This window comes from Streptomyces sp. NPDC102259, assembly GCF_044766465.1.
In the GTDB taxonomy this organism is placed as follows: domain Bacteria; phylum Actinomycetota; class Actinomycetes; order Streptomycetales; family Streptomycetaceae; genus Streptomyces.
Genome location: NZ_JBIWMA010000031.1, coordinates 1 through 57671, shown reverse-complemented (window position 1 = coordinate 57671; position 57671 = coordinate 1). Strand labels below are relative to the sequence as shown.

50 protein-coding genes are annotated in these 57671 nt (G+C 71.1%); 36 read left to right on the top strand and 14 right to left on the bottom strand.

The genetic code is table 11. The features are described 5' to 3' along the window. Positions 1 to 32 precede the first annotated feature (32 nt). The 3 genes from ACIRPU_RS39875 to ACIRPU_RS39865 all read left to right on the top strand — a co-directional run bounded on the left by ACIRPU_RS39875 (position 33) and on the right by ACIRPU_RS39865 (position 2646). Entirely contained in the window at positions 33 to 632 is a 600-nt protein-coding gene (locus tag ACIRPU_RS39875) for an RNA polymerase sigma factor (protein WP_403876723.1), read from the top strand. Then, positions 629 to 1582, top strand: coding sequence for a BN159_2729 family protein (locus ACIRPU_RS39870; protein WP_403876720.1), 954 nt, complete (start codon positions 629 to 631; stop codon positions 1580 to 1582). Before ACIRPU_RS39875 ends, ACIRPU_RS39870 begins: the two co-directional genes overlap by 4 nt. 494 nt (positions 1583 to 2076) lie before the next feature. Then, complete coding sequence (locus tag ACIRPU_RS39865; RefSeq protein WP_403876717.1) at positions 2077 to 2646, top strand: hypothetical protein; 570 nt, start codon at positions 2077 to 2079, stop codon at positions 2644 to 2646. Between the two features lie 153 nt (positions 2647 to 2799). Here ACIRPU_RS39865 and ACIRPU_RS39860 read toward each other — a convergent pair whose 3' ends face one another. Genes ACIRPU_RS39860 through ACIRPU_RS39850 form a run of 3 tightly spaced genes read right to left on the bottom strand, consistent with a single transcriptional unit; the run spans position 2800 to position 4863 of the window. After that, positions 2800 to 3699 carry an aminoglycoside phosphotransferase family protein gene (locus ACIRPU_RS39860; protein WP_403876713.1) on the bottom strand — a complete coding sequence of 300 codons (900 nt, stop codon included), beginning with the start codon at positions 3697 to 3699 and terminating at the stop codon, positions 2800 to 2802. Positions 3700 to 3727: 28 nt separating this feature from the next. Further along, positions 3728 to 4246, bottom strand: a complete 519-nt coding sequence (locus ACIRPU_RS39855) for a ferritin-like domain-containing protein (RefSeq protein WP_403876710.1) — start codon at positions 4244 to 4246, stop codon at positions 3728 to 3730. Next, positions 4243 to 4863: a hypothetical protein gene (locus tag ACIRPU_RS39850; protein ID WP_403876707.1), complete on the bottom strand. Its 621-nt coding sequence runs from the start codon at positions 4861 to 4863 to the stop codon at positions 4243 to 4245. The genes ACIRPU_RS39855 and ACIRPU_RS39850 overlap by 4 nt, the downstream gene beginning before the upstream one ends. 225 nt (positions 4864 to 5088) lie before the next feature. On the opposite strand from ACIRPU_RS39850, the gene rimP reads away from it, so the two are divergent. The 9 genes from rimP to ACIRPU_RS39805 all read left to right on the top strand — a co-directional run bounded on the left by rimP (position 5089) and on the right by ACIRPU_RS39805 (position 17611). Continuing rightward, positions 5089 to 5661, top strand: a complete 573-nt coding sequence (gene rimP, locus ACIRPU_RS39845) for a ribosome maturation factor RimP (RefSeq protein WP_385570578.1) — start codon at positions 5089 to 5091, stop codon at positions 5659 to 5661. Between the two features lie 2 nt (positions 5662 to 5663). Continuing rightward, positions 5664 to 6650: a transcription termination factor NusA gene (gene nusA, locus ACIRPU_RS39840; RefSeq protein ID WP_355708487.1), complete on the top strand. Its 987-nt coding sequence runs from the start codon at positions 5664 to 5666 to the stop codon at positions 6648 to 6650. Positions 6651 to 6796: 146 nt separating this feature from the next. After that, on the top strand, positions 6797 to 7093 hold the full coding sequence (locus tag ACIRPU_RS39835; protein WP_078615640.1) for a YlxR family protein: 297 nt from the start codon (positions 6797 to 6799) through the stop codon (positions 7091 to 7093). Positions 7094 to 7240: 147 nt separating this feature from the next. Further along, positions 7241 to 10384, top strand: coding sequence for a translation initiation factor IF-2 (gene infB, locus ACIRPU_RS39830; protein ID WP_403876702.1), 3144 nt, complete (start codon positions 7241 to 7243; stop codon positions 10382 to 10384). A 187-nt stretch (positions 10385 to 10571) separates the two neighbouring features. Beyond that, complete coding sequence (locus ACIRPU_RS39825; protein ID WP_062641530.1) at positions 10572 to 10865, top strand: DUF503 domain-containing protein; 294 nt, start codon at positions 10572 to 10574, stop codon at positions 10863 to 10865. Positions 10866 to 10908: 43 nt separating this feature from the next. Further along, positions 10909 to 11358, top strand: a complete 450-nt coding sequence (rbfA, locus tag ACIRPU_RS39820; RefSeq protein WP_355708494.1) for a 30S ribosome-binding factor RbfA — start codon at positions 10909 to 10911, stop codon at positions 11356 to 11358. After that, positions 11358 to 12263, top strand: coding sequence for a tRNA pseudouridine(55) synthase TruB (truB, locus tag ACIRPU_RS39815; RefSeq protein ID WP_403876697.1), 906 nt, complete (start codon positions 11358 to 11360; stop codon positions 12261 to 12263). The genes rbfA and truB overlap by 1 nt, the downstream gene beginning before the upstream one ends. Before the next feature lie 274 nt (positions 12264 to 12537). Next, a complete protein-coding gene (locus ACIRPU_RS39810; RefSeq protein ID WP_403876694.1) occupies positions 12538 to 16509 on the top strand; it encodes a trypsin-like peptidase domain-containing protein in 3972 nt (1323 codons plus the stop codon). A 157-nt stretch (positions 16510 to 16666) separates the two neighbouring features. After that, complete coding sequence (locus ACIRPU_RS39805) at positions 16667 to 17611, top strand: bifunctional riboflavin kinase/FAD synthetase (protein WP_385567875.1); 945 nt, start codon at positions 16667 to 16669, stop codon at positions 17609 to 17611. A 140-nt stretch (positions 17612 to 17751) separates the two neighbouring features. On the opposite strand, the gene ACIRPU_RS39800 is transcribed toward ACIRPU_RS39805, so the two are convergent. The 3 genes from ACIRPU_RS39800 to eccE form a co-directional block, all read right to left on the bottom strand. Beyond that, on the bottom strand, positions 17752 to 21150 hold the full coding sequence (locus tag ACIRPU_RS39800) for an SCO5717 family growth-regulating ATPase (protein WP_403876691.1): 3399 nt from the start codon (positions 21148 to 21150) through the stop codon (positions 17752 to 17754). 321 nt (positions 21151 to 21471) lie between these two features. Then, positions 21472 to 22251: a hypothetical protein gene (locus ACIRPU_RS39795; protein ID WP_403876688.1), complete on the bottom strand. Its 780-nt coding sequence runs from the start codon at positions 22249 to 22251 to the stop codon at positions 21472 to 21474. Next, the gene (gene eccE / locus ACIRPU_RS39790; RefSeq protein ID WP_403876685.1) at positions 22248 to 23573 is read right to left on the bottom strand and encodes a type VII secretion protein EccE; all 1326 of its coding nucleotides are present in this window, start codon (positions 23571 to 23573) and stop codon (positions 22248 to 22250) included. The genes ACIRPU_RS39795 and eccE overlap by 4 nt, the downstream gene beginning before the upstream one ends. 202 nt (positions 23574 to 23775) lie before the next feature. Between eccE and eccB the strand changes: the two genes are divergently transcribed. The 13 genes from eccB (at position 23776) to ACIRPU_RS39725 (ending at position 35743) form a co-directional block, all read left to right on the top strand. Next, positions 23776 to 25302, top strand: coding sequence for a type VII secretion protein EccB (eccB, locus tag ACIRPU_RS39785; protein WP_403876682.1), 1527 nt, complete (start codon positions 23776 to 23778; stop codon positions 25300 to 25302). Between the two features lie 230 nt (positions 25303 to 25532). After that, positions 25533 to 26753, top strand: coding sequence for a type VII secretion-associated serine protease mycosin (mycP, locus tag ACIRPU_RS39780; RefSeq protein WP_403876751.1), 1221 nt, complete (start codon positions 25533 to 25535; stop codon positions 26751 to 26753). Positions 26754 to 26876: 123 nt separating this feature from the next. Further along, entirely contained in the window at positions 26877 to 27296 is a 420-nt protein-coding gene (locus ACIRPU_RS39775) for a WXG100 family type VII secretion target (protein ID WP_403876680.1), read from the top strand. A gap of 107 nt (positions 27297 to 27403) precedes the next feature. Further along, the gene (locus ACIRPU_RS39770; RefSeq protein ID WP_403876677.1) at positions 27404 to 27721 is read left to right on the top strand and encodes a WXG100 family type VII secretion target; all 318 of its coding nucleotides are present in this window, start codon (positions 27404 to 27406) and stop codon (positions 27719 to 27721) included. Beyond that, positions 27721 to 29472 carry an RNase A-like domain-containing protein gene (locus tag ACIRPU_RS39765; protein ID WP_403876674.1) on the top strand — a complete coding sequence of 584 codons (1752 nt, stop codon included), beginning with the start codon at positions 27721 to 27723 and terminating at the stop codon, positions 29470 to 29472. The genes ACIRPU_RS39770 and ACIRPU_RS39765 overlap by 1 nt, the downstream gene beginning before the upstream one ends. Positions 29473 to 29489: 17 nt before the next feature. Beyond that, on the top strand, positions 29490 to 30053 hold the full coding sequence (locus tag ACIRPU_RS39760; RefSeq protein WP_403876673.1) for a hypothetical protein: 564 nt from the start codon (positions 29490 to 29492) through the stop codon (positions 30051 to 30053). Between the two features lie 59 nt (positions 30054 to 30112). Beyond that, positions 30113 to 30412 carry an RNase A-like domain-containing protein gene (locus ACIRPU_RS39755; protein ID WP_403876670.1) on the top strand — a complete coding sequence of 100 codons (300 nt, stop codon included), beginning with the start codon at positions 30113 to 30115 and terminating at the stop codon, positions 30410 to 30412. A gap of 23 nt (positions 30413 to 30435) precedes the next feature. Beyond that, the gene (locus tag ACIRPU_RS39750) at positions 30436 to 31131 is read left to right on the top strand and encodes a contact-dependent growth inhibition system immunity protein (RefSeq protein WP_403876667.1); all 696 of its coding nucleotides are present in this window, start codon (positions 30436 to 30438) and stop codon (positions 31129 to 31131) included. A gap of 425 nt (positions 31132 to 31556) precedes the next feature. After that, complete coding sequence (locus tag ACIRPU_RS39745; protein ID WP_384119824.1) at positions 31557 to 31991, top strand: hypothetical protein; 435 nt, start codon at positions 31557 to 31559, stop codon at positions 31989 to 31991. Then, complete coding sequence (locus tag ACIRPU_RS39740; protein WP_403876663.1) at positions 31991 to 33697, top strand: hypothetical protein; 1707 nt, start codon at positions 31991 to 31993, stop codon at positions 33695 to 33697. The genes ACIRPU_RS39745 and ACIRPU_RS39740 overlap by 1 nt, the downstream gene beginning before the upstream one ends. A 27-nt stretch (positions 33698 to 33724) precedes the next feature. After that, positions 33725 to 34999, top strand: a complete 1275-nt coding sequence (locus ACIRPU_RS39735) for a S8 family serine peptidase (protein WP_403876660.1) — start codon at positions 33725 to 33727, stop codon at positions 34997 to 34999. A 49-nt stretch (positions 35000 to 35048) separates the two neighbouring features. After that, the gene (locus ACIRPU_RS39730) at positions 35049 to 35387 is read left to right on the top strand and encodes a WXG100 family type VII secretion target (RefSeq protein WP_356255877.1); all 339 of its coding nucleotides are present in this window, start codon (positions 35049 to 35051) and stop codon (positions 35385 to 35387) included. A gap of 50 nt (positions 35388 to 35437) precedes the next feature. Next, positions 35438 to 35743 (top strand): WXG100 family type VII secretion target, encoded by a 306-nt coding sequence (locus ACIRPU_RS39725; RefSeq protein ID WP_355708528.1) that lies wholly within the window; start codon positions 35438 to 35440, stop codon positions 35741 to 35743. Positions 35744 to 35829: 86 nt separating this feature from the next. Here the strand turns inward: ACIRPU_RS39725 and ACIRPU_RS39720 are convergent, their stop codons facing one another. Continuing rightward, positions 35830 to 36117: a GntR family transcriptional regulator gene (locus ACIRPU_RS39720; protein WP_403876656.1), complete on the bottom strand. Its 288-nt coding sequence runs from the start codon at positions 36115 to 36117 to the stop codon at positions 35830 to 35832. 282 nt (positions 36118 to 36399) lie between these two features. On the opposite strand from ACIRPU_RS39720, the gene ACIRPU_RS39715 reads away from it, so the two are divergent. Further along, entirely contained in the window at positions 36400 to 36627 is a 228-nt protein-coding gene (locus tag ACIRPU_RS39715; protein ID WP_355708532.1) for a hypothetical protein, read from the top strand. Further along, entirely contained in the window at positions 36627 to 36842 is a 216-nt protein-coding gene (locus ACIRPU_RS39710; protein ID WP_403876652.1) for a hypothetical protein, read from the top strand. The genes ACIRPU_RS39715 and ACIRPU_RS39710 overlap by 1 nt, the downstream gene beginning before the upstream one ends. A gap of 379 nt (positions 36843 to 37221) precedes the next feature. Here ACIRPU_RS39710 and ACIRPU_RS39705 read toward each other — a convergent pair whose 3' ends face one another. From ACIRPU_RS39705 to eccCa, 4 genes are all read right to left on the bottom strand, one after another. Beyond that, complete coding sequence (locus ACIRPU_RS39705; protein WP_403876649.1) at positions 37222 to 37641, bottom strand: hypothetical protein; 420 nt, start codon at positions 37639 to 37641, stop codon at positions 37222 to 37224. Between the two features lie 79 nt (positions 37642 to 37720). Further along, positions 37721 to 39532 (bottom strand): alpha/beta hydrolase, encoded by a 1812-nt coding sequence (locus ACIRPU_RS39700; protein ID WP_403876646.1) that lies wholly within the window; start codon positions 39530 to 39532, stop codon positions 37721 to 37723. An 18-nt stretch (positions 39533 to 39550) separates the two neighbouring features. Next, positions 39551 to 39985, bottom strand: coding sequence for a hypothetical protein (locus tag ACIRPU_RS39695; RefSeq protein WP_403876643.1), 435 nt, complete (start codon positions 39983 to 39985; stop codon positions 39551 to 39553). A gap of 258 nt (positions 39986 to 40243) precedes the next feature. Then, positions 40244 to 44209, bottom strand: coding sequence for a type VII secretion protein EccCa (eccCa, locus tag ACIRPU_RS39690; RefSeq protein ID WP_403876640.1), 3966 nt, complete (start codon positions 44207 to 44209; stop codon positions 40244 to 40246). 337 nt (positions 44210 to 44546) lie between these two features. Between eccCa and eccD the strand changes: the two genes are divergently transcribed. Further along, positions 44547 to 46058 (top strand): type VII secretion integral membrane protein EccD, encoded by a 1512-nt coding sequence (eccD, locus tag ACIRPU_RS39685; RefSeq protein ID WP_403876637.1) that lies wholly within the window; start codon positions 44547 to 44549, stop codon positions 46056 to 46058. 194 nt (positions 46059 to 46252) lie between these two features. Here the strand turns inward: eccD and ACIRPU_RS39680 are convergent, their stop codons facing one another. Continuing rightward, a complete protein-coding gene (locus ACIRPU_RS39680; protein ID WP_403876634.1) occupies positions 46253 to 46546 on the bottom strand; it encodes a DUF397 domain-containing protein in 294 nt (97 codons plus the stop codon). A 369-nt stretch (positions 46547 to 46915) separates the two neighbouring features. Between ACIRPU_RS39680 and rpsO the strand changes: the two genes are divergently transcribed. The 5 genes from rpsO (at position 46916) to ACIRPU_RS39655 (ending at position 52487) form a co-directional block, all read left to right on the top strand. After that, positions 46916 to 47203, top strand: a complete 288-nt coding sequence (gene rpsO / locus ACIRPU_RS39675; RefSeq protein WP_020128575.1) for a 30S ribosomal protein S15 — start codon at positions 46916 to 46918, stop codon at positions 47201 to 47203. Between the two features lie 425 nt (positions 47204 to 47628). Continuing rightward, positions 47629 to 49848: a polyribonucleotide nucleotidyltransferase gene (locus tag ACIRPU_RS39670; protein WP_355708572.1), complete on the top strand. Its 2220-nt coding sequence runs from the start codon at positions 47629 to 47631 to the stop codon at positions 49846 to 49848. Continuing rightward, positions 49845 to 51224 (top strand): M16 family metallopeptidase, encoded by a 1380-nt coding sequence (locus ACIRPU_RS39665; protein WP_403876631.1) that lies wholly within the window; start codon positions 49845 to 49847, stop codon positions 51222 to 51224. The genes ACIRPU_RS39670 and ACIRPU_RS39665 overlap by 4 nt, the downstream gene beginning before the upstream one ends. A 47-nt stretch (positions 51225 to 51271) precedes the next feature. Then, on the top strand, positions 51272 to 52030 hold the full coding sequence (gene dapB / locus ACIRPU_RS39660) for a 4-hydroxy-tetrahydrodipicolinate reductase (protein WP_403876628.1): 759 nt from the start codon (positions 51272 to 51274) through the stop codon (positions 52028 to 52030). A gap of 1 nt (position 52031) precedes the next feature. Further along, on the top strand, positions 52032 to 52487 hold the full coding sequence (locus ACIRPU_RS39655; RefSeq protein ID WP_384119787.1) for a hypothetical protein: 456 nt from the start codon (positions 52032 to 52034) through the stop codon (positions 52485 to 52487). An 87-nt stretch (positions 52488 to 52574) separates the two neighbouring features. Here ACIRPU_RS39655 and ACIRPU_RS39650 read toward each other — a convergent pair whose 3' ends face one another. Next, the gene (locus ACIRPU_RS39650) at positions 52575 to 53126 is read right to left on the bottom strand and encodes a hypothetical protein (protein ID WP_403876625.1); all 552 of its coding nucleotides are present in this window, start codon (positions 53124 to 53126) and stop codon (positions 52575 to 52577) included. Between the two features lie 123 nt (positions 53127 to 53249). Then, on the bottom strand, positions 53250 to 53486 hold the full coding sequence (locus tag ACIRPU_RS39645) for a hypothetical protein (RefSeq protein ID WP_384119781.1): 237 nt from the start codon (positions 53484 to 53486) through the stop codon (positions 53250 to 53252). Between the two features lie 187 nt (positions 53487 to 53673). On the opposite strand from ACIRPU_RS39645, the gene thyX reads away from it, so the two are divergent. From thyX to ACIRPU_RS39630, 3 genes are all read left to right on the top strand, one after another. Continuing rightward, positions 53674 to 54414, top strand: a complete 741-nt coding sequence (thyX, locus tag ACIRPU_RS39640; RefSeq protein WP_385567934.1) for an FAD-dependent thymidylate synthase — start codon at positions 53674 to 53676, stop codon at positions 54412 to 54414. Between the two features lie 240 nt (positions 54415 to 54654). Further along, on the top strand, positions 54655 to 55554 hold the full coding sequence (gene dapA, locus ACIRPU_RS39635) for a 4-hydroxy-tetrahydrodipicolinate synthase (RefSeq protein ID WP_384119776.1): 900 nt from the start codon (positions 54655 to 54657) through the stop codon (positions 55552 to 55554). A 126-nt stretch (positions 55555 to 55680) separates the two neighbouring features. Next, complete coding sequence (locus ACIRPU_RS39630; RefSeq protein ID WP_384119773.1) at positions 55681 to 57366, top strand: ribonuclease J; 1686 nt, start codon at positions 55681 to 55683, stop codon at positions 57364 to 57366. Positions 57367 to 57671 lie beyond the last annotated feature (305 nt).

The following is a 57671-nucleotide window of genomic DNA, read 5'->3' as shown; positions in this document are numbered from 1 at the left end:
TCTACATGCATACTGAAGATATGGAGATCATCATGTCCGCACCGTCCGTACCGAACAACGCCACGGCCGCGTCGGCCGGTCCGGAACCCGAACTGGTCGCCCGGGCCCGTGCCGGCGACCGGGAGGCGTTCGCCGCCCTCTACTACGAGCACTACCGCGTCGTGTACCGCTTTCTGCTCATCCGCACCCGCAACAGACACCTGGCGGAGGACCTGACCCAGGAGGCGTTCACCCGCGCCCTGCGCCGCATCGACGCGTACACCTGGCAAGGCAGGGCCTTCGCCGCCTGGCTGACCACCATCGCCAAGAACCTCTACCTCGACGAACTGTCGTGCGGACGCACCCGGCTGGAGACCCCCGTCGCCGAACTCCGGGACCCGCAGGAGCACGGCCGGGGCGCCGACTCGCTCGCCCTGCGCGAACTGGAGGCCGTCGAGGCCCACGAGACGCTGCGCACGGTCCTGCACACGCTCAACGCCCATCAACGGCACTGCGTGGAACTGCGCTACCTCGACGAACTGACGGCGGAGGAGACGGCCCTGGTGATGGGCCGGAGCGTCGGCGCCGTCAAGACGCTGACCCACCGGGCCCTCCAGAAACTGCGCTGGTCGACCGGGGCGGTGTCCGTGTGAACGGCAACCTCGCGCCCGCCGCCTGTCTGATCTGCGAGGTACTGGGGTCCGTCCGGCCCGAACAGGCGACGGCCGTGGCACGCGCGCTGGACTCGGCCCGGCTGCTCGCCGACCCCCGCCGCTCCTTCGGCCTGGTGCTGCACCGGACGTCGGACGGCGGCTGGTCCCCCACCGCGCGGCCGGTCACCGCACTGGAGCGGCAGGCGCTGGCCTGGGACGCCTCCTGCGCCAAGGCGCGGCGCGTCGCCCGTGCCATCGAGCGCCGCCTGGACGGGCACCCCGGTCCGCACGGCATCCGGGTCGACGGCGACCGGGTAGGGGTCCTGCTCCGCGTCGACGACCCCGCCCAATGGGCCCGCTGGCGCGCGTACTTCGGCATCACCGACGTCCGTGAGCAGGCCCGTCCGCGCACGGTGGCCGGTGAGGGCGAACGCGACGGGGTCCGGGTGACGGTCGTGGCCCGCGGCGTCGGCACAGCGCCCCCGAGGGCGCCCGGCCGAGCGGAGAAGCGCCCGTTCCGGCTCGGCGCGACCACGTACGACCTGGCCCTTCCCCAGCGCGACGCGCACGGGGACGTCTGGTACTTCCAGGGCTCCCGCAACCACGACGGCATGCCCCTGCTGTCCCTCGACGGCCGGCCCGAGCGATGCTCCCTCGCCAATGTGGAGGCCCAGTCGGGACCGCTGTCCCCGGTGCGGGACGGAACACCGCTCAGGCCCCCCGTGGAGCCGGGGAGGGCGCCGGACTCGGACGCGGCGCGGGCAGGGGCGGTGGCGGCGGGGGAGGAGGCTTCCGGCGGCGGAGGGGCCGGCGCGGCGGCGCCCCCGCCGCCGGAAGCGCCGCCGGACCCCCGGGCGCGGAAGCGCGGCCCGACCGGTCCGGCGGCGACGGAGCGCGGCTCGACCGCTCCGACGGCGACGGAGCACGGCTCGACCGGTCCGCCCCGGTGAGCAGGGCCCCCGTCGGCACCCGACCCACCCGGCCCACTCGGACGACACCCTCACCCCGGCCCCGACCCCCGCCGAATCCCCGAGGCCGGGCCCGCCGTATGGCCGAGTCGGCGGCGCGGGTGCTTGTCTCCGTCCCGCTGATCCCCGAGGCCGGGCCCACCCCCCTTCGTGACCCGGTCCGTCCGGCGGGGGTATCCGTCCCGGCGGAAGCCTGTCGACGGGGTCTGCCGTACGGCCGAGGCGGCGGCGCGGGCCGCAGCGCCCGGCCCGTTGGTTCCGCGAGGTGGGGTCCCACCCCCCTGCGGGACCCGGGCCGCCTGGTGGGGGCATCAGTGCCGGTGGGAGGCCCGCAAGGGACGCGGCCTTCTCGTCGTACCGGATCCGCTCGCGCCCGGGTCGAGGACGTCGGCTCCGCCACCGCGCGGGGAGGCGGCCGGGGCGCCCGGCGACCCGCACCGGATCCGATCGCTCGCCCACGTCACCGGGAGCACCTCATGTCCGCACCCCCGACGGGGCCTCCGCCCGAGGAACGCCGGGCCGACCGTTCCTTCGGCCGTACGACGGCGGCCCTTCTGCGCCTTCTCAGGCCACGCGGCCGGAACACCCGGCAGGAGACCGGACCGGGAGACCGGCTCGCCCTGGACCTGGCCGGCACCCGGCAGGAACTGGCCCGCTGGCAGCGCCACGCCGACTCCTACGAACGGGAACTGAACCGGGTCTCCCAAGAGCGGGCGCACCTGCTCGCCTGGCTGGCGGCGCTGCACCCGGCGAGCGCCGTCATCACCCCGGCCGCCGACCCCGCGCCGGGCGGCACGCACCTGCTGCGGCTCGTGGCCGGGGAGCGGCAGCTGACCTGGCGTCTCCCGCCGGCCGACCTTCCGCTGTTCGCGCACGTCCCGTACGCGGCGCAGGCCCCGGGGCCGCACCGTCCACGACCGGACGATCACCGGTTCCTGGACCAGGCCGCCCACATCCGCCGGCACACCCGGCTGTTGGCCGTGGAGGAGACCCTGTGCACCGCACCCGCCGATATCCGGCCGTCGGTACGGCCCCCCGACCACTGACAACGCACGGCTGCCGCCACGGCCGGTCCCCGCGAGACTCCGGTCGGCAGGCTCGGGAGGCACGTCGGCCGGAACCCGCCGTGTCTCCCTGCCGGGATCTCCGGCGGGGAGACACGGTCCGGTCACCGCCCCGTGCGACCGCCGTCGGCGTCGCTACAGCCAGGTCGCGAACTCGAGCAGCAGTTCGGAGTCCCGGGTCCGCCCGACCCGCCGTGCCCGGACCCCCGACTCCACCGCCCGGAACAGCGTCCAGCCGCGCAGCCGTTCCTGGTCCAGTTCCAGCGACTCCGCGAGCCGCTTCACCCGGCGCCGGGTCGTCGTCGCTCCGGACGGCGAGGCGATCAGGTCCTCCAGCCGGTCGCGGACCAGCCGGGCCAGATCGAAGGCGCACTCGCCGACCACCGGATCCGGGCCCACCGCCAGCCACGGCGTCCGCTCACCCGCCAGCACCTTGCTCTGCCGGAACGTGCCGTGCAGCAGCCGGTGCTCGGGCGGTGCCGCCAGCAGCTCCGCGCGGGCGGCGAGCGCCGCGTCCACCAGGGCGGCCACCTCGGGCTCGGCCCCGGCGCCGGCCCGCATCGCCTCCGCCTGCCGTCCCGTCCGGTCGGCCACGGACTCGAAGGAGTGGTCGGCCGGAGGCTCCACCCACAGCCGCCGCAACGTCCCGGCCGCCTCCAGCAGGGCCTTCGCCTCGGCCAGCGACCGCACCGACACATCGGGATGCAGCCGCTCGAGCAGTAGTTCCCCCGCCGTCTGCGGCCCTGCGAGCAACTGGACGGCGCCCAGGCCGTCCCAGTGCGTCAGCGCGGCCCGCTCCGCCTCCGGCCGGAACCGGGGCGGGGCCAGCTTCAGCACGGCCGGCGTCCCGTCGGCGTGCCGCACGAGCATCACCAGGCTGGTCCGGCCGCCCGGCACCTGCACCCGGTCGACGGTCAACTCGCGTAGCGCGACGGCCTGTCGGGCCGCCTCCGGCAGCTTCTCCAACCAGCCGTCACCGTCCGGTGCCGTCTCACCGAGCGCCCTGACCAGACGCTGCGGCGGTTCGAAAGCCATGCGCGAGTCGTTTCCTTCCTGCTTCGGGTCAAGCCGCCGGTGTGCCGGAGGCCGCTGCCGCCGCCGGAGGCGTCATCGCTGCCGGTACGGACGCCGAGGCCGTGGCCGGATCCGTACCGGTCCGCTCGGCGAGACCAGGGAAGGCTACGCTCCCGCCGCGCCAGCGCACTCCACGGACCGCCGCCTCCCGCAGCGCGCCCGCCGCCTCCCGGCGGCGCGTGTCCCCGGCTGCCCGCACCAGGTCGGAGTACACCCCGGCCACGCGGTCCTCCAGCTCGGTCGCGAGCCGGACCGCCGCGGCGGAGTCCGGCACCGGGAACGGCAGCGCGTACCCGGCGCTCGCGGCGACCGGCTCGGCCCCCAGGTCGCGCACCTCGCGCATCAGCGCGTCCCGGCGCGCCCGGTGCGCGTCGTAGGCGGCCCGCGCCTCCGCGCGCCGTCCCTCGTGGATCCGCCCGCCGACGACCCCGTACCCGTACACGGCGGCGTGTTCGGCGGCCAGCGCCGCCTGGAGTGCCGTCAGCTCCGAGCTCGTGGTCCCGCTCATCGCGTCCCCTCCGTCAGCAGATAGGCGTGGGCCGCGCCGGCCGCCGCCACCGAGGCCAGCAACCGGGCCAGCTCGCCCGGGACGTCCAGCAGCTCCGTGGCCCTGCGGTCGGCGAGCGCGCGCTCGGCCGCGGCCAGCCCGGCGAGGGCGTCCGTGTCGGTGATCGGCACGGCGGACGGCGCGGCGGACGGCACGGCCGAGGGACCGGCCGGCGCGACCGAGGCGGAGCCCGTCGGGGAAGTCGTGGGGGAGGTGGGGGGATCCGTGGCGGAACTCGTGCCGGAATCCGTGGCGGAACCCGTGGCGGAGGCGGACGCCTTTCCGGCGCCTCCGAACGCCTCCACGTGCCGTGCGACCTCCGCCCGCAGCGGCGCCAACCGTCCCGCCAGCGCCGGATGGACGGCGAGCACGGCGTCGTACCGTGCCACCAGTCCGCCGCTGTCCTGGGCCGCACGCGCGCGTGCCCGCTCGGCGGCCGACGGGCTGCCGCTCGCGCTCTCCTCGGATTCCTCCGTACCGGACGAGCAGCCCACGAGCAGCGCGGCTCCCGCGGCCGACGCGAGCAGGGATCTTCTGCGCGGCCCCGAGGGGGTGCGCGAGGGGAGGGGCAACGGCACGGCAGGCGTCCTCGGGGAACTCGTACGGAACTGGCGTCCTGGTGGGCGGCGGGCCCGTGATCACCGTACCCGCGCGGCCGCCCCGTACCACTCAGCGGCACCGCCCCGCGGGCGCCCGCCACCCTCCGTGCACAGGTGGACGGCAACACACCTTGCGACCGGATACCCTTTGACCAGACACGCGCCCCATCCCACAACAGCACACGCGGCCGAGGAGTCACCCGGATGAGCACCACCCAGAGCGAGAGGCTGCGAGAGCTCCTGGAACCGCTCGTCGCCTCCCAGGGACTGGATCTCGAAGAGATCACCGTGGACTCCGTGGGACGCAAGCGGGTGCTGAGTGTCGTCGTCGACTCCGACTCCGGAGCGGACCTGGACCAGATCGCCGATGTGAGCCGCGCGCTCTCGGCGAAGCTCGACGAGACGGACGCGATGGGCGAGGGCGAGTACACCCTCGAGGTCGGCACCCCGGGCGCGGAGCGCGCACTCACCGAGCACCGCCACTACGTACGTGCCGTCGACCGGCTGGTGCGGTTCCAGCTGACCGAGGGCGGCGAGTTGGTCGCCCGGATCCTGACGGTCGACGACGAGGGACTCGACCTCGAGGTCCCCGGCGTGAAGGGCCGCAAGGCCACCGCTCGCAGACTCTCCTTCGGTGACATCGACAAGGCCCGCGTGCAGGTCGAGTTCAACCGCAAGGACAAGGGCGACGAGCACGCCAAGAACGAGAACGACCAGAACGACGAGATCGACGAGATCGACGAGATCGACGAGAACGAGATGGAAGAGGAGGCGTAGCCGTGGACATCGACATGAGTGCCCTGCGGGGCTTGGTGCGGGAGAAGGAGATCTCCTTCGACCTGCTGGTCGAGGCGATCGAGTCGGCCCTCCTCATCGCCTACCACCGCACCGAGGGAAGCCGCCGTCACGCGCGCGTGGAGCTCAACCGGGAGACCGGACATGTGACCGTGTGGGCGAAGGAGGACCCCGAGGACCTCGAGGAGGGGCAGGAGCCCCGACCGTTCGACGACACCCCGTCCGACTTCGGCCGCATCGCCGCCACCACGGCCAAGCAGGTGATCCTCCAGCGTCTGCGCGACGCCGAGGACGACGCGACGCTCGGCGAGTACGCCGGCCGTGAGGGCGACATCGTCACCGGCGTGGTCCAGCAGGGCCGCGACCCGAAGAACGTGCTCGTGGACATCGGCAAGCTGGAGGCCATCCTGCCGGTGCAGGAGCAGGTCCCCGGCGAGACGTACCCGCACGGCATGCGTCTGCGGTCGTACGTCGTCCGGGTGGCGAAGGGGGTGCGTGGCCCGTCCGTGACGCTCTCCCGCACCCACCCCAATCTGGTGAAGAAGCTCTTCGCCCTGGAGGTGCCGGAGATCGCCGACGGTTCGGTCGAGATCGCCGCCATCGCACGCGAGGCCGGTCACCGTACGAAGATCGCCGTCAGGTCCACCCGTTCGGGTCTGAACGCCAAGGGCGCCTGCATCGGCCCCATGGGCGGCCGGGTGCGTAACGTGATGGGCGAGCTGAACGGCGAGAAGATCGATATCGTCGACTGGTCGGACGACCCGGCCGAGATGGTGGCGAACGCGCTGTCCCCGGCCCGGGTCTCCAAGGTCGAGGTCGTCGATCTCGGGGCCCGCTCCGCGCGTGTGACGGTGCCGGACTACCAGCTGTCGCTGGCGATCGGCAAGGAAGGGCAGAACGCCCGGCTCGCCGCTCGGCTGACCGGCTGGCGCATCGACATCCGTCCGGACGTCGAACAGCCCAGCGAGTAGCCCGACGGGCAGGTCACCGAGGTGCGCCGAGCGGCGGAGGAATAGATCTCGGCCTGCCGGGGCTCAGATCACGACAGATGTAACGCGGCAACTGTTCGAATCCTGACCCAAAGGGGTGAGGTCGCCGCGGGGAGGTAGACTTAAGAGTGTCTGGCCGGACGCACACCGGAGCATGCCCTGAACGCACCTGTGTGGGGTGCCGGGAGCGGGCGGCCAAGACGGAGCTGCTGCGCATCGTGGCGATCAAGGACGCATGCGTCCCCGATCCACGCGGTACGCTGCCCGGCCGGGGTGCGTATCTGCACCCCGCCCCGGTCTGTCTCGACCAGGCGGTACGCCGCCGGGCGTTCACGAGGGCGTTGCGAGCCCCGGGAGCGCTCGACACAAAGGCGTTGCGCCAGTACGTCGAGCAGACGACCGTTGCCGAACAGGCAACACCGTAAGAAGGCGTCGCACGGAACCTCCGTGCGGCTCTGGTACCCCGCGAGTTGGAAGTAGGTCGAGATTGCGATGAGCACTCGATGAGCACGCGATGAGTACGCCCATGAAGTAGCGACGGTCCGGACACACCCGGACCTAAAAGGAGCGAAGTGGCTAAGGTCCGGGTATACGAGCTCGCCAAGGAGTTCGGGGTGGAGAGCAAGGCCGTCATGGCCAAGCTCCAGGAACTCGGTGAATTCGTCCGTTCGGCGTCTTCGACCATCGAAGCGCCCGTTGTCCGCAAACTGACAGACGCCTTCCAGGGCGGCGGCAAGCCCGCCCCGCGCAAGGCAGCCCCCAGGCCCGGCGCGCCCTCACCGGCGCAGGCGGCCCGTCCGGGTCCGGCCGCACCGCGGCCGGCCGCCCCCAAGCCTGCCGCGGCGCAGACGCCTGCGGCTCCGGCGGCTCCGGCCGCCCCCGCCGCCTCGTCGGCTCCCGCGCCGGCGGCCTCCGGCCCGCGTCCGGGCCCCAAGCCCGCGCCGCGTCCGGCCCCGGCCGCCCCGGAGTTCACCGCTCCGCCGGCCGCTCCGGCGGCTCCGGCCGCCTCCGCCGCTCCGGCCCAGTCGTCCGGCCCCCGGCCGGCCTCTCAGGGCCAGGGCCCGCGCCCCGGCGCGCCCCGCCCCGCCGGCCGCCCCGCGCCCGGTCAGGAGCGTGGCGATCGCGGTGACCGTGGCGACCGCGGTGACCGCGGCCAGCGTCCGGCCGCCGCCCAGGGGCAGCGCCCCGGTGGCGCCGGTGCCCCGCGTCCGGGCGGTGCCCGTCCCACGGGTCCGCGTCCGGGCAACAACCCCTTCACCTCCGGCGGCAACGCCGGTATGGCGCGCCCGCAGGCGCCCCGTCCGCAGGGCGCTCCGCGTCCCGGCGGCCCCGGTGGCGCTCCCGGCGCGGGTCCCCGTCCGCAGGGCCCCGGTGGCCAGGGCGGCGGTCCTCGTCCGCAGTCTCCGGGCGGCGCCCGTCCGGCTCCGGGCGGCATGCCTCGCCCGCAGGGCGCAGGCCCCGGCGGTCCCCGTCCCGGCGGCCCGCGTCCCAACCCCGGCATGATGCCGCAGCGTCCCGCTGCCGGCCCGCGTCCCGGCGGTGGCCCCGGCGGCCGCGGTCCGGGTGGCGGCGGCGGTGCCGGTCGTCCCGGCGGCGGCGGTCGTCCCGGTGGCGGCGGCTTCGCAGGTCGTCCGGCCGGTCCCGGTGGCGGCGCACGTCCGGGTGGCGGCGGCGGTTTCGCCGGTCGTCCCGGCGGCGGTGGCCCCGGCGGCGGTGGCGGCGGCTTCGGTGGCGGCGGTGGCCGTCCCGGATTCGGCGGTCGTCCCGGCGGTCCCGGTGGCCGTGGTGGCACGCAGGGCGCCTTCGGTCGTCCCGGCGGTCCCGCGCGTCGCGGTCGCAAGTCGAAGCGGCAGAGGCGCCAGGAGTACGAGGCCATGCAGGCCCCGTCGGTCGGCGGCGTGATGCTGCCTCGCGGCAACGGACAGTCCGTCCGCCTGTCGCGCGGTGCGTCGCTCACCGACTTCGCCGAGAAGATCGGCGCCAACCCGGCGTCGCTCGTCGGCGTGATGATGAACCTCGGCGAGATGGTCACTGCCACGCAGTCCGTCTCCGACGAGACGCTGAAGCTCCTCGCGGACGAGATGAACTTCGTCCTCGAGATCGTCAGCCCCGAGGAGGAGGACCGCGAGCTGCTCGAGTCCTTCGACATCGAGTTCGGCGAGGACGAGGGTGGCGAGGAGTTCCTCGTCGCGCGTCCGCCGGTCGTGACCGTCATGGGTCACGTCGACCACGGTAAGACCCGACTGCTCGACACCATCCGCAAGACGAACGTCATCGCGGGCGAGGCCGGCGGCATCACGCAGCACATCGGTGCGTACCAGGTCGCCACCGAGGTCAACGGTGAAGAGCGCAGGATCACCTTCATCGACACACCGGGTCACGAGGCGTTCACCGCCATGCGTGCCCGTGGTGCCAAGTCGACCGACATCGCGATCCTCGTGGTGGCGGCCAACGACGGTGTGATGCCCCAGACGATCGAGGCGCTGAACCACGCCAAGGCGGCCGACGTGCCGATCGTGGTCGCGGTCAACAAGATCGACGTCGAGGGCGCGGACCCGACCAAGGTGCGCGGTCAGCTCACCGAGTTCGGTCTGGTGGCCGAGGAGTACGGCGGCGACACGATGTTCGTCGACATCTCCGCCAAGCAGGGCCTCAACATCGAGAGCCTGCTGGAGGCCGTGGTCCTGACCGCGGACGCCTCGCTCGACCTGCGGGCCAACCCGGAGCAGGACGCGCAGGGCATCGCGATCGAGTCCCACCTCGACCGTGGCCGCGGCGCCGTCGCGACCGTCCTGGTCCAGCGAGGCACCCTGCGGGTCGGCGACACCATGGTGGTCGGCGACGCGTACGGCCGTGTCCGCGCGATGCTCGACGACAAGGGCGAGAACGTGGAAGAGGCGGGTCCGTCGACTCCGGTCCTCGTCCTCGGTCTCACCAACGTCCCGGGCGCCGGCGACAACTTCCTCGTCGTCGACGAGGACCGCACGGCCCGTCAGATCGCCGAGAAGCGCGCCGCTCGCGAGCGGAACGCCAACTTCGCCCGCCGGGGTGTCCGGTTCTCCCTGGAGAACCTGGACGAGGCCCTCAAGGCCGGTCTGGTGCAGGAACTCAACCTCATCATCAAGGGCGACGCGTCCGGATCGGTGGAGGCTCTCGAGTCCTCCCTGCTCCAGCTCGACGTCGGCGAAGAGGTCGACATCCGCGTTCTGCACCGCGGCGTGGGTGCGGTCACCGAGTCGGACATCGACCTGGCGACCGGCTCCGACGCCATCGTCATCGGCTTCAACGTCCGTGCGGCCGGTCGTGCCGCGCAGATGGCGGAGCGCGAGGGCGTCGACGTCCGGTACTACTCGGTGATCTACCAGGCCATCGAGGAGATCGAGGCGGCCCTGAAGGGCATGCTGAAGCCGGAGTACGAGGAGGTCGAGCTCGGCACGGCGGAGATCCGCGAGGTCTTCAAGTCGTCCAAGCTGGGCAACATCGCCGGTGTCCTGGTCCGCTCGGGCGAGGTCAAGCGCAACACCAAGGCGCGCCTCATCCGCGACGGCAAGGTCATCGCGGAGAGCCTCACCATCTCCGGGCTGCGTCGCTTCAAGGACGACGTCACCGAGATCCGCGAAGGGTTCGAGGGCGGTATCAACCTCGGAAACTTCAACGACATCAAGATCGACGACGTCATCGCGACGTACGAGATGCGGGAGAAGCCGCGGGTGTAAGCACCCATGGTTCGTGCCGGCCGGCGGGGGATCCTTCCCCGCCGGCCGGTGCGGCGTCCGGCGGACGCATGAGCGAGGTAAAACCCCGTCGAGCAGCCGCCCGGATCGTTGTACCGTTCTTGATGTCCCTGTCCCATGGGCGGGCAGGGCCATCGATCCCGTACCGGCGGGTGAACCGGTTACACATATGTACGTGGGGACTCTGTCCTTCGACCTCCTCCTCGGCGACGTACGGTCGCTGAAGGAGAAGCGCTCCGTCGTCCGCCCGATCGTCGCCGAGCTCCAGCGCAAGTTCGCGGTGAGCGCGGCCGAGGTGGACGACCAGGACCTCCACCGCAGGACCAAGATCGGTCTCGCCGTGGTCTCCGGTGACGCGGAGCATCTGACCGATGTACTGGACCGGTGCGAACGGCTGGTCGCCGGCCGCCCCGAAGTGGAGCTGCTGTCGGTCAGACGCCGCTTCCACGGCGAAGACGACTGACCGACCACAGAACGCAAGAGAAGACAGAACGGGAGACGGACCAGTGGCAGACAACGCGCGCGCCAAGAGGCTGGCGGACCTCATCCAGCAGGTGGTGGCGCAGAAGCTGCAGCGCGGGATCAAGGACCCGCGGCTCGGCTCCCACGTCACCATCACGGACACCCGGGTCACGGGTGACCTCAGGGAGGCGACGGTCTTCTACACGGTGTACGGGGACGACGAGGAGCGGGCGGCCGCGGCCGCCGGGCTCGAGAGCGCCAAGGGCGTCCTGCGCTCCGAGGTGGGCCGTGCGGCGGGCGTGAAGTTCACGCCGACGCTGGCCTTCGTCGCCGACGCCCTGCCGGACAACGCCCGCACCATCGACGACCTCCTCGACAGGGCCCGTGCCGCCGACGAGAAGGTCCGCGAGGTGTCCGCGGGCGCCGGGTACGCCGGCGAAGCCGACCCGTACAAGAAGCCCGGTGACGAGGACGAGACGGACGACTCCGCCTGATGAACCACAAGCAGACCCCGCCCGACGGCCTTGTCATCGTCGACAAGCCGTCGGGCTTCACTTCGCACGACGTCGTGGCCAAGATGCGGGGGATCGCCAAGACCCGCCGCGTCGGTCACGCCGGCACGCTCGACCCGATGGCGACGGGCGTCCTCGTCCTCGGCATCGAGAGGGCGACGAAACTTCTCGGGCACCTGGCGCTCACCGAGAAGGAGTACCTGGGCACGATCCGGCTGGGCCAGACGACGCTGACGGACGACGCGGAGGGCGAGATCACGGGGTCCACGGACGCCTCGAAGGTCACCCGGGACGCGGTCGACGCGGGCATCGCCAAGCTGAGCGGCGCCATCATGCAGGTACCGTCCAAGGTCAGCGCCATCAAGATCAACGGCGTGCGCTCCTACAAGCGGGCCCGCGACGGCGAGGACTTCGAGATCCCGGCCCGTCCGGTCACCGTCTCCTCCTTCTCCGTGTACGACGTCCGTGACGGCGTCGCCGAGGACGGCACCCCGGTCCTGGACCTGGTCGTGTCCGTCGTCTGCTCCTCCGGCACCTACATCCGGGCCCTCGCCCGCGACCTGGGCGCCGACCTGGGCGTCGGCGGCCACCTCACCGCCCTGCGCCGCACCCGAGTCGGCCCCTACAAGCTGGACTCGGCGAAGACGCTCGACCAGCTCCAGCAGGAGCTCAGCGTGATGCCGGTCGCCGAGGCGGCCACCGCCGCGTTCCCCCGCTGGAACGTGGACGCCAAGCGGGCCCAGCTGCTCACCAACGGCGTACGCCTGGAGATGCCCGACGAGTACACGGGCGCGGGCGCCGTGGCCGTCTTCGACCCCGAGGGCCGGTTCCTGGCCCTGGTGGAGGAGCAGAAGGGCAAGGCGAAGAGCCTGGCCGTGTTCGGCTGAAGGGGCTCGAGGCGCGTCCTGTAATGCGCGCGTCCTGTAGTGCCCGTGGAGCGGCGAACACGGGGTTGTGCTGCGCCGCCGCTCCACGGTCCCCCCTCGGTTCCCCCACCCCTAGGGTGTATCCAGCCGCCCTCGTTCATTCACCCGTCCGGGCAGGCGCTCGGAGTGAACCGAGGGAGTGCAGGGGGGCGCGTTCGGTCGGTGATCTGTCCCGCTGATCATCCCGCCCCTACCGTCGGACCCAGAGCACGCGGGCGCGGCGGGAGGTACGACGATGGCGGGACGAGGCCCGCGGACACCGCGGCACGACTCCCTGCGGGGCGCGACCCGGCACCGCCCGGCGGATCCCCCGGGCCCCCCGGATCCCCTGGATCCCCTGGATCCCCTGGATCCCCTGGCCCTTTCGGATCCCCTGGCCCCTTCGGATGCTCCGGACCGCCCGGACGCGGTCCTCTCCTCGGACTTCGGCGCCGCCGCCGATGCCTCGCTCGTCCGGATCCGCGACCTGGCCGGCCGGCCGCGCGGCACCGGGTTCGTCGCCGATCACCACGGCACGGTGGTCACCAGTCATGAAGCGGTCGACGGCCTGCCCCGGCTCGTCCTGTACGCCGCCGACGACCGCAGCTGCGTCGTGACCGCCGACGCGGTCACCCCCCTCCCGGAACTCGACCTGGCCCTCGTCCGCACCGAGGGCCTCGGCGCCGCCCCGCTGCCGGTGACCGTGCGGGACGGCGTCGAGACCGGCCGGTACGTCCGGCTGGTCGCCGGCTGCTGGCGCGAGGCGCGGGTGCTGGCCGAGACGTCCGTGACGTACACGGCGACGGACCGCTTCCACCTCCTCGACGACGCCCTGGAGCTGGCGATCGGCACAGCGGGCCGGGACGCGCTGCGGCTGGGCGGTGGCGCGGCCGGGGGACCGGTCCTCGACGCCGAGACCGGCGCGGTCGTCGCCGTCCTCGGCACGGCGCTCCAGTCCGGCCACCGCGACGTCGGCTTCGCCGTGCCGCTGCGCCCCCGGATCCCGACGACCGACGAGATCCCACTGACCGACGCCAGGCCGGCGGCCGACGGAAAACCTGCGGGCCTGCCGCCGGGCGGCGACATGAGTGACGGCACAGCGACGACGGCGCCGCCCGCGGGCGTGGGTGAGGCTCCGCCGAGTGCGGGTGCGGGTGCGGGTGCGGGTGCCGCTCGCGCGGGCGGTGAGGGTGGCGGTTCTGCGGGGACGGGCTCTGCGGGGACGGGCTCTGCGCGGACGGGGACCGGGTCCTGGGTGGCCGGGCCGGGGGCGGGGCTTCCCGTCGACGGTCCGCTGGCCGAGCTGCTCGCCCGTAACGCGGCCACCGTGCCCGCCTACGGCGCCGACCTCAACCTGGCCGGTCTCCTCGAGCTCACGGCCACGTCCGTCGGTTCGGACGGGCCGCCCGGAGCGCTGTCCGGCCCCCTCGGCCGCACCGCGACCGGTTCCTCCGCCGCCGCGGAACCCATCGAACGCGCCGTCTCGGCAAGGGAGTTCGCCGTTTTCGAGACGAGCCCGGCGACCGTCCTCGGCCTCGTCGGCGCACCGGGCAGCGGCCGGACGACGGAACTCGCCGCCCTCGCCGCGCGCCGCGACCGGGGCGCACGACCGGCCCCCACCCTGTGGCTGCGCGGCGCCGACCTGGGGGCCGACGACGACTCCCTCGCCGACGCGGCCCGCCGGGCACTGAACCGCGCGGCACGCATCGTGACGGCAGCGGGCGGCGCGCCGGCGGGCACGGCAGGGGGCACGGCGACGAATTCGGGGCGGGGGCCGAGGGGCGACCTGTCCGGGCCGTCCGGCCCCCGCGGCCTCGGTGACGTCACTCCCGAGCGGCTCGCCCGCCTCGCCCGAGCCGTCGGACGCCCCCTGCTGCTGCTCCTCGACGGGCCCGAGGAGATGCCCTCGGTCCTCGCGCACCGGCTCGCCGAGTGGACCGAGGGCACGGCCGACTGGTTGCGGGAGACGGGCACGCGGCTGGTGGTGGCCTGTCGGGCGGAGTACTGGGAACGGGCAGGGGCGGAGTTCCCGCCGGAGCTGCTCCACGGGGCCGTGTCGGCCGGGGACCCGCTCCCGCCCTGCGTCCGCCTCGGCGACCTCACCGCCGACGAGGCGCGCGAGGCCCGCGCCCGCTACTCCGTACCCGAGGGCGCGCTCGCCGCCCCCGACGACCGGCACCCGCTCACGCTCCGTCTCCTCTCCGAGGTCCGGGCCGCCCTCCCCGGCCCGCAGGACCCGGCGCCCGTCGACCGCGACGACGTCCTGTCCGCCTACCTCGACCTGATGTGCCTACGGGTCGCGGTCCGCCTCGCCGCCGAGAACGGGCTGCGCGGCACCGCCGTACGCAGGCTCGCGGCGAAGGTCTCCGGTCAGGTGCACGAGGCCGCCCGCCGCAGTCTCGGGCCGGGGCAGGGCGAACTGGACCGGGCGTCGTTCGAGGCCGTGTTCCCCTGGGGCCCGGCGCCGGCCCGCCTGGGCGGCGGCGTCGGCTGGGCGTCGGCCGTCCTCACCGAGGGCCTCCTCGTGCCCGCGGGCAGCGGCTACCGCTTCGCCCACGAGGAACTCGCCGACTGGATCCAGGGCATCCACCTCGACCTGGACGAGGCACTGCGCGCCCTGGTCCACCGCCGTCGCGCGCCCGGCGGTCGGCATCTGCTGCCCGTCCCGCACCACCGGGTCGGTCCCGTCGTCCAGGCCCTGTTGCTCCTCGCCCGCCAGCAGGGCCCGCACCGACTCGCGCTACGGCTACGGGAGTTGGTCCACGCCCTGGACGCCGACCCGGACTCGTGGTGGGCCGCCCGGCTGCTCACCGAGACACTGCTGCGCGTCCCGGACGCGACGCCGTACACGGGCGTCCTGTGCCTGCTGGCGGACCTGATCGGCGCCGGGGCCCAGCCGCACGGCCGGTTCGTGGACTTCGGTCCCGCGTTCTGGACCGGGCTCGCCCTGCCCGCCGACGCCCGCCTCGACCTGCTGCGCCGTCTGGTCCTCGCCGACGGCGCCCCGCACGACGCGGACGCGCCCCGCTACCTGGACGCCGTCGCCCGGCTCCTCGCCGCCGACCCCACCGCCGTACAGCCGTGCCTCACCCACTGGTTCGACGACGAGCGGCCGCTGCCCGCGACCCCGCACGCCACCGTGGCGACGGCCGCGCAGGCGCTGCTGCACACCCACCGGCACCGCGCGCTGGACGACCTCACGGAGGCCCTCGTCGACTGCGCGCATCCCCGCGCCGACGAGCTGCTCGCCGTACTGGCGGAGGAGGAGCCGTCCGCGCTGTGCCGGGCCGTCGACCGCTGGTCGCACGACGAACGGCAGGACCGGCGGGTCGCCGCGACGACGTACGGACTGCGCGCCGCCCCGCACATCCGGACGGAGGCCGACCACCGGTTGCTGCGCTACGCGGCGCTCGTCCTGCTGGCCCGTCCCGCCGACCACGCTCTGCACGGTGGCGCGCTGGCCCTCCTCGTCCGGGATCCCGAGACCCGCTCCCGGCACCTTCCGCAGGCGCTGGAGCGGTTCACCGCGGGCGACCCGCAGCTGCCGCCGAGCGCGCTGCTCGCCGCCCTGGGCACACACCCCGAGCCGGTCCTGGACGCCTTCAGGTCCCGCCTGCGCGGTCCCGACCGCGCGGACACCGGCAGCGTCCTGCGCGCCCTCGCCGACGTCACCACGCCCGCCCTGGCCCAGCGGGTCGCCGCTCTCGTCCGGGAGGCGGTGGAGCGGCGACCGGAGGCCGCCGGGCAGGTGGCCGCGTACGTCGACCGGCGCCTCGACCACGGTCCCGTCGCCCGGGCCGTCCTCCTGCCGCTGGTCACGGGACTGCTGGACGGCGGCGGGCCCGAGCAGGTGCGGGCCGCCCTGGCCGGCGTACTGGCGGCGCCCGGGGCCCCGGAGTCCCGGCCCCTGCGTGACGAACTGCTGGAGCACCTCCTCACCCACGAACGCGCCCCGGAGGTCCTGGACGCCGTGCTGCACGGGGCGGCCGGGCGCAGCGGCGAGGACCTGCGCGCCCTCGTCCACCGCACCGGCCTCCTCCTGGTCCGCACCCCCGACGGCGCGACCCGCTTCGACCGCGGTCTGGTCGAGTCGGCCCGGCACGTCCCGGGCTTCGCCGCGCAGGTGGTGGGCTGGCTCACGGACGCGCCGGGGGAGTGGGCGGTGGTGGTCGGCCCCAGCGCCCGCCGGACGATCGAGAACCTGGCGGGGGCACGGGTGCCCGCGTGACACGGCCGCCTCCGTGAGGCGTCGCGACGTGGCCCGACTCACGTGGGTCGGGTCACAGCCCCCATGCCGATGCGGGCCGGAAGCACCCGGCATGGCACCCTTAGTCCTGCGTAAGAGGCAATGGTAGATACGGACACGGGTTCGAGGAGCGGTCACAGTGCAACGCTGGCGTGGCTTGGAGGACATCCCCGAGGACTGGGGACGCAGCGTCGTCACCATCGGCTCCTACGACGGAGTCCACCGCGGGCACCAGCTGATCATCCGGCACGCCGTGGACCGCGCCCGTGAGCTGGGCGTTCCCGCCGTCGTCGTCACCTTCGACCCGCACCCCAGCGAGGTCGTCCGCCCCGGCAGCCATCCGCCGCTGCTCGCCCCGCACCACCGCCGCGCCGAGCTGATGGCCGAACTGGGCGTGGACGCGTCGCTGATCCTCCCCTTCACCACCGAGTTCTCGAAGCTGTCCCCGGCGGACTTCGTGGTCAAGGTCCTGGTCGACAAGCTGCACGCCAAGGCGGTCGTCGAGGGCCCGAACTTCCGCTTCGGCCACAAGGCGGCGGGCAACGTCGAGTTCCTCGCCGAGCAGGGCAAGGTCTACGACTTCGACGTCGAGGTCGTCGACCTGGTGCTGTGCGGTGAGGCGGGCGGCGGGCAGCCGTTCTCCTCGACGCTGACCCGCCGGCTGGTCTCCGAGGGCGATGTCGCGGGCGCCGGCGAGATCCTCGGCCGCCCGCATCGGGTGGAGGGGGTCGTGGTGCGCGGGGCGCAGCGGGGGCGGGAACTCGGCTTCCCGACCGCCAACGTCGAGACCCTGCCCCACACCGCGATCCCGGCGGACGGCGTCTACGCGGGCTGGCTGCACGCGAACGGCGAGGCGATGCCGGCCGCGATCTCCGTCGGCACCAACCCGCAGTTCGACGGCACGGAGCGCACGGTGGAGGCGTACGCCATCGACCGCGTCGGCCTCGACCTCTACGGCCTGCATGTCGCCGTCGACTTCCTCGCCTTCGTGCGCGGCCAGGCGAAGTTCGAGTCGCTGGAAGGGCTGCTGGAGCAGATGGCCGAGGACGTGAAGCGCTGCAAGGAGCTGGTGGCGGCGCGCTAGCCGCCCCCTCGTCCCCTCGGGGTTCGACCTACTGACGGCCGAAGGGCGGCCGGTGTCCCAGGACACCGGCCGCCCTTCGGCGTTCTCGCTACTGCCTCGTACTGTCTCGCTACCGCCTTATCGCTGCCTCACTGTCCGCCTCACTGCTGCGGAGGTTGCCCGTGCTGAGGGGCCTCGGGGTGCTGCGGGTAGCCGTAGCCGGCCTGGGGATACCCCGGCTGCTGCTGCTGCGGATACGGCTGACCCGGCTGCTGCGGATACGGCTGCCCCTGGGGCTGACCCTGCTGCGGGGGGTACGGCTGCCCGGGGCCGGGCTGGGGCGCCTGCGGGTACGGCTGACCTGCCTGCGGCGGGTAGGGCTGCCCGGGCACCGGCTGGCCCGGCATCTGCTGGCCCGGCATCGGCGGGGCGGCCACCGGCGGCGGGTTGCCGTCGCTGGTCCAGAGGCCCTGGCGCTGCTGGTGGCGGATGAAGTCCTCCGCGACCATCGCCGTGAGGTTGAAGTACGCCTCCCGGACCTTCGGCCGCATCATGTCGAGGTCGACCTCGGCGCCCGCGGCCAGATGCTCGTCGAACGGCACGACGACGACACCGCGGCAGCGGGTCTCGAAGTGCGACACGATGTCGTCGACCTTGATCATCTTGCCGGTCTCGCGCACCCCGGAGATGACGGTGATGGACCGTGAGACGAGCTCCGCGTACCCGTGCGCGGACAGCCAGTCCAGCGTCGTGCTGGCGCTGCTCGCACCGTCCACGGACGGCGTGGAGATGATGATGAGCTGGTCGGCGAGGTCGAGCACCCCGCGCATGGCGCTGTAGAGCAGACCGGTACCGGAGTCGGTGAGGATGATCGGGTACTGGTTGCCGAGCACGTCGATCGCACGCCGGTAGTCCTCGTCGTTGAACGTCGTGGAAACGGCCGGGTCGACGTCGTTGGCGATGATCTCCAGGCCGGACGGCGCCTGAGAGGTGAACCGCCGGATGTCCATGTACGAGTTGAGGTACGGGATCGCCTGGACGAGGTCACGGATCGTCGCCCCGGTCTCGCGCCGCACCCGGCGGCCGAGCGTGCCGGCGTCCGGGTTGGCGTCGATCGCGAGGATCTTGTCCTGGCGTTCGGTGGCGAGGGTGGAGCCGAGCGCGGTGGTCGTCGTGGTCTTGCCCACGCCACCCTTGAGGCTGATGACGGCGATCCGGTAGCAGGACAGCACCGGCGTGCGGATCATCTCCAGCTTGCGCTGCCGTTCGGCCTCCTCCTTCTTGCCGCCGAGCTTGAAGCGGGAGGAAGCGGCGGCGGGTCGTCCGCTCTTCGCCTTCTGCCGCTTGTTGTTGAGCAGCCGGTCGGAGGACAGCTCCACGGCGGCCGTGTAACCCAGCGGCGCGGCACCGGGGTTGACCGGCTGCCGATGGTCGTGCTGGATCGGCTGCGGCCAGGCGGCCCCGGCCCGGGGATCGACGGGCGGCTGGGGATGTTGGGGGTGCTGGGCGTGCTGGGGCTGCGCCGGGTCCTGCGAAGCGTCGGGGGCGTGCGGGTGCTGCGGTGTCTGCGCGGCATGCGGCTGGGGCTGGGGCGGCTGCCCGGGGAAGCCCTGCGGCCCTCCCTGCGGGGCTCCTTGCGGGAACCCCTGGGGTGCGGCCGCCGGGGGCTGCCCGTCCGCCTGCTGCGGGATACCCGGCTGCGGGAAGCCGGGGTACGACGCTTGCGGCTGCTGCGGCTGCTGCGGCTGCTGCGGTGCCGGGGGCTGGGGGAAGCCGTATCCGGCGGGGGAGTGGGCGTGGGCGTCGGCAGGCGGTTGGGGTGCCGGAGGCGCCGGTTGTGGTCCAGGGATGGGCGCCGTGGGTCCGGCGTTCTGCTGGGGGAAGCCGTAGCCGCTGGGGGCCGGCGGTGCGTCGGTGGGCTGGGGGTAGCCGTAACCGGCGGGCGGTTGGGGTGCCGGAGCGCCCGGTTGAGGCTGAGGGGCGGGGGCCGGAGCGCCGCCGGGGTGCGGGAAGCCGTAGCCCGGCTGCGGGGCAGGAGGCTGCTGGGCCGCCGGGGCGGGAGCGGGGGGCTGCGGGAAGCCGTAGCCCGGCTGCGGTGCGGCGGGGGCCGGCTCCGGGGCCGGCGGGTTCCAGCCGACCGGCGCGGGCGGGGCCGGCTGCGGCTGGACGGGCGGGTGAACGGGCGGTTGTTGGACAGGCGCGGGAGCGTGCGCCACGGCATCGGCGGCCTGTGGCTGTGCCGGCCAGTGAGCCGCCGGTGCGGGGGCCGCCGGCTGGTACGACGGAGGCAGGGGAGGCAGCTCGCCCTGCGGGGCCGGCGGGGGAGTCCAGGCGGGCTGCGCGGCGGGAACGGCGTCCTGGGGTGCGCTGCCCTGAGGCTCGGCGGGGCCCGTGGGAACGGCGTCCGAGGGCTCCTCGACGGCGGAGTCGTTCTGGGGGGCCGCGTCCTCGAAGACGTCGTCGCCGTCGGGCGCGGGGCCCGTCACGGCTTCGGCGTCCTGGATCGCGGCCTCGTCGCCCGCGGGGACCTCGGAGACGCCTTCCCCGTCCGGTGCGGCGCCGCTTTCGTCGGCCGCACCGTCGGTTCGGACTGCTGCCTCGGCCTCGGCGTCGCCGTCCGATACGCCCGCATCGGCGGATTGATCCACTGTATCCGCAGCATCCGCTGCATCCGGCGTATCCACTGCATCCGGGGCCTCGGAGGGCACATAGCCGGCCGAGGGGGAATCGGCGGCCTCGGCCCGCGGCGCCGCGGGCTCGGCCTGCACGGCAGCGGCGTGCTCCGCGATCTCCCGCTTGAGGGCGGCCGAGGAGAAGCGCATGGTCGCACCGCTCTCCAGGTCCCCGTTTCCGGAACCGCCCTGCTCGTCACCCGGCGAAGCCGCCGTGGCTCCCCACTGGGCCTCGGCCTGCTGCTGGTGAGGCTGCGGCTGCGGCTCGAACCCGCTGCCCGCCGGAAGCCCCGGCACGGCGACCGACCCCGCGCCGGGGGGCACGGAGGGAGCCGCCGGAACGGGCTGAACGGGCTGAACGGGCGGTGCGGGCGGTGCGGGCGGTGCGGGAGGTGCGGGCGGCGCCGGAGGAGCCACCGGAGTGACCGGCGCGCCCGGCGCGGCCAGCGGGAAAGCCCCGTCCGGTGCGGGCGGTGCGGCCGGCGTGAACGGAGCCTCCGGTGCGGGTGGTGCCGGGTGCGCGGCCGAGGTGAACGGCACTTCCGGCGCAGGCGATGCAGGCGCAGCCGGTGCGGCCGGTGCGGGCGCAGTGACCGGTGCAGGCGGCGCCGGCGGAGTGGCCGGCGCCCCAGGCGTACCCGCCGCCCCCGTGTCCGCGCCCGCGTCTGGCCCAGCCCCGGGTACCGGACCCGGTGCCGGGCCGGGCGCCGGGCCGGGTGTCGCGGTCGGTGTCTGACCCGCACCGCCGCCCGTGTTCTGCGTGTACCAAGCCGGCGGGGCGTAGTCGATGGTGAACTCGCCCGTCGCCTCGACGCCGGACTCCGCGTCGGGCTGGTCATCGCCGGGTGTGGCCCAGCCCCCGCGGATCCCGTCCCGATCGCTGCTCACAATTCCTCCTGATGTGGTCGAGCACCCTCATGCCGTGCCGGGGCGACCATTTGCTTGTCTTCCTTGAGTGGTTCGAGGCCGTCTGACGTCGTCCGATGCGGCTTTCCCCCGGAGACGCCGACGTCCACCCCATGGTTTCCGGCATCGCGCCCCGTACCAGCCTAATCATCAAAGGGCCCACCTCGGCAGGCCCGCCCACCCCTCAGCACCAGTCCACCACGTCACGCACCCCCCGAAAGGGCCGCGCAAGCGCTTCAGGTCACTCGGCAAAACGGCCATACCGGCCGAAGTGCCGCATGGGTGAAGGGAGAAGTCGCCGCGTCAGTCCATCCGTCTCGGTGTGCCCAGCAACCCGATCTCCGCATCCGTGGGTTGCGTCATGACGTACTGCCGGTCGCGGTCGGCGCACCACAGGGTGAACCCGTCGGTGAGCGTGGGCAGCGCCTCCACGTCCTCGCGGGGCAGCGACAACGCGCGGCCCAGTTCCGCGGCCTCGTCCGGCGAGATCCGCTGCACCCCGACGAGCCGGGCCTGCCGGACCAGTCGAGGGGCGACCGGACTGAGATACGGCAGCAGCGTCAGCACGGCCTGCCAGGGCCCGGAGGTGACCCGGCCGCGCGGCGGGCGCATCCCGCAGTCCCGCACCACCAGCACGGGCGTACCCGCCGAGGCGCCCTGCGGAGGCACCCGGCCGACCTCGTACACGGCGAGCCCGTTGTGCCCGCCGCCCATCGCGTGCACCATCTGCACCCATGCCTGCGGCCGCCCGGTCTCCACGGCCACCCGGGCCCCGGTCGCGGCCGTCCTCAGCGCGAGGACCTGCGCGGTCCACAGCCCGCCGATCAGGACGACGTCGTACGGCGTGGGCCGGTTGATCCCCAGCACGGCAGGCCGCCCCTGGGCGCCGACGCCGATGACGACACCGTCGTCCCCGATGGGCAGCGCGAGCGTGGCCAGTTGGTCCGCGGACACCGAGTGCCGTCCGTGCCGCGGACCGATCAGGCCGAAGCCGCTGCGCGGCGAACGGCGGCGTCCGGGCCGGCCGGCGGACGGCTCCGGTTCGCCGGACGAGGCGGCTCCGTGGGGCGTCGTCGCCGTCACCGAGTACCTCCGAGCGGCAGCGTCGCGAGCATGCCGGGCACCTGCTCCCGGTCGAGACGGGCGAGCCCGGCGCCGGTGTGCCGGGCCGCGCCCTGCACCGCCCGCCGGGCGGCGACGAGTTCGTCGTCGCTGCGCCCCGTCACCCGGATGTGCCCGGACAGGGACACCTCCTGCCGTTCACCGCGCGCGAGGGTGACGCTGAACGTGGTGGCGAGCGCCGGAACGGCCGTGACCAGGGCGACGAACTGCGGCAGCGACGGGCCGTCGCCGCCCAGCGCGGGCCACCGGCGCAACCAGTACGTGGTGTGACGGCGGTTGTCGCAGCGCCAGCTCCGGCTGGACTCCTCGGTCCGCCGCTCCACCGTCCCGGTCCGCCCGGCCTCCGCCGTCACCAGCGGGTTGGCGCAGGCGGACGTGGCGAAGGCGGCCGTCAGCTCCTCCTCGTCGAGGACGGTCGCCCGGAATCCGGCGCCGGTCAGCCGGCTCGCGAGGTGGTCCACCGCCCGTACGACGCACTTCTGCGCCCCGATCGCACCGCCACCGCGGACGGCCACGGCCTGCGGACACAGCTCCGGATCCAGCTTCAGGGCGATCCAGGTGATGCGTACCGCCGGCGCCCCGGTCTGCTCCTGCAAGGGCGCGTAGTTGGCCACGGCCACGGACTGCGGGGGCAGATGCAGCGCGGGCGCGGGCTGGGTGTGCAGCACGATCTGCGCGGACTCCAGCCGGATCCCGTCCACCTCGAGGGCGTCCCGCACCAGGGCGAGCGGCAGGGGCTGCCGGCCGCGCTCGGCCCGCAGCGCGGTCGTGTCCGCCTCCACCTGAAGAACGGCGGTGACGAACGTGCCGTCCCCGACGATCCCCACGGGCCGCCGGTCACGGCCGCCGTACGCGTACGTCCGCAGCCCGGGATCGCATTCCACGACAGGCCCGAACCCCGGTTCCGTCCCGGCCGGTATCTCCAGCCGCGCGGCCAGCCGTCGACGGGTCTTCAGTTCCCGTGCCGTGGCCAGCCACTGCGGAAGCGTGCGGCCGCGACGGTGGACGAAGGCGAGGGCCACCAGCAGGGCGGCGAGCACCGCCGCCGCCACGAGCGCCACCGGACCGCTCACCCAGCCGATGAGCAGCACGGCGGCCGCGATCTCCAGCAGGACGAGGCGTTGCAAGCGGAATGTCCCGCCCCGCCCCGCGCGCGTCCTGAGGTGCGGAGCGCCCGGCGCCGACGACCCCTCGGACCGCTCGGGCGGCCGTGGACCGGTCGTCGAGGAGCCCCGCGTGCGCGACCGGCCGACGGAGATCCCGCCCGTTCCCGAAACCCTCACGCCGTCCCCCCGTTCCGCTCACGACCCGCCCCGATTCCAGCACCGCACAGGGCACTCGACGGCCCGGGAACCCTACCCGCTCCTCGAGTCCCCATGGTTACCGGGCATAGTAGGTGGCCGCTCTGACATCGGAGACGGGGAGCCGGTCAACCGCGCTGCGGACCACGCGGATCGGCCGGAAAACGGGGAGAGACGGGCACAGATGGCATCTCGGCGGGACCAGCTCAACGCCTACACCTTCGCGAAGCGCCGGATGCTCGCGGCCTTCCTCCAGTCGTCGCCCGACGGCTCGGAGGAGGGGGCGCCGCGGCCGTTGCGCTCGATCCTGCCCGGAATCGTCGTCGGGGTGCTCGTGATGGCCGTCTTCGGGGCGTGGGGCATGTTCAGACCGACCGCGCCGAAGGGCTGGGACACGCCCAACGCCAAGGTGATCGTCGCGAGCAAGTCGACCACCCGCTATGTCGTGTTGCGGACCGGGGACGAGGTCCAGCTGCACCCGGTCCTCAACATGGCCTCCGCCAAACTGCTCCTGGAGGAGGGACAGGGCGAGGTGGTGACCGTCTCGGAGTCCGTCCTCGACAGCGGCGAGATCCCGCACGGCGTCACCGTCGGCATCCCGTACGCCCCCGACCGGCTGCCCTCGGCGTCCGAGGCGGGCGAGGCGAAGCGATGGGTGGTCTGCGAGCGGCCGAGCGCGGGGGGCGGGGACTCCGTCCAGAAGGCTGCGCTGGTCCTGGCCGCCCGCGAGAAGGACGCGACCGAGGGCACGGGGCGTCTGCACGACGGCCAACTGCTCTATGTGGCGGACCCGGACGGCAGGCGCTACGTCGTGGACGCGGGCGGCACGGCGTACCCGGTGGGCAAGAGCGACGAGTTGCTGCTGCGCGCGGTGGTCGGTTCCGGCCGGGCGCCCCAACGGGTGTCGGCGGAGTGGCTCGCGACCCTGCACCAGGGCGATCCGATCGCCTTCCCGGACGTCCCCGGGCAGCCGGGCGAGGCGGCGGGCGCACCGGGCCAGCTGGACGCGTCGGCCGACCGGGTCGGCATGGTGCTCAAGGCGTTCGACAACAACACCGAGCAGTACTACGTGGTGTTGAGCGGCCGCGTCGCCCCCGTGTCCGCCTTCGTCGCCCAACTGCTGCTGTTCAGCAAGGAACTGGCGCCCCTCGGCCAGGCCGGGCACTCCCGCGAGCTGAGCCCCGGCGTGATCGTGCCGGGCGAGGCGTTCAGCACCGAGCACCGGTGGCCCACCGGTGACCCCGAGCCCGTCAACGAGGCGTCGGGGGCCGCCGGGAGCCGCAGCACGATCTGCAACGTCCTGCGCGGTGTGAACTCCGGCTCGGGCGCCACGACCCTGAGCACCTGGGCGGGCACGGACTTCCCGGCCAAGCTGCCCACCGGCTCCTCCAGCGCCTATGTGACGCCGGGCTCCGGCCAGCTCTACCGCCAGTTCCAGGGTGAGGCGACCAAGGCCGGCCCGGTCTTCCTCGTCACCGACACGGGCCTGCGCTACGTCCTGCAGTCCAACGGCGACAGCGCGACGGACGACGCGGGCATCGGCACCACCGCCGAGCAGCGCGAACAGCAGCAACAGGAGGCGCAGCAGGCGCAGACCCTGCTGGGCTACAAGGACGTCGACCCGGCGCCGATCCCGGCCGCCTGGTCGGAGTTCCTGCCCACCGGCCCCCGCCTGTCCACAGCGGCGGCCCGCCAGCCGCAGGGCTCGTGAGGAGGAGGACGCCGGTGCAGCGGACGACGACCCCCGTGCCGCGGAAGACGACGTCTCGTACGACCGCCCCACTGCCGCGTACGGCCCGGGGACTGCGTACGGCCCGAGGACTGCTTACAGCCCAGGTGCTTACGGCCCGGGGACGGCGTACCGCCCTGGCGCTGCGCACCGCTCTGGCGCTGCGCACCGCTCTGGGGCTGCGCATCGCTCTGAGGCTGCGCATCGCTCTGGTGGGGACCGCGACCCTCCTCACCACGGCCACGGTCCTCGCGCCCCCCGCGTCGGCGGCGGACAAACTGCCCTACTCGGACCAGTGCACGTTCCCCAACGGCGAGTACCCGGGCCGTCCCTGGGCCCTGCAGCGGGTTCTCCTGGACGAGCTGTGGAGCCGCTCCAAGGGCGAGGGCGTCCGCGTGGCCGTCATCGACACGGGCGTGGACGTGAAGAACCCGCAGCTCGCCGACGCGGTGGACGCGAAGGCGGGCCGCAACCTCCTCCCGAAGAACCTCAAGGACGACGACGGCGACCCGATCGAGCGCGGCGCCGAGAACGGCACCACGGACACCGTCGGGCACGGCACCAAGATCGCCGGCATCATCGCGGCCCGCCCCCTCGACGGCACCGGTTTCGTGGGGCTGGCCCCCGAGGCGACCGTCATCCCGATCCAGCAGAACGACGCCGAGGGCCACGGCGACACCGAGTCGCTGGCCGCGGCGATCCGCTACGCCGTACAGGCCGGGGCCGGGGTCATCAACATCTCCCAGGACACGTCCAACGCGGTCAGACCGAGCTCCGACCTGGAGCTGGCCGTCGACGAGGCCCTGGACCGGAACGTCGTGGTCGTGGCGTCGGCGGGCAACGACGGTCTGGGCGGCAACGTCAAGGAGACCTACCCGGCGTCCTACGAGGGCGTCCTCGCGGTCGCCGCCTCGGACCGCAACAACGAACGCGCCTCCTTCTCCCAGTCCGGCGACTTCGTCGGCGTGGCCGCCCCCGGCGTCGACATCGTCTCCACAGTCCCCCAGGGGGGTCACTGCGCCGACAACGGGACGAGCTTCTCGGCGCCGTACGTGGCGGGTGTGGCGGCGCTGCTCAAGGCGAGGCACCCGGACTGGACCGCGCGCGAGATCGTCGCCCAGATCGAGCAGACCGCGGAACGCCCCATCGCGGGCCACGACCGACTCGTCGGCTGGGGCGTCGTCGACCCGGTCCGCGCCCTGACGGAGGACGACCGCCCCATCGAGTCCCCGAGCCCCCGGAACGGCATGGGCGGCGCCGAGGCCCCGAGCCCCGCGAAGTTCCACACCGGCGAAACCCCGGACGAGCGCAACACCCGCCTCGCCACCTACGTCGTCGTCGCGGCGGCGGTGCTGGCGGCGGGTCTCGGCGGCACGGCGGTGGCGATCCGGGACGCGCGGCGAAGGACGCGGAGGGTCGCGGGGGCGGAGTAGGGGTCGGCGGCCATCTCGCCGCGTGTGGGCGGGAGTTCACGCGTGCAGTCACCAACGATTTGTAGGATCATCGCAACCGCAAGCGACTTGTGACGCCTCTGCGACAGGGGACGGAGGTACCGGATGGGTGTGCCCGGAGCGGGTTCAGAACAGGCCGGTGGCCCTCAACTGAGGGTGACCGCGGGGGACCTCACCAAACTCGCCGACGACCTCGACGACATGCAGGATCACCTGGACAAGCAGGTGCGACGCATGGACGCGGTCGTCGACGGCATCGAGGCGGGCTGGCGCGGCCCGGCGGCGTCGGCGTACCGCGACTTCCACCGCGCGGCGGCCGAGGACGCCGTACGCATCCGCGAAGTGATGAAGCTGCTCGAGGAGGCCGTACGGCTGAGCCGGGACGGCTTCTCCCAGGACGACCTCGACGTGCTCGCCCGGATGCGGCGGATCCAGGTGGACGTCGGGAGCGAGGTGGCCAGACTGTCGACGCCGAACATCGGCGCGTCGGCGGCGGCGCCCCGGAGCAGCCTCGACGACCTGTAGCCCTTTCGAACCGCCCTTTCGAACCGCCGTTCCGAACCGCCGTTCCGAACCGCCGTTCCGAACCGCCGTTCCGAACCGCAGTTGCCGAGACGAACACAGGGGGAGTCATGTCGACCGGCGCCGCACCCGACGACGAGCACATAGCCGTTTCCTTCGCCACCCTCGAGGAGCTGGCCACCGACCTGGAGGACATCCTCGAGAAGCTCAACGGCAAGCTGGACGATCTCTACGACCGGGTCGCGCCCGTCGTGCTGTCCTGGCGGGGCGAGACACGCGAGGTCTTCGTCGACAAACTCGACGAGTGGGACCGTTCCGCCCAGGACCTGCAAGCGGCCCAGAAGTGGCTGCACGAGTACGTGACCACGGGGCACACCAACTATGCGGCCGCGCACCTCGCGGTGCTGCGAGGCTGGGGCGGTGCCTGATGGCCGACTGGCGGCCCACCGACGAGCAACGCGCACAGGAGCGGTCGGACGCCCGTACCCGTTCGCCCAGAACGAGCGGCGGCGGCTTCGACCTACAGCCGCAGCATGTGCACTACACCGCGCTCGTGGTGCGAGACGGGCAGTTCGACTACGACAAGGGCGCCAGGGCGCTCGTCGACGTGCTGAACCAGTACAGCCAGTCGGCCGGAACCGGCTGGGGCGCGGACGCCTTCGCGGCGGCGTACGGGTCGGTGAACGAGAAGTTCCTGGAACTCTGGGCGAAGAGCGTGGTCAGCGTGGGCGGTGTCGCCGTCGGCCTGACGGACACGGCCAACAAGTACACCCAGGCCGACTGGTACGCCCGCAAGATGTACGGTCCGCCGCCCGTCGAGAAACCGCTGCCCGCCGTCATCGAGAAGCAGCCCGGATACGGCCCGGTCAACGACATCAAGTGGTCCGGCACCGGCGAGGACGCGGACTCCTGGGACATCTCCGGAATCCTCGGCGAGGTCCCCGACTTCCTCGCCGACGTCATCCGGCCCGCGATCGAGCACGGCCTCAACCTCGGCACGATGCACGAGATCACCCCGGGTGCCAGGGACGAGGACCTCAAGGGCATGGCCACGGCTTGGCGCGCGGTCGAGAAGGACGCGAAGGCGGCGTCGGACAACTTCAACGGCGCCATCAAGTTCATCAGCAACAACAGGGGCAACGACGAGTGGCAGGGCGCGATGAAGGCGTTCTGCCAGACCATCTGGGGCACCACCGAATGGGGCAGAACCTACGACGCCCAGGGCAACCGGGCTTCCATGGGCCGCAGTTGGAAGACGAACCGTAGCGTCGTCCCGGCGAAGCAGCGGCCCATCATAGAGATTCTCCGCCAGACCGCGACCACCGTGCAGGAGAGCCTCGACCATCTGGCCGGCATCCGTCTCAAAACCGCGGAGACGACCACCCGGCTCGGCAAGGAGGCCGCGAAGGCGACGGTCAAGGACCTGACCACGGGCCTCGACCCGTTCGAGCTGACCCGGCTCGCGGCGACCATGGCGTTCGGCGAGATCGTGCTGACGTTCCGCTCGCACATGGACAAGGCTGCCGCCGACAAAGCGGTCGAGGAGTACCACCAGGCCTTCAGCGACGCCGCCACCAAGCTGAAGACACTGGAGACCGATCTCGACGAGGCACTGCTCAGTGTGCCCACGTTCCGCGCGGAGGTGGCTCGCGCGCAGGCGTACGGCGCGCGCTCCCTGAACGACTTCAAGAAGGAACACAGCTGGCAGCGCACGGAGAGCCAGATCCCCTACAAGTACTCCATCGACCTGGCCACCGAGGAGGAACTGAGCGGCGGGCACAGCATCGACAAGCACGTCGGCCTGACGGACGCCCAGCTGACACAGCGGTTGCGGGACGAGGCGACGGGAGGGGGAAAGGTCGATATTCCCGCGGCTTCCTCCTTCACCGACCTGGAATCGGCGCAGTATTACACTCAGCACAATGTCCGTACCAATACGGCGGAAATCGACAAGTGGCTTACAGGCCCGCCTCCTCCGGTTCCGGGTGAAAAGCAGGACTTCTCCGTGGATGCGGTGCCGACGGGGCCTCTGGGGATTCCGGCGGTGACGGGGCGTACGGCGCCGGTCGTGAACGATCAGGCGACGCCACCACAGGACGCTCACGGTGTTCTGACCGTACTCAAATACGATCCGAGCCTGGATCCGCCCTTCGTGGTCCTGACGTCCATGCCCCAATGATGAGTAAGGAGACAGCGATGGCCGAACTCGATGAGCGTTCATGGTCCGACGCGATCGACATGTACGACCGTCGGGCGACCATTGCCAAGGCTACGAGCAGGGAGCACGAGAACTGGGTGCTCGACCTGTCCACCTTGATGCACGGTGACACCCGCGACGCACGCGGCTGGCGCACGGTGGACATCTGGGAGGGCGAACTCGAAAGGCTCGACGAACCGTCCTACCCCTTCGTCATGCCTCCGGAGGTCGTCGCTACGGCGGACTCCTGGAAGCCCTACCTGCATGAGATCCCGCGTTCCCAGGCCGTACGGTTCCTCGTGGCCCTTTCCACTCCCTGGATCGATGTCACAAAGGAAACGGATTTCGAGGAGCGCAGGGAAGACCTTGAAGCGAAGGCCCGTGTCATCCTGTCGCGCTTCCCTGAAGGCTCCCACTTCTATGCGAACACCGGGCACGGCAGCGATACCCGCGACTACTACCAGCGGGTTTCTCGGTGGTACTCCTTTTCCGTGCGCACCTTCGACTTCGGCTTGGTGCTCGTGTCGGAGACGGAACTCGGGATGGTCTGGTCATTCCGCTGATGTGATGCGATCCGCCGAGCTGCCCCGATCCTCCGTTCTGCCCACGATGGAGAAGCCCCTTGCGCACCCGCACTGCCACCTATCACGATCGTGAAGCCGCCCAATGGGCCACCCAGCAGGTCGTCACCGCCAACGAGCAGGTCATCCACCGCTGGCTGGCCGGGTCCACACGCCGACGCCTGACCATCGAGGCATCGTGGCCCTCCCGGCCCGAGCCGGTGGGCCGAGTGCTGCTGCAGGCGATGATGCTGGCCGGCCGGGAGCCCGTTGACGTGCGCGCGGCCCGGGTGGTCCTCCAGCGGGACGCTAGCCGCCCCCATGGTTTCGCTGTTCACGCCACCTTCCCCGTCTACCTGTAGAAACCCTGTAGAGGCTGCCGACCGTGCCCCTGAGCCCCCTCGAACACGACCGCCGCTACGGCGAGCTGGACCAGGTGATCCGCGCCTACGCCGGCCTGCCGGCGGACGACACTCCCGACAGGCCCAGCCTCGCCCTGACCGCCTACCTGCGCCAGACCTGGCACACCCGCCCCTGGGCACTGGCCGTCGCCGAGCGGCAACTGCGCGAGTACGCCGACCACCCGCCCGGCCGACTCCGGCTCCAGCTGGGCGAGTTCTACGCGATCCCGGACGTCGGTCTGCCCGAGGGCGAGATCCAGCAGTGGCTGTACTGCCTGGCCGACCATCTCAAGGACAGCATCGAGCAGGGCGAGGTCCCGCCCCCGGCTGTGCCCGCCACCCACTGGGAGTGGCACGCCCGCTTCCCGGAGCTGGGCCAGTTCCTCGGCGGCTGGTTCTGCCAGGACATGCCGGACGAGTTCGACGACCATGACGCGGCCGTCGACGACTACCGCACCACCACCGACCGGCACCTCGTGGCCCGCCTGGTCGGCGAGCTGCGCGAACTGCTCGCGCTCGCCCTGAACGAGTCCGACTACGCCGTGGCCGTCGCCGAGTTGGGCATGGAGGTCGACCCGCCGACGCCGTACGCGCCCAGCGGATGGCTCGCGCTCGTCGCCGACCGGCTGAGCGCTCCACGCGCCGAGTACGGTCCCGGCTCGCGATCGGATACGCCCTGACCGCCTGACAGGAAGCCGGGGCATCCCGCGGCACGACATCGACGCGCCCGCACGACCGTCTTCCTGCTCACGGCGATGGCCCGTGTCTGCCGCTTCCTGCGCCGCGCTGCCCTGGCCGGGGCTGGGCCAAGCGATGCCGGGACCATCGCGACGGCACTCCTGAACCCGCCAACTCCAGAGCAGACCCTCCGGGCCGAACGCGACCACAACAGCCGAGCTCCGGGCCGTGCCGCCGGACGCAGGAAAAATCGTCCCGAACGTGAGAAACGGGCCAGGTGCGCAGCAGTGGTGACGCGGTTGTTGCATAAGGCAGTTGGGGCTGTCAGAGGGAGTCATTACAGTGGTTACGTTGCGGTCATGAACACTTGAGAGGCGTGAGCGGTGCCGCCCGGGCCGGGCGGCGGACAACGGGGAGAGTGGCTTTCGTGATTCCTGCGGACATGGGCGGGGGCTCCGCCGACGTACGGCGCGGTTATATGGCGCTCTCGACGTTCAAAAAGCGGGTGGACGACCTGCTCACGGCCTTCGAGAAATCGGCCGGCGGATCGGCGAAGGTGGCGGACCACAGTCTTGCGGAGCACACCTTCGGCGCGGGGAACTTCCCGGAGGCAAAGACGCTTCACCTCCAGTACGAGCGCGTCCACGAACGCATCACGTCCCTCTCCAAGTCGCTGGGGCTGCAGTTGGAGGCCATGCAGATCGCCGTGCACGGCGTGGACGTCACCTTCGACAACCTCGAAGAGGACCTCCGGTACCGGTTCCACGAGATCCGGACCGAGGTCAACCGGGACCGTGAAGAGGCGCTGAACAAGCAGACCGAGCGGACCAACGACGCCGACCACACCGACGCGGGGTACTGATGAGCGGCGAGAAGCAGCCGGACCACTACCGCACGGAACGCCAGGACGCCGCCCAGCAGAACAGCGGCGTGGACGACGCCGTGAACAAGGCCGTGGTGATCAGCCCTGGCTCCCTCAGCAGTCCGGGCGGCTTCGGCAACACCAGCTTCGAGGGCTACGACCTCAACGCGATGATCGACATCGTGGAGTCGGCGAACCCGGGGACCATGGAGAGCGCGGCCACGGCCCTCATCGACGCCCGCGACGCCATCAACGACGCCGCCAACGAACTCAGCCGCAACCTGGGCGACGTCGACTGGGAGGGCGAGGCCCACACCGCCTTCTACACCTGGGGCATGAACCTGACCACCACGGCTCTCGCCCTGGCCGGCTACGCCGACGAGGTGGGCACCCAGGTCCTGGCGGCAAGCTCCGGCCTCGCCTCCGTACGCAAGTCGATGCCCCCGCGCGACAGCCGCCTGGTCCCCAAGAAGGTCGACGACATCCCGACGCCCCAACGGGTCGAGGGCAACGAGGAGTACAGGGCAGCGGTCAAGGCCGAGAAGGACCGCCAAGAGGCGATCAACCAGATGTACCGGCTGGCGTCGTTCTACACGGTGTCCAGCGGAATGATGGAACTGGCGGAGGAGCCGGTTTTTCCGGAGATGCCCAGTGTGGGGGTGCCTCAGCCGCCGCCGTCCTATGGAGATCCGTACGACCCGAAGACGGGTCATGAGTCGCTTTCCGCCTCTTCTGATTCCGGAACCACGCGCCACCACTCCGTGCACACCGGGGCAGAGCGACCACACGCGGAGGATTTGCAGTCATCCCACCAGAGCGCGGACGAGACGGTCAGACTTCCCGAGCAGCACCTAGGCACGGAGATTGACAGCGTAGGCACATTGCCGCAGCAGGACACTGTGAAGCCAACGGCTGTCACCCCGCCCTCGACGGCAGTTCCCGGTGCGACTCCAGCGGGAACGATGCCTTCCTTCTCCCCCACCGGTGTACCTCCCACCTTCCGAGGAACATCCGGGCGCACCACGGGGTTCGGCGGCGTGCCGGGAAGCAGGGTTCCTACATCAGGTCAGAAGCGGGTGGGCGGCGTGCCGGGCGGCCCCGCGGCGGGCCGTACGGGAAGCGGCCCCATGGGGTCGACCGGACGTACCGCTGCAGCAGGGAAGACGGGCGGACGCGCCAGTGGTCCCATGGGGCGAGGTGTGGTCGGTGGAGCGCCGAAGACCGGTGGGCAGGCGCCAGGACGTACTGGCGGGGTTCCGCGCGGTCCCGTCACTGGCGTAAGGGCCGCCAATCCCGGACGCCCTGGAAGTGGGCGCACCGGCGCCGGACGCACGGGCGATGGCATCGTCGGCGGGAGGCCACTCGCCGGGGGCGCTCCCGGCGGTAAGAATTCCAGGTTGCCGCGCGGCACGGTTGTCGGTGGTGAGAACGCACTCCCGTCGCGGGCCGGAGGCGAGAAGCCCGGTCAGCGTGGGGTTGTCGGGACGTCTGGCTCGACGACGGGTGCGTCAAAGGCGGCTCGCCGCCCCGCAGATAGCCCTGACGGTGTGGTCGGAAAGCCGACGGGGCGAGTCTCCGCAAGCAGGACCAACGGCAACGCGACCGGTGGCCCGGGAGCGGCTCGTGCTTCTGCGCGCAACCAGGGTTCCGGCGCAACGCAACCGCGCCGCGACGAGCGGCGTGACGACGGCTCATCGACCGACTGACGGACTAGAGCAAGGACAGACAGAGGCATGGCGGCAGGGATCAGTCGACGTGGCGGGCTGAGCGCGTCTTTCGTGGGACGAAACGGGAGACGGGTTTCTGCCGTCTGCTCAGCGCTCGGTGCCTTGGCCGTTCTGTCGGCAGGTCTGGCTCCGAGTGCGGCGGCGGCCGATATCCAGTCCCGGCAGTGGTATCTGTCAGCGATGAAGGCCGACGAGATGTGGAAGGTGAGCACGGGCAAGGGCGTCAAGGTGGCCGTAGTCGATACGGGAGTGAACCCCGAGACCTCTTCACTGAAGGGGCAGGTGCTCGTTGACGAGGTCCCAAAAGCTGTGAGCTACAAGGCTGCTGAGGACTACCTGGGCCACGGGACGAGTATGGCGGAAATCATCGCCGGCACCGGGGCCGGTGGTGGCCTTAAGGGGCTCGCTCCAGGAGCGAAGATCATTCCTTATCGGATCGCCCTCAATGGGCTGAATAGCGAGACCGAAGAGGAGAAGGCTCCTCTCGCGGCGACAGTGATCAGAGCTGTTGCCGACAGCGATGCCAAGATCATTAACATGTCCTTCGGTATCGACGTCAGCGACCCCGTGATGGAGACGGCGATCAAGTACGCCCAATCCAAAGGGAAGATGATGATCGCCGGTACAGGAAATGATGCAGAAAAGAAGAACTTCATCGGATACCCAGCCGCCTACCCCTACGTAGTCGGCGTTGCTGCCGCAGATAAGTCCGGTAAAGTCGGCAAGTTCTCGGAGCACGGCAATTACGTCGACCTGGCGGCTCCTGGGCTCGACATACCGACCTGGTGCGACGCCACCTTCCGCTCGTACTGCGACGGCGTGGGCACGAGTATGGCCACCGCCATCGCCTCCGCCTCCGCCGCCCTCGTCTGGTCCGCCCACCCCAAGTGGACCGCGAACCAGGTCCTCGCCAGCCTGATCGACACCGCCGGACGCGACTGGGCGAAGAACGACCCGAGCACCTACCTCGGCTACGGATTGATTCGTCCCCGCAAGGTGCTGGAACAACGGAACTTCAATCCCGGGCCGGCCGACACCGACCCGCTCGCCAGGGAGAACGCGACGGGCGTCACGGACGCGGCGGGCAAAGCGCCCTCCGCCTCGACACCGACCTCTCCCCAGCCCACGAAGGCCACCGCAGGAGGCAAGACCTCGGCGGCAGCATCAACCTCCGACACCTCCGACAACACCACGATGTGGGTCGCGCTCGGAGCCGCGGCAGCCGTCCTGGTGATCGGAGGCGGCGCTTTCGCCGTGCTCCGCTCACGGCGAGCCACGTGACCCCACACATGACGAACCACAGCTCACGAAAGCGAAAAGGAGTGCCGAAATGGTCGACCGCAAGCTAAACGACGGCGATGTACAGAAGCTCCAGAAGGAAGTCGTCGATCGTTACGACAACATCCGTGGCTCCCTCGCGAAGTTGCAGGGCACGATCGACATGATCGAGAGGGCGTGGACGGGCCAGGGTGCCAACGCCTTCAACACCAAGCAGACGGAGATCAACGGCCACATGGTCGCGATCGGCAAGATGCTCGACGACTTCCTCGAGGGCATCCACATGACGAAGACGGACAAGCAGAACCTCGAAGACCAGATCACCGCCGACATGAACAAGATCTCGGTCGACGATCTCGGTGGAAAGACTTCGGCGCTCAACAGCTACTGACCATCGATCCGGCGAAGTCCGGCTGAAGTCTTCAGAGAAACGAGGGAAAAATGTCATCCGGAGCCCATTACGAGGAACTCGCCGTCACCTACGGCACCATGGACGCGCTCGCCACCGAGCTCGGCGACCAGGCCAAGAAGCTCGAGGAGGACCTCGAAGCGCTGCGCCAGGCCGTGCTCAATGTGTCCTCGGGCTGGGGCGGCGAGGCGTTCCAGCAGTTCCAGAGCAAGAGCGAGGAGTGGAACAAGCACGCACGTGGCATCCACGCGGCGCTGCTCCAGATCTCGCACCAGGTCCACGGCGCCGGCGGTGACTACCGAGGCGGCGACCTGAAGGGCGCCAGCTACTTCATGTAGCAGCAGGTACTCCGCAACACCAGGGTGGGCACGCACGGGAGGTGCCCACCCTGTTCTGCGCTGCGGCGTGGCCGCACCGCGGCACCTTAGTCGGCGGACTCGTCACCGGTGGTTGTGTCGGCTTCGGGGGTGCTGATCGTTGGCTTGGGCACCACATAGGACCCTTTGCCGGACACGGTGTAGATCAAGCCGCGCTCACGCAGCTCTCGCATGGCCCGGCGTACGGTCATATGGGCGATGCCGTACTCCTCGGAGAGCCGGAGTGACGCGGGGATCATGCGGTCGGGAGCGTATGCGCCGCTGCGGATCCTGGACTCGATCACGTCAGCGAGCTGCATGTACAGCGGTCGGCCTGATTCAGGGTCAAGGGACATTCCTCGACCGTAGGTAGACGTACCAGGCTTGGCATCTTTAGCTCTAGCTACAGCTAGATGCATCACGCTGCATCACGCTATGGTGGACGTAAGAACCCCCGCGACGGGTGGAGCCGTCCGGGGGCATGGCCACCAACCCAACGGAGGTTGATGACAGTGAGCATTATCCATGCGCTGCTGCGCGGGATCCGGGGCGTGTTCGCGCCTGGCACCGGCAGGCGAAGGGCGGTTGCATACCCCGCCGTACCGGCCCCCGCCCGCGTTCCCGAGGGGACCCGCGCAATGGTTGTCCGGCTTCCCGCACCCCGTTCCCCGTACGGGTTGCCGGAGCCCCTCGACGGAGCCTCGACCGCCCCGGTCCGCCCCTACGTACTCGCGGCGGAGCGGGCTCGCCGTGAACGGGAGCATGAGCAGGTGCGGCAGACACGGCGTCGTGTGGCGCTGGTTCTGGCGGCGGACTTCGGTATCGACCTCGACCGGCATGTCGTCGGCGCGGAGAGGGCGGCGTGATGGCGACGGAAGACAGGACGCCCCGCCTGCCGGTGCGGATGTGCGTGCGCTGCCAGGTGACGACCGAGACCCCGGTCGTGGTCGGTGTGGTCCACCAGAACTCGGGGCCGGGCTTCGCCGTGTACGCCTGCCATGTGTGCGCCGCGCACTACCCGCCGCGGCAGGACGTCCTCAGCGTCCTGCCCCCGTCCCGCCAAGCCGCGGGTGGGCAGTGAGGGCGCGGTCCGCCGGAACGGTGGGAGAGGCGGGGGAGTTGTCGCCGGAGTGCGCCCTGGCGCGTCGGCCTGGTTACGAGGACGTGCACGCCTCGTGCCGCCGCCTGCGGGACATCCCACTCCCGCACCGTGGGGGCCTACTGCTGGTACGCCGATGTAGCTGCGCCTGCCATCGCCCGTCGCCCGAGGGGTCCCGGTGAGCGCCGGCACCCTCATTCGAACGGGTGCCTAACCTCCGACGCTGAGCTCTGCTACGTGGTCTGGATCGGGTCGACGCGTCAGGCCCGATCCAGACCCGTGTCCATGGCGGCCGAGCCGCTGCGAGCTTGTGTCCACGATTCACCGAAACACCCGGTCGTGGTGTGGCTTGAAACGGCGCTCACTTGGCCTTGTAGCAGGCCGATTCGACTGTTACCTCGATGAGGGACGGGTCATCGCCGTACTTCCGCTCATCAAGCAGCCTGACGTCCACTGCGAATTCGTCGCCCTTGGACTGGGCAACGATCTGTGGACTCTTGGCGGCACTGTCGTCCGCCCCATCCTTTACGATCTTCCAGCCCTTCTTTGGCAGTCCTTCGCGGAGGCGTTCCATGGCCTTCTCCATGTCTGCCACGGGAACCTGGTAGACGCTCCACGGATGGCGGCTTCGGTAGACCTCCTGGTCCGAGTCGTAGTCCGTGCACCGTGTGGTCATGGCGCCAGTGTCGGTCACCTTTCCCTTAAGCGCCATGATCTCCAGAATCTGGCTGGACGTCTGCTCGACCTCCGCCTTGACCGTTTCCCCGTCCCGTACCTCCACGTCGACCGTCCCACTCTCTTGCGAGCATGCGACCAATAGCGCACAGGTCGCGGCAGTGTATATAAATCCCGAAATTAGTCTATTCAAGTTCGACCCTATGGTACTTGCCGGCGATTACGGCCCCTTGATTGCGCAGGCTTTGGGATCCCTCATCCCAGAATCCGCTGTGTCCGTCTGAGTCGCTCTTCATTACATTCCCACCGAACCATTCATCGGTGGGAATGGTCCCATTGTCGCCGAGTCCCATCAGGCGACCGCCCTGGCGTACGAACTGGTCATCCCCAGGTCCGCCCATCGCCCAGACGTGGTCCGCACCGACGCCCAGGTCAGCGGCACGATCCGCTTGAACACCCGGGCTCCCCGCGAACATGTAGTCGTCGACAGCCTCAGGGTCCTTCCAACTTCCGGATTGGGCGGAGACACCGACCACCGTGCTTCCGTAGCTGTGCCCGAGGACCGTGGTGTGGGCGCTGTTTCCGGAGAGTTCCTCATGGGCTGCTCTGTTTCCCTGGAGGAAGTCGTACAGACGCGGACCGCCCTCCTCCGCATAATTCCCGCTACTCGCTTCCGGAACGATGCTGTCCGGCGCGTTGTAGTCGAGCCAGGTGATAGTGGACACGTTCTGGCCCGGAGCCAGCTTGGAGCTCTCCGCCCACAGCGTCTCCCCTCGGCCGATGTCCCCATGATCGTCACCTTCCCCGATCTTTTCGAGGCCGGAGTAGGTGCCGGGGACGTAGACGGCCACATGATCCGCCTCGTCCGGGTTGCCGTTGGCGAGGATGACCTTTCCGTCATCCAGCCCGGTGGGGTCGAAGCCGAGCAGGTATGCCTCGGGTAGACCCCCTTCACCAGTTCGGTCGAAGCGGTCCTGGATGTACCCCATGCCCGTGAGGGTCTGCTTGAGCTGCTCGGAGCGGTCCCCGTACTGTCGGTACCAGTCCATCCATTCGTCGGTGTGGACCTTGGACGGGTAGCCCCCGGCGCTGATCCACGTCCACTCGTTGGCGGGAGGCGTCGGGATCGAGGCCAGTTCCATCCGGAGCTGCGCACGGGTCTCGTCGAACACCATGCGGTTGGCTTCGTCCCGGACCGCGGACGGCAGTCCGTTGAGATCCCCTACGGCTTTGGGGTCGGTGGACACCCACGCGGCCTGCTCCTCGGGGGTGAGCCCCTTCCACCACTCCGCGTTGGCCTCAGGGCTGCCGTCCTTGGGCGGCTGCGGCAGTGAGTCGAGATACTTCTTACCCGCGTCTTTCACGCCGCTCGTGTCGGCGGACGCGTCGGCCCAGTCACTGTCGGACACGGTCAGGTCGTCGTCCGCCTTCAATGCGCGCAGCTTCGGCGCCCACTTCTCGTCGGCCTCCGTGGCCTCCTTGAGGGCGGCGGCGATCTGGTCGGCGTAGTCCTGCGCGAGGCGGTGGTTGGGGTTGGGATCGAAGTTCGCCGCCTGGCGGCCGATCGCGGCAGCTGTACCGTCCGTCAGGCCGTTCACCGTGCCGCCGTCGGGAATCTTGCCGTCGGCGTCCTTCTCCCCGCCCGCCGGATAGGACACCGAACCGTCGGCGTGCACGGTCAGTGCGGCGGCCTGGGCGCCGTCGAGGGCCGCGTCGAGCTTGCCCTTGGCAGCTCCGACCTCGTAGGAGAAGGCTTCGAGAGCCGTACTGACCAGACCGCACTCGACCTGGATGTAGTGGAAGTTCTTACCCAGCTCACCCAGTTGCTTGATCGCGGCGGTCGCGGCCTCGCCTTTCAGCGAGTTGCGCATGGCCACGGCGATCTGATTCCCGATGCGGTCCTTGGCCGCGCTCGCCATGTCGGAGGTGCTGCGGTAGCCGTCGGCGGCTTCCGAGTACTCGGTCGGCTTGAGGGCCTTGAGCGTTGCGAGGTCCATGACGTCTCGTTACCGCCCTCAGCCCTTGCCGCCGACGGCCGGGGTATCCCCGTACTCCACCGTCAGGTTGCCGATCTCGACCTCGATCGCCTCGTCGGTCTTCAGCTGGTCGTTGCCAACCTTCTCCAGAAGCCCCGAGAGCTTTCCGCAGCGTCCGCTCACGTTCTTGACGTAGGTCTCCCACGAGGCGTGAACGTCCTTCTGCGCCGCCGCGGTAAGGCAGCCTGCGTCCTCGCCGAGGCCCTTCTGCCCGTCCGTCAGCTTCGCCGTCGCCTTGCTGATGTCCTCACGGAGCGAGCCGATGTCCTGGCCGGCTTTGGACCACGCGGGCTTGTTCGACACCAGCGTTCCGGTGCCACCACCCGGGTCGAGTGGTACGTGGTTCAGTTGCATCCGGGCCGCATGCTGATCAGCCGCCGCACTCTTCAGCTGCTCCCACTCCTCCCACGCCATGCGTGAGCCCCTTCCCCGTGTCCCCGTGTCCCGTGAAGCCTGTCCGGCAGACGGGACGGTTACGTCGATCCCTCAACAGGCCCGATCCATGCAACAGGCCCTATCCATGAACCCCGTGCAAGTGAGTTCACGGGTCTCACCCTACTTTCCCCAATTCACCGCCGTCCGGCTGGAATCGGCGGCGCAGCGCAGCCCCGTCGATTCCAGCCCCGGCGAGTCCCTCCGGGTGGACGGGGAGTACGCCTGCCCCCTCCACCCCTACATCCCCTCCGGCGCCAACCCCACCTGCACCAACGGCTTTCCCCGTCGACGTGAGACGAAGATTCCCCGTCCCGCTGGCATCGGACGAGGCCGTACGCCCCCGAGGAGGTCGCCCTCTCCGGGGTCACCCGCCAACACCACACCCTGGGCGCCCAGTTCCTTGATGCGCTGCAGGAACGCCTCGTACGACGCCCGCCCCGCACCCGCCGTCGACCGCGCGATGATGAACCGCACCCCGACGTCACGGGCGAACGGCAATAGTTCCGTCAGTCCCGCCAGCGGATTGCCGCTCGACGTCGCGACGAGGTCGTAGTCGTCGATGACGACGAACACCGTCGGTCCGCGCCACCAGCTGCGGTCGCGGAGTTGTCGCGCCGTCACCTCGGCCGTCGGCGTCCGGCGTTTCATCAGGTCGGCCAGCGCGGCCATGTGGTGGTCCATGGCGTTGGACATCGGGATGTACTCGGCCAGGTGGGACTCCGGCGTCACGTCCAGCAGGGAACGTCGGTTGTCGACCACGAACAGCTTGCACTCGTCGCCCGAGTAGCGCTGGGTCAGTTGCCTGATCAGCAGCCGCAGCAGGTTCGACTTGCCGGACTCGCTCTCGCCGAAGACGAGGAGGAACGGATCCTGCTCGAAGTCGACGTAGACCGGCTCGAGACGGTCCTCGTCGAGGGCGAAGGCGACTCCGCGGCGCGGGAAGCGGTCGCCCGGCGGCAGTGAGCCGGCCGGGAACTCCCGTGGCAGCAGCCGTACTTCAGGTGCGGGCGCGGCCTGCCACTGCCGGGAGACCTCCGCGGTCAGCGCTTGGGTGGCGTCGGCGAGGTCCGTGTCCGAGGCGAGGCCGTCGATGCGCGGCACCGCGGCCATGAAGTGCTGCTTCTGCGGCGACTGGCCACGGCCCGGGACGCCCGCCGGGACGTTCGCGGCGACCTTGCGGTCGATCTCGGAGTCCATCGTGTCGCCGAGCCGCAGTTCGAGGCGGTTCATCAGCTGGTCCTTGAGGGCGGCCCTGACCTCCATCGAACGCGAGGCCGTCAGCACCAGGTGGACGCCGTAGCCGAGGCCGCGCGCCGCGATGTCGAGGATCACCTGGTCCATCGCCTCGTACTCCGAACGGAAGTTGCCCCATCCGTCGACGACCAGGAACACATCGCCCCAGGGCTGGTCCGTGACCGAGATGTCCCCGCGGGCCCGCCTGGCCCGGAACTCCGCGATCGACGGGATGCCGGCCGAGCGGAAGTACTCCTCACGGCGGGTCAGCACGCCGTACACCTCGGCCACCGTGCGCCGTACCCGCTCCGGGTCGAGCCGGGAGGCGACCCCGCCCACGTGCGGCAGGCCGGCCACCGACGCCATCCCTCCGCCGCCGAAGTCGAGACCGTAGAACTGGACCTCGTGCGGCGTGTGGGTGAGGGCGAAGGAGCAGATCAGCGAGCGCAGCAGGGTCGACTTGCCGGACTGCGGGCCGCCGACGATCTGCATATGGCCCGCGGCGCCGGAGAAGTCCACCCAGAGGGGGTCACGGCGCTGCTCGAACGGCTTGTCCACCAGACCCACCGGCACGACCAGCCGGCCCGCGCCCTCGTATCCCGGCTGGGTGAGGCCGCGGCCCGGCACCGCCGTGAGGCCCGGCAGCAGCGCGTCCAGCGACGGCGGGCTGTCCAGCGGCGGCAGCCACACCTGGTGCGCCGCCGGGCCCTGCGCCTCCAGCCGGCGCACGATCACGTCGAGCACGGTGTCCGCGAGCGCGTCGTCGACCTCCGCACCGCCGGACGGTCGGGCCTGTGGCACGGCCGCGTACCGCACCGGCACCTCCGCCGAGGTGAACAGCACCGGCCGCCGGTCCACCGGCAGCGGGCCGCCCCCCGGCGCCGTCCGCTGAGCGCCCGAGCGGTAGACCCCGGACACGTACGCCGCCTTGAACCGCACCATCTCGTCCGTGCCGAACTTCAGGAAGCCGGAACCCGGCACGTTCGGCAGCGAGTACGCGTCGGGCACGCCCAGCGCCGCCCGCGACTCCGCCGCCGAGAAGGTCCGCAGACCGACGCGGTACGACAGATAGGTCTCCAGGCCGCGCAGGCGACCCTCCTCCAGGCGCTGCGAGGCCAGCAACAGGTGCACCCCGAGCGAGCGGCCGATCCGGCCGATCTGCACGAACATCTCGATGAAGTCCGGCTTCGCCGTCAGCAGCTCGCTGAACTCGTCGATCACCAGGACCAGGGAGGGGATCGGCTGAAGGGCGGCGCCCGCGGCCCGCGCCTTCTCGTAGTCGTGGATGTTGGCGTAGTTGCCCGCGTCCCGCAGCAGCTCCTGACGGCGGTTGAGCTCACCCCGGATGGAGTCGCCCATCCGGTCCACCAGTGTCAGGTCGTCCGCCAGGTTGGTGATCACGGCCGCCACGTGCGGCATCTGCGCCATACCGGCGAAGGTCGCGCCCCCCTTGAAGTCGGCGAGGACGAAGTTCAGCGTCTCCGACGAGTGGGTGACCGCCAGGCCCAGCACCAGCGTGCGCAGCAGCTCGGACTTGCCGGATCCGGTGGCGCCGACGCACAGACCGTGCGGGCCCATGCCCTCCTGCGCCGCCTCCTTGAGGTCGAGCATCACCGGACGGCCGTCCTCGCCCACCCCGATCGGCACCCGCAGCCGCTCGGCCAGCGAACGCGGCCGCCAGGTGCGCCGGGTGTCCACGGACGCCGCGTCCCCGAGGTTCAGCAGGTCGGTGAACTCCAGGTTGGCCAGCAGCGGTTCGTCGTCGTCCCCGCCGGAGGCCATCCGCAGCGGGGCGAGCTGCCGGGCGAGCGCCTCGGCGGACTCCGGGGACAGCGCGTCGGGCGTCCCCTCGTAGACGGCGCCGTGTCCCGACTCCAGCCGCAGCGCCCCGGGCTGTACGACGATGTCGAGCTCGCCGCCGGCCCCCGTCGGCTCACCGGGGACGATCTCGAGGACCGTCACGCCCTGGAGACCCTCGGGATTGGCCAGGACGGAGTCCGGGGGAAGGGAGACGCCGTCGAGGACGACGACGATGTGCGGCTCGTCGGGCAGCGGTGTCGCGTGCGGATGGAACCGCGGGCGACCGGTCAGCCGGGCCCCGAGCAGGTTCTCCAGCTCACGGGTGTCGGCGCCGATCAGCCTGCGGCTGCCCGCCCCGTCCACGGCCCCGGACGCCTGGACGTGCGGCAGCCACTTCGCCCACTCCCAGTGCGGCAGTTCCTCCCGGCCCACCGCGACCACGAGAACCAGGTCCTCGGACGAGTGCAGCGCGGCCAGCGAACCGGCCAGGGCACGGGCGCAGGAGCGCACCGACCGCGGCTCACCGCTGACCGTGACGTGGTAGAAGGCGCGCAGGGAGACGGCCATCGGCAGGTCGTCGAGGCTGTCGTGGACGGCGAGGAAGCGCTGGAGCGCGCCCGCGGTCAGCGGCTCCAGCTGCTCCACCGGGCCGGTCTCGGGGGCGATCAGCGGGGTGGCGAGGGCCTGGGCGCCGAGGCCGACGCGGACCTGGCCGAAGTCATCGTCCCCGGGCCGCCGTTCCCACACCCGGCTGCCCTCGGCGACGAGCGCCCACAGCTGCTCGGGGGAGGGATGCAGGTAGTACTGCGCGTCACGCTGCGCCCGCGCGGTGTCGAGCGCGGTGCGCCGGGTCTGCGCCAGATAGCCCAGATAGTCGCGGCGCAGATCCGCCAACTGTCCCTGCGACCCGCGCCGGAAGCGCACCACCATCGCGATCGACATGGCCACCGTCGAGGCGATCATGACCATGCCCATGATGCGCATGAACGGCTGCCCGCTGGTGAAGAAGAAGACCACCGAGCCGCCCATGCCGAGCGTCGGCAGCAGTTGCATCAGCACGCTCTCCTGATGGCCCCGCGGCAGCTCCGGCGGAGGCTGCAGAACGACCTCGCCGGTGGGCACCTCGGACGGCAGCGCCCGTGGCTGGCGCTTCACGACGATGTGGCTCACTGCTCACCAATCCCCTTGCGGGGCCCCGAATCCCCTTGGGAGGCCCCGAATCCCCTTGCGCGGCCCCGGGAAACCTCGTCCGCCGCCCCGTGCCGGACGGACGCGGGCCACCGCGTGATCCTACTGACTGCCTGTACGACCAAGGGGCGGTAGGGTGCCGGATGTTCGCGTGAGCACACCCGCGGGCCGTGCCGCGCACCATCCGGCGCGGAACCTTCACACCGCCCACCGACACCGAACATGCCGGCACCGAACACCGACACCGAACGCGGCGACACCGAACACGCCGACACCCCGCACATGCCGACGCGGAACCATCACTGAGGGGGAGCAGCAGGTGAGTATCGCGGCCTCCGCGGCAGCCACCGGAGAAGGGCGCGGCGCCGGAGCCGCTCCCGCGGCGGGGACGGGGCTCGGCTTCTGCCGGGTCACCATCGTCGCCCCCGACAGCCGGATCGACGTGGCGCTGCCCGACGACGTCCCCGTCGCCGACATCCACCCGGAGATCCTCAGGCTCTCCCGGCAGAGCCCCGCCGAGGGCGCCCCGGTCGGCTACCACCTCGTCCGCCGGGACGGCACCGTCCTCGACAGTTCCCGTTCGTTCGCCGCCCAGCACATCCTCGACGGCGAGCTCCTCACGCTGCGGCCCTTCGCCGAGTCGCTGCCGCCCGCCGTGTTCGACGACGTGTCGGAGGCGGTCGCCTCGGCCGTGACGCGCGAGCACACCCTGTGGAGCGGCGAGCTGACCCGCGCCGCGGGCCTCGTCGGCGGCGGGGTCCTGCCGGCCCTCCTCGCCTTCGTGGCCTGGACCGGCGACCCGCGTCACGACATGTACGGCCTGCCCGGCATCCTCGCCGCGGTCGTCGGCCTCCTGCTGGTCGCCCTCGCCTGTGTCCGGGCCCGTGTCTACGACGACCGGGGCTCGGCCGTCGCCCTCGGGCTCGGCGCGCTGCCCAACGTGGGCGTGGCGGGCTCCGGACTCCTCCCGCTCGCCGACGGGCAGGGCATCGGCAGGCTCCAGTTCCTGCTGGCCTGCGCCGCGGTGCTGCTCGCCGCGGTGCTCCTCACCCTGTGCTCCCCGCGCGGGGACGGCCCGTTCGTCGCCTTCGTGGTCGCCTCGGGCGCCGGTATGGCGGCGGTGTTCGCGGCGATCCTCGCGCACTGGACACCGGCCGAGACCGCCGCCCTGTGCGCCCCCGTCGGCGTGGGCGCGCTGGCCTTCCTGCCCGGCCTGTCCATGCGCTTCGCCCGCCTGCCGATCGGCTTCGACCCCCCGGCCACCGCCGCGCGCAGCGCGTACGGCGCCGATCCCGTCCCGCGGGAGCCGGTCGACGCCGAGCGGATCGCCGCCCAGGCCCGCCGCGGACACGAGCTCCTGGTCGGCCTGGTGGGCGGCTGTGCGGTGATCACGGTCGGCGCCTGCGCGGTTCTCGGGTTCTCCGACGACGTCTGGGCCCGGCTCCTCGCCCTGGCCGCGGGCATCGCCCTGCTGATGCGCGCCCACCTGTTCCGTTACACCGCCCAGGTCGCCCCGGTCCTGGCCGCGGGCCTCGGTTCCCTCGTCCTGCTCGGGCTCGGTCTGGCGCTGAACCCGCCGCACTCGGTGATCCGTGACGCGCTGGCGGGCGACCGCACCGACCTGGACATCCGTACCGTCTGGCTGGTCGCGGCGATCGCGGCGGCGTCCGCGATCGTCACGGCGATCGGCCTGATCAGCTCGCGGGGCGGCCTCACGCCGTTCTGGGGCCGCTTCATGGAGCTCGCCGAGGGCTTCGTGCTGCTGACTCTCGTCCCGCTGGCACTGGCCGTCTTCGACGTGTACGCGGCGGCCCGGTCGATGACGGGCTGATCCGCGGGGGGGCGAACGGAGGCCGCGAACAGGGGCCGCGAACGGAGACCGCCCCCGAGCCGGTCGGCCCGATCGACGCCGAGCGCGCGCTTCGGCCACGCCGCTCGTCCCCGCCGTCCTCGGCTCCGGTCCCGGCCCACCGCCGCACCCGGTGCGGGGGAGCGGCGGCCGACACGCACCGGCCGCCGGCCCGGCTACCGCGCGGCGGACCCCCGGTCGTGCGGCGCCGACTCCAGATCGAACTCGCCGTCCCGGGCGCCCAGCACGAAGGCCCGCCACTCCGCCTCCGTGTAGCGCAGCACCGTCTCCGGGTCGAGCGACGACCGCATAGCCACGGCCCCCTCGGGGAGGTAGGCGATCTCGACGCGCTCCTCGTGCTCCTCCGTGCCCGGGGCGCACTGCCACTCGACGCCGGAGATGTCGAGCGCGTACAGCTCGTCCCGCTCCCGCTCCTTGCGTGCTTTGACGTCTTCCTCGGCATCGGCCATGTCGGCTCCGACCCTCTCCACTGAGTTCCCGCTGTTGCAACGAGCTGTGGCGACACCCTACTTGTCGGCGTTCCCCCAGCTCAGAGGTTCCTCTTTTACGTTCCGGCCCGGCGTCGTCGCCCGTACACTGCCCCCGCACGGTGCGGCACGGCCGGACCGCCCGCCGCGATATCCCGGACTGGCCCGGCGCCCCGGCCTGCTACCCTGGCTTTCGGCCGTTTGTGTACGCATCCCCGGATACGCCCTCAGGGAGTCCCTGAAGGTTCTGGAGATCGCGCTCAGCGGATCCCGCCTCCCGAGTAACGGAAGCTCCCCCGAGACATAGACCGGGGGCACTCGGTGGCCCTGAAAAGACTACGAGGAGTACGCGTGCCGCTCGATGCCGCTACGAAGAAGCAGCTCATCACCGAGTTCGGTCAGAAGGAGGGCGACACCGGCTCCCCCGAGGTCCAGGTCGCCATGCTGTCGCGCCGGATCTCGGACCTGACCGAGCACCTCAAGACGCACAAGCACGACCACCACTCCCGTCGTGGTCTGCTGATCCTGGTCGGTCAGCGTCGCCGCCTTCTGCAGTACCTCGCCAAGAAGGACATCCAGCGCTTCCGTGCGCTGGTCGACCGCCTCGGCATCCGCCGCGGTGCGGCGGGCGCCAAGTAGGACGCCGTGAGGGGAGCGGTTCCCGACCATCGGGACCGCTCCCTTTTGCTGTACATGCCGGTACACAGTGGTGCGAATCGGTACACACCGATACGCGCCGTGTGCCACCGGCGACGGGGCCCGTCGTACGCCCTGTCGCCGTGCGGAACGTGCGGAGTGTCACCACCGCTTTGTAGTGTGGTAGCACAACGCCGTACGTACGACACAGCATGATGACGTGTACTCGCTGCGGGTAGACGTCACCACGCCCACCGAACGAGGAGAAGCGCGCCTCGCCGCCGCCGGTCCTCGGTAGTGGCCCCCGGGAAAGAGATCCCCGGGTGCTTCGATCGAAGACCGGCCCGCACCGAGCGTTTCTCCGAAGCCGTCCCCCTGCCACACGGGCAGCGAGGGACGAAAGACGACAAGTAACGGAGAAAATGCTAGTGGAGAACGAGACCCACTACGCCGAGGCCGTCATCGACAACGGCACCTTCGGCACCCGCACCATCCGCTTCGAGACGGGCCGCCTGGCCAAGCAGGCCGCCGGCTCCGCCGTGGCGTACCTGGACGACGACACCATGGTGCTGTCGGCCACCACCGCCTCCAAGAACCCCAAGGACCAGCTCGACTTCTTCCCCCTCACGGTGGACGTCGAGGAGCGGATGTACGCCGCCGGCAAGATCCCCGGCAGCTTCTTCCGCCGTGAGGGCCGCCCCTCCGAGGACGCCATCCTCACCTGCCGCCTGATCGACCGCCCGCTGCGCCCGTCCTTCAAGAAGGGCCTGCGCAACGAGATCCAGGTCGTCGCCACGATCATGGCGCTCAACCCCGACCACCTGTACGACGTCGTGGCGATCAACGCCGCGTCCGCGTCGACGCAGCTGGCCGGTCTGCCCTTCTCCGGCCCGATCGGCGGCGTCCGCGTCGCGCTGATCAACGGCCAGTGGGTCGCGTTCCCGACGCACACCGAGCTCGAGGACGCCGTCTTCGACATGGTCGTCGCCGGTCGCGTCCTGGAGGACGGCGACGTCGCGATCATGATGGTCGAGGCCGAGGCCACCGAGAAGACCATCCAGCTGGTCGCGGGCGGCGCCGAGGCGCCCACCGAGGAGGTCGTCGCCTCCGGTCTGGACGCCGCGAAGCCCTTCATCAAGGTGCTCTGCAAGGCCCAGGCCGACCTCGCCGCCAAGGCCGCGAAGCCGACCGGCGAGTTCCCGGTCTTCCTCGAGTACCAGGACGACATCCTGGAGGCGCTGTCCGCCGCCGTCCGCCCGGAGCTCGCCTCCGCGCTGACCATCGCGGGCAAGCAGGACCGCGAGGCCGAGCTGGACCGCGTCAAGGCGCTCGCCGCCGAGAAGCTCCTGCCGGAGTTCGAGGGCCGCGAGAAGGAGATCTCCGCCGCGTACCGCTCGCTCACCAAGCAGCTGGTCCGTGAGCGCGTGATCAAGGAGAAGACGCGCATCGACGGCCGCGGCGTCACGGACATCCGTACGCTCGCCGCCGAGGTCGAGGCCATCCCGCGCGTGCACGGCTCGGCGCTGTTCGAGCGTGGCGAGACCCAGATCCTGGGCGTCACCACCCTCAACATGCTCCGGATGGAGCAGCAGCTGGACACCCTCTCCCCGGTGACCCGCAAGCGCTACATGCACAACTACAACTTCCCGCCGTACTCCGTCGGCGAGACCGGCCGCGTGGGCTCCCCCAAGCGCCGCGAGATCGGCCACGGCGCGCTCGCCGAGCGCGCCATCGTGCCGGTCCTGCCGACGCGCGAGGAGTTCCCCTACGCGATCCGTCAGGTGTCCGAGGCCCTCGGCTCCAACGGCTCGACGTCCATGGGCTCGGTCTGCGCCTCCACCATGTCGCTGCTGAACGCCGGTGTGCCGCTGAAGGCCCCCGTCGCCGGTATCGCCATGGGTCTGATCTCCCAGGAGATCAACGGCGAGACGCACTACGTCGCCCTCACCGACATCCTCGGTGCGGAGGACGCCTTCGGCGACATGGACTTCAAGGTCGCCGGCACCAAGGAGTTCGTCACCGCCCTCCAGCTCGACACCAAGCTGGACGGCATCCCGGCCTCCGTCCTGGCCGCGGCCCTCAAGCAGGCCCGCGACGCCCGCCTCCACATCCTCGACGTGATGATGGAAGCGATCGACACGCCGGACGAGATGTCCCCGAACGCCCCGCGGATCATCACCGTCAAGATCCCCGTGGACAAGATCGGTGAGGTCATCGGCCCGAAGGGCAAGATGATCAACCAGATCCAGGAGGACACCGGCGCCGAGATCACGATCGAGGACGACGGCACCATCTACATCGGTGCCCAGGTCGGCTCGCAGGCCGAGGCCGCCCGCGCCACGATCAACGGCATCGCCAACCCGACCATGCCGGAGGTCGGCGAGCGCTACCTGGGTACGGTCGTCAAGACCACCACCTTCGGTGCGTTCGTGTCGCTGCTCCCGGGCAAGGACGGTCTGCTGCACATCTCGCAGATCCGCAAGCTCGCCGGTGGCAAGCGCGTGGAGAACGTCGAGGACGTACTCGGTGTGGGCTCCAAGGTCCAGGTCGAGATCGCCGAGATCGACTCCCGCGGCAAGCTCTCCCTGATCCCCGTGATCGAGGGCGAGGAAGCTGATGAGGACACGAAGGACGACACCGACAAGTGACGTCGAGTAGCTCCCAGGCCACGGCCCGCACCTCTTCGGAGGCGCGGGCCGTTGCCCGTACCCAAACCCTGATCAAGGGCACGGCCGGCATCGGCGTCGTCCGCAAGACCACCCTCCCGGGCGGCCTGCGCATCGTCACCGAGACCCTCCCCTCGGTCCGCTCCGCCACCTTCGGCATCTGGGCGCACGTCGGCTCCCGAGACGAGACGCCGTCCCTGAACGGCGCCACCCACTACCTGGAGCACCTCCTCTTCAAGGGGACGAACCGCAGGTCGGCGCTGGACATCTCCTCCGCCATAGACGCGGTCGGCGGCGAGATGAACGCGTTCACGGCGAAGGAGTACACGTGCTACTACGCACGCGTGCTCGACGCCGACCTGCCGCTCGCCATCGACGTCGTCTGCGACATGCTCACGGGCTCCCTCATCCGCGAGGAGGACGTCAACGTCGAGCGCGGCGCGATCCTCGAGGAGATCGCGATGACCGAGGACGATCCCGGCGACTGCGTGCACGACCTGTTCGCGCACACGATGTTCGGCGACAACGCCCTCGGCCGCCCGGTCCTCGGCACCGTCGACACGGTCAACGCCCTCACCGCCGACCGCATCCGCCGCTTCTACAAGAAGCACTACGACCCGACCCACCTCGTGGTCGCGGCCGCCGGCAACATCGACCACAACAAGGTCGTACGCCAGGTCCGCGCGGCCTTCGAGAACGCGGGCGCCCTCAAGAACCCGGACGCCACGCCCATCGCCCCGCGCGACGGCCGGCGTGCCATCCGCTCGGCCGGCCGCGTCGAGCTGATCGGCCGCAAGACGGAACAGTCGCACGTCGTCCTCGGCATGCCGGGTCTGGCCCGCACGGACGACCGGCGCTGGGCGCTCGGCGTGCTGAACACGGCCCTCGGCGGCGGCATGTCCTCCCGCCTCTTCCAGGAGGTCCGCGAGAAGCGAGGCCTGGCCTACAGCGTGTACTCGTACACCTCCGGCTTCGCCGACTGCGGCCTCTTCGGCGTGTACGCGGGCTGCCGCCCGAGCCAGGTGCACGACGTGCTGAAGATCTGCCGGGACGAGCTCGACCAGGTCGCCGAGCACGGCCTGTCCGACGAGGAGATCGTCCGCGCCATCGGCCAGCTGAGGGGCTCCACGGTCCTCGGCCTGGAGGACACCGGCGCGCTCATGAACCGCATCGGCAAGAGCGAGCTGTGCTGGGGCGAGCAGATGTCGGTCGACGACATGCTGACCCGGATAGCGGCCGTGACCCCGGACGAGGTCCGCTCGGTGGCCCGCGACATCCTGGGACGGCGCCCGTCGCTGTCGGTCATCGGCCCGCTCAAGGACAAACAGGCCGCCCGGCTGCACGACGCGGTCGCCTGACCCCCTACGGCACGTCCTTCGGCAACTTCGGTAAGGAAGCACAACAGATGAGCAAGCTGCGCGTGGCGGTCCTCGGCGCCAAGGGCCGGATCGGTTCCGAGGCGGTACGGGCGATCGAGGCCGCCGAGGACATGGAACTGGTGGCCGCCCTCGGCCGGGGCGACAAGCTCGAGACCCTGTCCGAGAGCGGGGCCCAGGTAGTGGTCGAACTGACCACGCCCGCCTCGGTCATGGACAACCTCGACTACTGCGTACGGCACGGCATCCACGCCGTGGTCGGCACGACCGGCTGGACCGAGGAGCGCCTCGCGCACCTGACGGGCCGGCTGGCCGAGTCCCCGGAGACGGGCGTGCTCATCGCGCCCAACTTCTCCATCGGAGCCGTCCTGACCATGAAGTTCGCGCAGATCGCCGCGCCGTACTTCGAGTCCGTCGAGGTCGTCGAACTCCACCACCCCAACAAGGTGGACGCGCCCTCCGGCACCGCCACGCGCACCGCCCAGCTCATCGCCGAGGCCCGTCGCGAGGCGGGCACGGCACCGGCGCCGGACGCCACGGAGACGGGCCTGGACGGGGCGCGCGGCGCGAACGTCGACGGCGTCCCGGTGCACGCCGTCCGGCTGCGCGGTCTGCTGGCCCACCAGGAGGTGCTGCTCGGCGGCGAGGGCGAGACCCTCACGGTCCGCCACGACTCGCTGCACCACAGCAGCTTCATGCCGGGCATCCTGCTGGGCGCCCGTCGCGTGGTGTCGACGCCGGGCCTCACCTTCGGCCTGGAAAACTTCCTGGACCTCGGCCGAGGCTGACATGCGAGCCAAGCTCTCCTACGCCGTCACGGCCGCCGTCCTGGTCTTCTACTTCGTCCTGGTCGGCAGCCGCGGCGTCATGCTCATCCAGTCCGGCACGCTCCTGACCGTCACCTTCGGCGTGGCGGTGCTGATCCTGCCGGTCATCGGCGTCTGGTTCCTGTGGAAGAACACCCAGTTCGTCCACCGGGCCAACGCCCTCGCCGCCGAACTCGACGCCGAGGGCGGACTGCCCGTCGACGAACTCAAGCGCACCGCGGGCGGCCGCGTCGACCGCGACTCCGCCGACGAGGTCTTCGGCCGGCGCAAGGCCGAGACCGAGGCCGCCCCCGACGACTGGCGCACCTGGTTCCGCCTCGCCGTCGCCTACCACGACGCCCGGGACACCCCCCGGGCCCGCAAGGCGATGCAACGCGCGATCAGCCTGCACGACGGCAAGCCGGTGCCGACCGCCTGAGCCGTACGCCGAAGGGGCCGGCCCGCACCTGTGGCGGACCGGCCCCTTCGCACGTCTGGCCGGATGTCGGACCGGGCGTCCGAGGGATCAGCCGCGTCGGTTCTCCGAGGCCCACGCCTCGATCGCGTCCGCCGCCCGGTCGAACGCCTCGCCACGCGCCAGGAAGTCCGCCCCGTGCGTGGTCAGCAGCTGCGCGGCCTCCTCGGGGCGGTCCCGCCGTCCCAGGGTCAGGGCCTGCCCCTGGACGGTCCGCGGCAGGCCCAGCCAGCGCACCGGCTGCTGCACGGTCCGCACCGCCACGACCCGCTCCCAGGGCAGCGTGCGGGTGAGGAGGAAACGCACGTGCCGCAGACCGCGGTCGCTCACCCACACACCCATACGCAGCAACCGCAGGGCAGCGGCGATCACGAGCAGGGAACCGCCGAAGACCGCACCGGCCTCGGACATCGACCCGGTCAACGCGATGACGACGGCCGCGAACAGCACGTACGAGGCGAGCAGCAGCGCCAGCGCGGCCACCCCGACCCGCCAGGGCCCGGGTCGGTAGGGGCGCCGCCAGCGCTCACGGTCCTCGAAGGGCAACGCGACGTCGTCCGCCGCCTCGAATGCGCGGTCGGCCGTCAGGAAGGGCAGGGGCACGGCTGGTCCTCACTCGTCCATGCGTGGGCTGTGCCCGGTGAGGTTATCCGCCTGTGTCCCGGCTCACCACCATCGGGGGCCCATGGGGGTGCCTCCCACGCCATTCGGGCGGTGGGGGAGACGTCAGTGCCCCTGGGACGCCTGCGACTCCTGTGCCGGCGCCGAATGGTCCAGGCTCAGCGCCGGCATTCCTATGACCAGGGCGCCGACCAGCGCGGCCACGATGGTGAGCCCCAGCAGCCAATGCCCGGCTGTCCGACCGGCGGAGGACCGCTCGGAGGGCGGGGGAACGACATTGCTACGGAACCGGTCTGCCTCGGCGAGGAAGGCGAAGGGTACGGGCTCGCGCCGGCGGAACATGATGGGTACTTCCTCCTGGAGCTTTCGATCGGGCGCTTCACTGATACAGACGAGCGACTGCCCGAAAACGTGCCCCATATCGGCAGACGTCCCGCACGAATCCCGCGGCACGCCCGTGGACGGCCGGCTCGGCGGCCCCCGTAGAGTTGGCGCCGCTCCGAAGACGCGATGGAAGGACCCCCGCACAGTGACCGACAGCCCCGCCGACGACCTCAAGCCCGGCTTCCGCAGCGACGTCACCGTCGAACTGGTCAAGCACACCGCGTCCGACGCCGACGTGCTCTTCGCCGCCCGCGTCTCGACCGCCGGCGAGCAGTCCCTGGACGAGCTGGGCAAGGACCCGGAGCGCTCGAAGGGCCTGATCAACTATCTGATGCGGGACCGGCACGGCAGCCCCTTCGAGCACAACTCGATGACGTTCTTCATCAGTGCCCCGATCTTCGTCTTCCGCGAGTTCATGCGCCACCGCGTGGGCTGGTCGTACAACGAGGAGTCCGGCCGCTACCGGGAGCTCCAGCCCGTCTTCTACGTCCCCGGCGAGTCCCGCAAACTCGTTCAGCAGGGCCGTCCCGGCAAGTACGTCTTCGCCGAGGGCACGCAGGCCCAGCAGGAACTCGTCGGCCGCACCATGGAGGACTCCTACCGGCGGGCCTACGACGCCTACCAGGAGATGCTCGCCGCCGGCGTCGCCCGCGAGGTCGCCCGTGCGGTCCTGCCGGTCGGCCTGTTCTCCTCGATGTACGCCACCTGCAACGCCCGCTCGCTGATGCACTTCCTCGGCCTGCGCACCCAGCACGAACTGGCGAAGGTCCCGTCCTTCCCGCAGCGGGAGATCGAGATGGTGGGCGAGAAGATGGAGGCCGAGTGGGCCAAGCTCATGCCCCTCACGTACGCGGCCTTCAACGCCAACGGCCGAGTGGCGCCCTGACGGACGTGACCGGGACGACCGACCGGGACGGGCGACGGAACCGAGCGACGGAGACGTATGTACGGATCATCCGCGCGAAGTGTCCGTATTGCGGCATTTAGAGAAGTTCATCTAGCCTGATCAAACGGACCCGGCACTGCTTGAACCCCCGAGCAGGCAGTGCCGGGTTCCACCTTTGTCATGACTTTCCGCACCCCCCGTGGGCAGACCCCACGGTGAGCAACGAGTAGCGTGTTACCCATGGCTCCGACCTCCTCTCCGCAGACCCCCTTCGGGCGGGTCCTCACCGCCATGGTCACGCCCTTCACGGCGGACGGCGCACTCGACCTCGACGGCGCACAGCGGCTCGCCACCCACCTGGTGGACGCAGGCAACGACGGCCTGATCGTCAACGGCACCACCGGCGAGTCCCCCACCACCAGTGACGCGGAGAAATCGGACCTGGTACGAGCCGTCCAGGAAGCCGTCGGAGACCGTGCCCACGTCGTCGCCGGCGTCGGCACCAACGACACCCACCACAGTGTCGAACTCGCCCGCGCGGCGGAGAAGGCGGGCGCACGAGGCCTCCTGGTCGTCACCCCGTACTACAACAAGCCCCCGCAAGAGGGCCTGTACCGCCACTTCACGGCCGTCGCCGACGCCGCCGAGCTGCCGGTCATGCTCTACGACATTCCCGGCCGCAGCGGTGTCCCGATCAGCACCGAGACGCTGGTCCGCCTCGCGGCGCACCCGCGGATCGTCGCCAACAAGGACGCCAAGGGCGACCTGGGCCGCGCCAGCTGGGCCATCGCGCGCTCCGGTCTGGCCTGGTACTCCGGTGACGACATGCTGAACCTGCCCCTGCTCTCCGTGGGCGCGGTCGGTTTCGTCTCGGTCGTCGGCCACGTGGTCACCCCGGACCTGCGCGCCCTCGTCGACGCGTTCACCGCCGGGGACGTCCAGAAGGCGACCGAGATCCACCAGAAGCTGCTCCCGGTCTACACGGGCATGTTCCGTACCCAGGGCGTGATGACCACCAAGGCGGCGCTCACCCTGCTGGGCCTGCCCGCCGGCCCGCTGCGCTCACCCATGGTCGAGTGCTCGTCCGAAGAGATCGAACAGCTCAAGATCGATCTTGCGGCGGGCGGGGTACAGCTCTGACAACAGACTTCACAACTGAATAGCAGGCCACCGGTGCCTGCAATCCACCTGACAACTGCTACTGCACGAACGTCATGCGCGCCACGTGCCAACCGGTACGTGGCGTGTGTGGTTGAGGAGAGTCTTTTGAGTCATCCGCATCCCGAACTTGCCCCGCCCCCGCCGCTCCCGGCGAACGGCCTCAGGGTCACCCCGCTCGGTGGCCTCGGCGAAATCGGCCGGAACATGACGGTCTTCGAGTTCGGCGGCCGTCTGCTCATCGTCGACTGCGGTGTGCTCTTCCCCGAGGAGGAGCAGCCCGGAATCGACCTGATCCTGCCGGACTTCACGTCCATCCGGGACCGCCTCGACGACATCGAGGGCATCGTCCTCACCCATGGTCACGAGGACCACATCGGCGCCGTCCCCTACCTCCTCCGGGAGAAGCCGGACATCCCGCTGATCGGCTCCAAGCTGACCCTCGCCTTCATCGAGGCCAAGCTCCAGGAGCACCGGATCCGCCCGTACACCCTCGAGGTGACGGAGGGACACCGTGAGCGCATCGGCCCCTTCGACTGCGAGTTCATCGCCGTCAACCACTCGATCCCGGACGCCCTCGCCGTCGCCATCCGCACGCCGGCGGGCATGGTGGTCCACACGGGCGACTTCAAGATGGACCAGCTCCCGCTGGACGGCCGTCTCACGGATCTGCACGCGTTCGCACGTCTGAGCGAGGAAGGCATCGACCTTCTTCTCTCCGACTCCACGAACGCCGAGGTCCCCGGTTTCGTGGCGCCCGAGCGGGACATCTCCAACGTCCTGCGCACGGTCTTCGGGAACGCCGGCAAGCGGATCATCGTGGCCAGCTTCGCCAGCCACATCCACCGCATCCAGCAGATCCTGGACACCGCGCACGAGTACGGACGCCGGGTCGCCTTCGTGGGCCGCTCGATGGTCCGCAACATGGGCATCGCCCGTGATCTGGGCTACCTGAAGGTGCCGCCGGGCCTGGTCGTGGACGTCAAGACGCTCGACGACCTGCCCGACCACGAGGTGGTCCTGGTCTGCACGGGCTCCCAGGGCGAACCGATGGCGGCCCTGTCCCGCATGGCCAACCGGGACCACCAGATCCGCATCGTCCCCGGCGACACGGTGATCCTGGCCTCGTCGCTCATCCCCGGCAACGAGAACGCGGTCTACCGCGTGATCAACGGTCTGACCCGCTGGGGCGCGCACGTCGTCCACAAGGGCAACGCCAAGGTGCACGTCTCGGGCCACGCGTCCGCGGGCGAGCTCCTGTACTTCTACAACATCTGCCGCCCGAAGAACCTGATGCCGGTGCACGGCGAATGGCGCCATCTGCGCGCCAACGCCGAGCTGGGCGCCATGACCGGTGTCCCGCACGACCGCATCGTGATCGCCGAGGACGGCGTGGTCGTCGACCTCGTCGAGGGCAAGGCGAAGATCTCCGGCAAGGTCCAGGCGGGTTATGTCTACGTCGACGGCCTCTCGGTCGGCGACGTGGGCGAGCCCGCCCTCAAGGACCGCAAGATCCTGGGCGACGAGGGCATCATCTCGGTGTTCGTCGTCGTGGACTCGTCCACCGGCAAGATCACCGGCGGCCCGCACATCCAGGCCCGAGGTTCAGGCATCGAGGACTCGGCCTTCTCGGCCGTCACCCCGAAGATCGCCGAGGTCCTGGAACGCTCCGCCCAGGACGGCGTGGTCGAGCCCCACCAGCTCCAGCAGCTCATCCGCCGCACGCTGGGCAAGTGGGTCTCCGACACCTACCGCCGCAGGCCGATGATCCTGCCGGTCGTGGTGGAGGTCTGAGCGACGCAGGGTCCCTCGTGGGCGTGAACCCGGAGCGGGGCTCCTCGATTTGCATCGAGGAGCCCCGCTCCAGTACGTTTACGGCTCCGCCTGAACGGGAACCCGGGTTGCTTAGGCACCCGAACCACTCCCAGGAGGGGCCGGGAAATCCGACTCAGAACTTCTGATAAAGTCGGAACCGCCGGAAAGGAAACCGCGAAACAAAAGCGGGAACCTGGAAAGCACCGAGGAAATCGGGTCGAGAAAAGATCTGATAGAGTCGGAAACGCAAGACCGAAGGGAAGCGCCCGGAGGAAAGCCTGAGA

Coding starts and splice junctions, on each gene's coding strand:
- ACIRPU_RS39875 (WP_403876723.1), top strand. CDS start 33: ATGTCCGCACCGTCCGTACCGAACAACGCCACGGCCGCGTCGGCCGGT.
- ACIRPU_RS39865 (WP_403876717.1), top strand. CDS start 2,077: ATGTCCGCACCCCCGACGGGGCCTCCGCCCGAGGAACGCCGGGCCGAC.
- ACIRPU_RS39860 (WP_403876713.1), bottom strand. CDS start 3,699: ATGGCTTTCGAACCGCCGCAGCGTCTGGTCAGGGCGCTCGGTGAGACG.
- ACIRPU_RS39855 (WP_403876710.1), bottom strand. CDS start 4,246: ATGAGCGGGACCACGAGCTCGGAGCTGACGGCACTCCAGGCGGCGCTG.
- rimP (WP_385570578.1), top strand. CDS start 5,089: ATGAGCACCACCCAGAGCGAGAGGCTGCGAGAGCTCCTGGAACCGCTC.
- ACIRPU_RS39825 (WP_062641530.1), top strand. CDS start 10,572: ATGTACGTGGGGACTCTGTCCTTCGACCTCCTCCTCGGCGACGTACGG.
- truB (WP_403876697.1), top strand. CDS start 11,358: ATGAACCACAAGCAGACCCCGCCCGACGGCCTTGTCATCGTCGACAAG.
- ACIRPU_RS39810 (WP_403876694.1), top strand. CDS start 12,538: ATGGCGGGACGAGGCCCGCGGACACCGCGGCACGACTCCCTGCGGGGC.
- eccB (WP_403876682.1), top strand. CDS start 23,776: ATGGCATCTCGGCGGGACCAGCTCAACGCCTACACCTTCGCGAAGCGC.
- ACIRPU_RS39775 (WP_403876680.1), top strand. CDS start 26,877: ATGGGTGTGCCCGGAGCGGGTTCAGAACAGGCCGGTGGCCCTCAACTG.
- ACIRPU_RS39770 (WP_403876677.1), top strand. CDS start 27,404: ATGTCGACCGGCGCCGCACCCGACGACGAGCACATAGCCGTTTCCTTC.
- ACIRPU_RS39765 (WP_403876674.1), top strand. CDS start 27,721: ATGGCCGACTGGCGGCCCACCGACGAGCAACGCGCACAGGAGCGGTCG.
- ACIRPU_RS39760 (WP_403876673.1), top strand. CDS start 29,490: ATGGCCGAACTCGATGAGCGTTCATGGTCCGACGCGATCGACATGTAC.
- ACIRPU_RS39740 (WP_403876663.1), top strand. CDS start 31,991: ATGAGCGGCGAGAAGCAGCCGGACCACTACCGCACGGAACGCCAGGAC.
- ACIRPU_RS39735 (WP_403876660.1), top strand. CDS start 33,725: ATGGCGGCAGGGATCAGTCGACGTGGCGGGCTGAGCGCGTCTTTCGTG.
- ACIRPU_RS39730 (WP_356255877.1), top strand. CDS start 35,049: ATGGTCGACCGCAAGCTAAACGACGGCGATGTACAGAAGCTCCAGAAG.
- ACIRPU_RS39725 (WP_355708528.1), top strand. CDS start 35,438: ATGTCATCCGGAGCCCATTACGAGGAACTCGCCGTCACCTACGGCACC.
- ACIRPU_RS39720 (WP_403876656.1), bottom strand. CDS start 36,117: ATGTCCCTTGACCCTGAATCAGGCCGACCGCTGTACATGCAGCTCGCT.
- ACIRPU_RS39715 (WP_355708532.1), top strand. CDS start 36,400: ATGGTTGTCCGGCTTCCCGCACCCCGTTCCCCGTACGGGTTGCCGGAG.
- ACIRPU_RS39710 (WP_403876652.1), top strand. CDS start 36,627: ATGGCGACGGAAGACAGGACGCCCCGCCTGCCGGTGCGGATGTGCGTG.
- ACIRPU_RS39700 (WP_403876646.1), bottom strand. CDS start 39,532: ATGGACCTCGCAACGCTCAAGGCCCTCAAGCCGACCGAGTACTCGGAA.
- ACIRPU_RS39695 (WP_403876643.1), bottom strand. CDS start 39,985: ATGGCGTGGGAGGAGTGGGAGCAGCTGAAGAGTGCGGCGGCTGATCAG.
- ACIRPU_RS39680 (WP_403876634.1), bottom strand. CDS start 46,546: ATGGCCGATGCCGAGGAAGACGTCAAAGCACGCAAGGAGCGGGAGCGG.
- dapB (WP_403876628.1), top strand. CDS start 51,272: ATGAGCAAGCTGCGCGTGGCGGTCCTCGGCGCCAAGGGCCGGATCGGT.
- ACIRPU_RS39655 (WP_384119787.1), top strand. CDS start 52,032: ATGCGAGCCAAGCTCTCCTACGCCGTCACGGCCGCCGTCCTGGTCTTC.
- ACIRPU_RS39645 (WP_384119781.1), bottom strand. CDS start 53,486: ATGTTCCGCCGGCGCGAGCCCGTACCCTTCGCCTTCCTCGCCGAGGCA.
- dapA (WP_384119776.1), top strand. CDS start 54,655: ATGGCTCCGACCTCCTCTCCGCAGACCCCCTTCGGGCGGGTCCTCACC.